Below are 57,671 nucleotides of genomic sequence, written 5' to 3' on the forward strand. Positions count from 1 at the left end.
ACTAATTACGGATATTCAAATTATATTTATATTTGATTTATATAAAATCTACTATGATAAAATATTTTGCTGCCTTCTTCTTTTGTTTAAGTATACTATCTTTCGGACAAGTGATTAGTCCACCAATCCCGGCAGCAGATTCAAATGAAGAAGAATTACCTGCAGATGTAAATAAGATTTATAATTCTTCTGATCGTTTAAAAGCAAAATTTCCCGGTGGTGAAGGTATCTTCCGCAGGAAAGTTGCTGATGCAATCAATACAGAACTTGTAAAAGTTCAGCCTGGTGAAAGATCAGTAAAAACAAATATTATTTTTGTTGTTGAAAGAGATGGTTCTTTAAGCAGCATAAAAGCTTTAGGATCTAACAGTTCTTTTAACAATGCTGCAATTAATGCAGTAAAAAGCGTTAAAATAAAATGGCTTCCTGCAGTTTATAAGGAAGCTCTAGTCAGAAGCAGATTTAATCTGCCACTTACACTAGCAATAGCCGAATAATTTACTATTTCCCAATCATCTTCTTAATTGCATTCAGTTTCATCAAAGCTTCAATCGGCGTTAACGTATTGATGTCGATTTTCGTTAATTCTTCCCTGATATTTTCCAAAACAGGATCATCCAGCTGAAAGAAAGAAAGCTGCATATTTTCTTCAGTTACTCTTTTGATGTTTTCAGACGACCCGTTTTGAGAACGGCTTGCTTCCAAAGTTTTTAGAATTTCGTTAGCTCTGTTGACAACTTTTGAAGGCATTCCCGCCAGTTTTGCCACATGAATACCAAAGCTATGCTCACTTCCGCCCGGAATTAATTTTCTTAAAAAGATAATATTCCCCTTATTTTCCTGAATAGAAACGTGAAAGTTTTTTATCCGGTCAAAATTCACGTTCATTTCATTCAACTCGTGATAATGTGTTGCAAATAAGGTTTTTGCCTGTGTTGGATGCTGATGAAGATATTCTGCAATTGCCCAGGCTATGGAAACCCCGTCGTAAGTGGAAGTTCCGCGACCAATTTCGTCTAATAAAATCAAACTTCTGTCTGAAATATTATTTAAAATGTAAGCAGCCTCATTCATTTCAACCATAAAAGTTGATTCGCCTGCAGAAATATTATCGCTCGCTCCTACTCTTGTGAAAATTTTATCTAAAACTCCTATTTCCGCATATTTTGCTGGTACAAAACTCCCGATCTGTGCCATTAAACAAACAATAGCTGTCTGCCGAAGAATTGCCGATTTACCCGCCATGTTGGGACCGGTTACCATGATAATCTGTTGAGAATCTTTATCTAAAAAAATATCATTCGGGATGTATTTTTCACCTAAAGGAAGTGCATTTTCAATAATAGGATGTCTCGCTTCTTTCAGATCGATGGCGAAACCTTCATTTAAAACAGGTTTTGTATAGCTTTCAGAAACAGCCAGTTCAGACAAACCAACCGCAACATCAAGCTGTGCGATGATATTAGAATTTTCCTGAATTTTATCAATATAAATCATCGTATCGGAGCAAACTTTACGATAGAGTTCGTTTTCCAGAACACTTATTTTTTCTTCTGCTCCTAAGATCTGATTTTCGTATTCTTTCAGCTCTTCGGTGATGTACCGCTCTGCATTTACCAAAGTCTGCTTTCTCAGCCATTCTGCAGGAACTTTATCTTTATGGGTATTTCTTACTTCAATAAAATATCCGAATACATTATTAAAGTCTATTTTAAGGCTGGAAATTCCGGTTCTTTCAATTTCTCTCTGGCACATTTCATCCAGAAAGCCTCTTCCTTTGTTTTGAAGCCCGCGTAAACGATCAAGTTCTTCAGAAATATTTTCTTTGATAACATTTCCTTTGGCAAGATTCACCGGAAGTTCTTCATTCAAATGATTTTCGAGTAAAACAGTAAGTTCTTCTAAATTATTTAAAGGTTCAAGCCAAGCTAAAACATCCGCATGAGGATGTATCAATCCTTTTATTTTCTGAATGTTAATAAGGCTTTGCCGAAGATAACCTAATTCTTTAGGTGAAATTTTTTCTGCCGCCAGCTTTCCCATCAATCGGTCTAAATCTGAAATAGAGCGGAGCAAAATTGAAATCTCGTATTTAAGCTGATCATTTTCGTTAAGAAAATCAATCAGGGAAAGTCTTCTGGAAATTTCATCTACCGACTTCAAAGGCAGGATGATTCTTCTTCTCAAAAGTCTTCCTCCCATCGGCGTGGAAGTTTTATCAATAATATCTAAAAGAGATTTTCCTTTCGGATTGCTGGGATAAACAATTTCCAGATTTCTCAGCGTAAAATGATCCATCATCAGATAATCTTCCTGCGGAATCACCTGAATTTTGGTAATATGCGAGAGCAGATTATGATGGGTATCTTCTACAAGATAAGCAAAAATAGCACCTGCAGCTGTAATTGCCAATGATAAACCTTCAATACCAAAACCCTTGAGAGAATTGGTTTTGAAATGATTAGTCAGTTTTTCGTAAGCAAAATTATGCTGATAAGCCCAGTCTTCCAGCTTGAAAACATTTTTATTTTTCAGCTGTTCCGGGATTTGTACGCTTCGCTGATAAATAATCTCGCTAGGATCAAAAGTACTGATAATGTGAAGCAGTTTTTCGAGATTTCCTTCGCTTACCAGAAATTCTCCGGTAGAAACATCTACCAGTGCGATTCCGTATTTTTCTTTTTCTTTGTGGAGGGAAAGAAGAAAATTATTCTTTTTAGACGTTAAAACCTGATCATTGAATGTTACTCCGGGAGTTACCAGTTCTGTAACGCCGCGTTTTACAATTCCTTTTACCGATTTCGGATCTTCCAGCTGGTCGCATATAGCCACTCGCATCCCGGCTCTCACCAGTTTTGGCAGATAAGAATCTACGGAATGATGCGGAAATCCCGCCAATTCTATATGCCCTTCCCCATTGGCTCTTTTTGTTAAAACAATTCCCAGAATCTGAGACGTTTTCACGGCATCCTGCCCGAAAGTTTCGTAAAAATCACCCACTCTGAAAAGCAAAAGTGCATCAGGATATTTCGCCTTGATGGTATTGTACTGAGTCATTAAAGGAGTTTCTTTTTTCGCCGCTTTTGCCATGGAATCTGTCTTAAAATTGGGATGGTAAAAGTAAGAAATAAAACAGAAGCATTCAAGAAGGCCAAACCCAAGATGAGAGTCAGGATAAAAACTCTAAAAATAGTATCTTTGTAAAAAGAAATCAACCAAATATGACCATCAAAGAAAAACAGCAGGAAATCATTGACGAATTTGCCTTTCTGGAAGACTGGGAACAGAAATATGAATATATTATTGATCTCGGAAAAGAACTTAATGGACTTTCTGACAACAAAAAAACAGACGAAAATCTGATCAAAGGCTGCCAAAGCAAAGTCTGGATTGATGCTGATTTCAAAGACGGAAAATTGTTTTTTGATGCAGATTCTGACGGTATTCTGCCTAAAGGTATCGTTTCGCTTCTTATCAGCATTTACAGCGGTCATTCTACACAGGAAATTCTGGACTCTGATTTTGATTTTATTTCACAAATCGGTCTGCAGGAATTTTTATCCCCTTCCAGAGCCAACGGATTGATGGCAATGACCAAGCAGATTAAGTTTTATGCGGTTGCTTATCAATTGAAATCATAAAGAGTGGCAAGAATATTAGCATATCGTTTTTCAGCATTTGGAGATGTCGCGATGACCGTTCCGGTCTTCAGAGAGTTTCTGGAACAGAACCCGGAAGTTGAAATCGTAATGGTTTCCAGAAAAAATTTTGAACGGCTATTTACTGATGTTCCGAATGTTACATTTCATGGAATTGATGTTGATGACTATAAAGGATTTTTTGGAGTAAGAAGGCTTGCCAAAGAATTGATCAGCTTATACAAACCAGATTATGTAGCCGACCTGCATGATGTGATCCGCACCAAAATTTTAAATAAGATATACATCAGAAAAGGGTTTAAAGTTTTTAAAATCAATAAAGGAAAGCTGGAAAAAGAGGATCTTACAGACATTTGGAACCTGAATAAATTTCAGCTGAAAAAAACAACAGAACGCTATGCAGATGTTTTTCGGGAAATGGGTTTCAAAGTAGAACTCTCCCATCAGCTTCGACCCAATTCAGAAAAAAAATCCGGAATCGGATTTGCACCGTTTGCACAGCATAAAGGCAAAATGCTGCCTTTGGAAAAGTCATTTGAACTGGTAAAAATTCTTTCCGAAAAAAATACGGTTTATTTTTTTGGCGGCGGCAAAAAAGAAATTGAAACGCTTGAAAATTGGGAGCAGCAGATTCCCAATACAAAAAGTTTAGCAGGAAAGCTCAGCCTTTCGGAAGAACTTGATAGAATTTCCGGACTGGAAGTGATGATCTCTATGGATTCTGCCAATATGCACTTAGCGAGTGTTGTTGGGACAAGATGCGTTTCCATTTGGGGTTCCACACATCCTTTTGCAGGATTTTTAGGATTCGGGCAGAGCGAAAATGATGTAGTTGAAATCAAAGATCTCACCTGCAGACCGTGTTCTGTTTTCGGGGACAAAGAATGTTTCCGCGGAGACTGGGCTTGCCTCGGAGAAATAAGCATTCAGCAGATTTTAGACAAAATATAACTGATGAAGATCTCTGTATGCATTCCCGTCTATAATTTTGATGTGCGAGAACTGATTACGGATCTTAAGGATCAAATCGAAAAAGATGTTCTTAACGCAGAAATTATTCTTATAGATGATGCATCCGACTCAAAATTCAAACAAATCAATCAGGAAATCTCTAAAATCTGTGATCAGGTTATTTTTCTCGAAAAAAACATTGGAAGATCTAAAATAAGAAATCTCTTTTTGCAATATGCAAAGGGTGATTACCTGCTTTTTCTGGATTGTGACGGAAAACTGATTTCTGAAAATTTCATGAACAATTATTTTGGTTTTTTAGACTTAAAACCCAATTTATCAATTGTTTACGGGGGAAGAACGGCAATATCGAACCCGATCTCACCTGAATATATTTTAAGATGGAAATTCGCCTCTGAAAGAGAAAACTTATCTTTGATTGAGAGAGAGAAAAAGCCTTATTTAAGTTTTCAGACTAATAATTTTTTGATCAGCAGAAAAATTTTTAAACAGGTTCAATTTAACACTTCACTTAATAAATACGGTTACGAAGATCTGATTTTTGCCATGGATTTAAAAACCCTTCAAATTTCGGTTGATCATATTGAAAATCCTGTTTTAAATGATGATATTGAATCCAATGAAATTTACCTGAAAAAAGTAGAAGAATCTATAGAAAATCTGGCTATTTTACTCAAAGATAAAACGCTGAACATAAAATTATCAGAAATAAAAATTGTAAAAGCTTATCAAATAATTTCTATCATAAGTATCTTGAAATTTACTATATCTAAAATTTTAAACACTTTTGAAAATAGTTTTAAGAGGAACCTTTTATCAGCCCATCCTAATTTACGGATTTTAGATTTTTATAAACTAGGATTGCTTTTGAGAAAATAAAAAAATCTCCCTTAAAAAGAGAGATTTCTGTGGGTCCTGAGGGATTCGAACCCCCGACCCTCTGGGTGTAAACCAGATGCTCTGAACCAACTGAGCTAAGAACCCGAATTTTTTTTAAAGGTTTCGTTTCCTTTCTGTGGGTCCTGAGGGATTCGAACCCCCGACCCTCTGGGTGTAAACCAGATGCTCTGAACCAACTGAGCTAAGAACCCTCTATACTTGTTTTCTCGTTTAGAGTGGTGCAAATATACAACTTATTTCACATTCTCCAAATTTTTTTCTAAAAATTCTCCCACTACAAAATTGCTTCCACCAACAAAAATCATTTCTTCTTCTGTACATTCTTGTTTTGCAGAAAGATAGGCTCCCTGCACAGAATCAAAAATTTTATAATTAATTTTTGCACCTAATAATAAATTTTCATAATCTTTAGGATCACGACCCCGATGAATAGCTGGTTTAGCAAAATAAAATAAGGAATTTTCAGGAAGCAAAGCCATCACTTCATCTATTTTTTTATCATTCACAAAACCTAATATAATATGTTTGCGTTTATCAATACTTTCCAACTGCTGAAAAACATACTCCAGTCCTGCCTGATTGTGTCCGGTATCACATATCGTAAGCGGATTTTTTGAAAACTGAAACCACCTTCCGATAAAACCTGTATTTTGATGAACATTCAGCAATCCTTTTTCAATGTTTTCTTCAGAAATGGTTACGCCTGACCTCTTTAATTCATCAATCAGCGCTAAAACAACTTTGATATTTTTCGCCTGATAGTTTCCTTCTAAATCTGATTTTAAATCTGACTGTATGAGCGTTGCATCAATTAACGGAGCTTTCTCATTTTCAGATTTAGCTCTGATGATATTTTTAACCGTTTTATTATCATCTCCTAAAACTACAGGAATATTATTTTTAATGATTCCCGCCTTTTCAAAAGCGATCTCTTCAATCGTATTTCCTAAAATATTCTGATGATCAAGCTGAACATTGGTAATTGCAGAAACTAAAGGCGTAATAATATTGGTAGAATCTAACCTTCCCCCCAAACCGACTTCAATAATGGCAAAATCAATTTTTTGCTGATAGAAATATTCAAATGCCATGATGGTGGTAAATTCAAAAAAAGACGGGCGAATATTTTCTGGAAGATGTTTTAGTTTTTGAATAAAATCAAATACAAACTTTTTATCACAGTTTTTACCGTTTACTTTGATTCTTTCGGTAAAGTCAATAAGATGAGGTGAATTATATAATCCGATTTTATAACCAGCCTCCTGAAGAACAGAAGCCAGCATATTGCTTGTAGAACCCTTCCCATTGGTTCCGCCAATATGAATACATTTTATTTTATCCTGAGGATTTCCGAAAAAAGCACACAGATCTCTGATATTATCCAATCCTGGCTTATAGGCTTTTTCACCATCAATCTGATAATTCGGAGCCTGCACAAAAAGCCACTCCACCGCTTGTTGATACTGTTCGTTTGTCATAACGCAAAATTCTCAAATCTTTTACTATTCTGAAACAATATTTTTTGTTTTTTGTAACTTTTTTCTGTTCTCTTCGTCTAATGGAGAAAAGCCGACACAAACCCATTATCGAATGAGTTTGTAAAATTTGAAAAAAATAATATTTCATTATGAAATCGCCTTGGCAATTATGAAACATAATATCCGTGAATGGTGATTGCATATAGCTTAAAAATAGACATCTACATATGAAAAAAGTTTTGACGATTGTTTTAGGATTAGTCTTTGCAGGAATAAATGCTCAGGAAAAATGGTCTCTGAAAGAGTGTGTAGATTATGCAGTGAAACATAATCTTCAGGTAATTCAAAATGAATATTCAAAACAAATACAGGATACTAACCTGAAAATTGCCCAGAAAAACTATCTGCCGTCCGTAAGTGCGAATATGGGAAACAATGTAAGTTTCGGACAGGCATCTTTAGGGACAGGAAGTATCAGAAACGACCGATATAGCAACAATGTAAATATTGGAGCAGACGTTTTGCTTTTTAATAACGGAAGGCTTGAAAAAACGATCAGAAAAACCGAATTTGACGTAGAAGCCAGCCAATACGACATTGAAACAGTTAAGAATGATATTTCGCTTCAGATTGCAAGACAGTATTTAACTACTTTGCTCAACAAAGAAATTGTAAAAATTGCTCAAAGTGCAGCAGAAAATGCTAAAAAACAATATGACAGAGCAAAAATCACGACAGAAGTAGGAACTACGGCACAAACTATTGTGGCGGAAGCCGAAGCTGCATGGGCGAGAGAAAAACAGAACCTGAAAACAGCAGAAATTAATGTAGACAGAAGTTTATTTGCTTTGGCACAGCTTCTCCAGCTTAAAGAATACAAAGATTTTGATGTAGAAGATGTGGAAATTTCCGAAACACTGAGTCCACAGCTTATTTCGGTAAATGATGTTCTGGAGACTGCTTACGAAACACAGCCACAGGTAAAAGCAGCGCAGAGCAGAATAAAAGCCGCTGAAGCTCAGACAGAAGTGACCAAAACAGCTTTTTGGCCCACTTTAACAGCAAGTATCGGATTAGGAACATTTTACAACAACCTATTGAATACTAACAACGTTGGAAGTAGTTTTTTTTATGTAAAAGAAGGCAGTCTTTTTCAACAGTATAAGGACAATTTCGGACAGCAGGGCGGGGTAAATCTCAATATTCCTATCTTTAATAAAGGAATCACCAAACTTCAGGTAGAACAGTCTAAGATTAATGAATTTATCGCCAAAAATGCATTAGAACAACAAAAGCAGGCCGTAAGACAAAATGTACAGCAGGCTCAGTTTGATGTCGATGCCAATTATGAAGTATATCTTGCTGCAGTAGAAGCTGAGAAAAGCACAAAACTGGCAATGGATTTTGCAGATAAAAGCTATGCTGCGGGGCGTACAACCATTTACGACCTCAATATCGCAAGAAACAATTACGCCAATGCACAAGGTTCTGTAGAACAGGCAAAATATAATTACATTTTCAGTTTAAAATTATTAAATTTCTATGCAGGAATTCCGCTAAGTTTGTAGAATGTCTATTCAGTCTTTGCAAAATTATTTACCTGAAAATACGCTGCCGCATTTGAAAAAATGGTTTGCGGATCATTATATCCATATCAAAATAACGAAAAACAGAGAATCTAAGCTTGGAGATTACAGAAAACTGAAAGATCAGTCTCACGAAATCACCATCAACTCTACCCTTTCTCCGCAGCTTTTCTTTTTTGTGCTTACTCATGAGCTGGCGCATCTCGTCGCATTTGAAAAATACGGAAGAAAAATAGCTCCTCACGGTTCTGAATGGAAGCACACGTTTCATCTTATGCTTTTAGAAAGCATTGATGTTTATACAGAAGATTTAAGACCTATTATTGCTGATTTTTCCCGTGCGCCCAAAGCCAACTTTATGGCAAGTCCGGAATTGGTACAATATTTTGACATGAGCAATGATGAAGACGGTTCGGTATGTATCCATGAGCTGATAAACGGTGACCATTTTATATACAGAAACGGAAAATACGTTTTGCAGGGTCTGATTAAAAAGAACTATCTTTGTACTCATCTGGCTACCGGAAGAAAGTATTCTTTCAGACCTTTGGCGAGAGTGATAAAATGCAGTTAAATATGTCGAAATCAGATCAATACTGCGTGATAATGGCAGGAGGAATCGGAAGCAGATTCTGGCCCTTAAGCACACAGAAATTTCCAAAACAGTTTCAGGATATTTTAGGAACGGGTCGTACGATGATTCAGCAGACCTATGACAGGATCAGTAAAATTATTCCTAACGAAAATATTTTTGTAATTACCAATAAAGAGTACATCGCCCTTTCTCATCAGCAGCTTCCTGAAATTCCGGAACGGAATATTGTAGGAGAGCCACTGATGAAAAACACCGCCGCCTGCAATCTTTATATGGCAAATAAAATCGCAGAAATCAATCCTGAAGCAACCATGATTGTTTTGCCGGCGGATCATTTAATTTTAAAAGAAGAAACCTTCCTTGAAAAAGTAAAGCTGGCTTTTGAAATTGCCTCCGGGAACGATTACCTGGTAACACTAGGAATCACTCCGACAAGACCCGATACAGGATACGGATATATTCAGTTTGTAGAAACGAAAGATTCAGATTATTATAAAGTAAAAACATTTACCGAAAAACCGATTCTGGAAATTGCTAAAAGTTTCCTGGAAAGCGGTGATTTTCTTTGGAATGCCGGAATTTTTATCTGGAATGTACAATCTATTCAAAAAGCTTTTGAAAATTTTCTTCCGGAAATGACACAGCAGTTTACGGTGTGCGAATACAATGCGGATAATGAAACCAGCTGTATTGAACTTATTTATCCTAAAATCCAGAAAATATCCATTGATAACGGAATTTTAGAAAAAGCAAAAAACGTTTACGTAATTCCCGCAGATTTAGGCTGGAGCGATCTAGGAACATGGACTTCTGTTTTCGAAAACAGCGAGAGAGACCAGCATGATAATTCTATCAATATCAAAACTGCCCTTACTTACGATTCTAAAGGAAATATTATTCATATTAAAAATAATAAAGCAGTCGTGATAGACGGATTAAAGGATTTTATCGTTGTAGATACAGACAAAGTTCTTTTAATCTGCCCGAGACAGCATGATCAACAGATTAAGGACTATGTTTTAGATCTTAAAAGCCTTAAAAAAGGCGAAAAATATATGTAAAACATGGCATGATTTGTGTCGCTTTTTCTAACTATGACATTATATAAAAGTACTTTTTTTTCGGTTTTCTTCTTTCTTGGGATATTTTCTTTTTCTCAGGAGAAGAAAAAATTCGCCAATGTAGAAGGTGTTTTATCTAATATTTCACCAGATCACCAAACAGCAGATTTCTGGGTTTTGGTACATAACAGCTACGGAAGAAATAAAGAAATCAAAGTTTCCGGAACGAAAAAAGATTATACTCCGCAGTTTTCAGGATTCAGTCTGAGACCGGGAGAAGAAAGTTTTTTCTACATTGTTTCCGGCAAAGGCGATCAGACCACTTACATTACTGATATTAAAGACCTTAAAGGCTTTATCGGAAAGGTTAACAATGTAGATGAGGCTGCCTTATCTGCTGTTCTTGAAGGATATATGATAGATGAGCAGTTTGTAGATGTTGCAGCCAATCATTACGAAGACAAAAACAATTACTATCTGGATCTGGGGAAAGTTACCTCAACCGAATGTCCTTATCAGAAGACCCATTATACATTAACGGTCAGCAAAGCAACCGGAAAGATTTCAAAAGTAGAAGATCACGGATCTTACATGGAAGTTTATACTAAAAACTGCAAGAACAACCCAAGACTTTTAAAATTGGAAAAGAAAGAAGAGCCAAAAGATGAATCATCAAAACAGCCCACTAAAAAAAGAAAATAATTTTTACGAGACCGAAAGGCTTTTCATTCGTCCTATGTCTTTGGAAGATGCCGGTTTCATTTTTGAGCTGTATAATATGCCTTCTTTCATCAAATACATCGGAAACAGAAATATACAGACTGTTGATGATGCAGAACAATATATTCAATCCAAATTCTTACCTCAATTTGATAAGTTGGGTTTTGGGAATTATCTTGTTATTTTAAAAGAAGGAAATCATAAAATCGGCGGCGTAGGAATATTTGAAAGAGATGGTCTGGATATCATGGATATTGGTTTTTCCGTACTTGAAAAATATGAAGGCAAAGGTCTGATGTTTGAAGCTGCACAAAAGATATTGTCTGTCGGAATGAATGATTTTGGTCTTAAAAAAGTTTCAGCCATTACCACCAAAGACAATTTTTCTTCCCGTAAACTGATTGAAAAACTGGGTTTAAAATTCAAACAAATGGTTACACTGCCGAATGACTCAGAAGAACTGATGTATTTTGAGACAGAATAAGATACAAGTAAATAATAGATTTTATGTAAGTTAGTCTGTTCTTTAGTTTTACCGCCCTGAAAAACAAATACCTATAATTGAGCGAAAATACAAATCTTTAACTTGTATAATCTTTATTCTTCACGTATTCCGTTACAAAACCTTAAATTCGCAGAAATATATATCTCAACAATGAAAAAAACCTTATTTACCTTAGCATTGCTTACCGGAGCCAATCTTGTGTTTGCTCAAAAAACATATACTGATGAGCAAAAAGCGTCATATTATATTGGTCTTGATATCGCAGAAAATATGAAAAGACAAGGCTTTCCTGCAGATGCAGAGCTTTTGGCGCAAGGCATTAAAGACGCACTTACAGAGAAATCTGCACTTTTCCCGAAAGAAGAAATGGGAACTTTCCTGCAGGGTTTTATGCAAAAGCAAAACGAAAAGAAACAAGCCGAAACTAAAGTAAAAGCTGAAGAAAACAAAAAAGCTGGAGCAGATTTTCTTGCTAAAAATAAGCTGAAAAAGAATATAAAAACTACGGCAAGCGGTCTGCAATACGAGGTTTTGAAAGAAGGTGACGGCAAAACAAAACCAACAGCTTCAAATACAGCAAATGTAATGTATACAGGAAAACTGATGGACGGAACTGTTTTTGACTCTACCGACAAGAATGGCGGAAAACCTATTGAACTTAACTTATCCAGCGTAATTCCCGGATGGACAGAAGGAATACAGTTGATGAGCAAAGGAGCTAAATACAGATTTTATCTTCCTTCAGATCTTGCTTATGGAGACAATGGAGCAGGAAACGTAATTCCTCCCGGAGCAACACTTATTTTTGATGTTGAGCTGGTAGATTTTAAATAAATTCAGCTATTCAATAATTAAAAGAAGCAGTCTTAAAGTGCAATTACTTGCTTTTTGAAACTGCTTCTTTATTCTTTAAAAAACAGTTATCCTTCCAAAATCTGCTGAGCCGCAGTTTTTGAAGTCACCTTATCAATAACTCTGGTACAGCTTCCTTTTTCATCGAACATAAAAGTTGTTCTTACAATTCCCATATAAGTTTTTCCGAATGTTTTCTTCTCCTGCCACACTCCGAATTTCTCAATAATTTCCCTGTTTTCGTCAGCAATCAGGTCATACGGAAAAGCAAATTTGCTGTGAAAATTTTTCTGCTTTTTTACAGAATCTCCGCTGATTCCCAACAATTGAAATCCGGCTTCCTCCAGTTTTGAATAATTATCACTCAGATTACAGGCTTCTACCGTACAAGTGGGTGTACTGGCTTGAGGATAAAAGAAAACAACTAATTTTTTTCCAAGGAAGTTTTGGGAGTTTACAGCTTCTCCGTCCTGATTTGTTCCTTCAAATTTTGGCAATTGGTCTCCTACTTTCAGCATAATGATTTATTTTTGTTCAAATTTAATGTTTTAAATGACAAAAAAGCAAAGAGCAGAGCTGGTACAGACCGAACTGGAAAAATTATATCCGGAAGTTCCTATTCCGCTGGATCATACTGATCCGTTTACCCTCATGGTTGCCGTTGCGCTTTCTGCACAGACAACAGATAAAAAAGTGAATCAGGTAACACCTCAGCTTTTCAGCGTAGCCGGAACACCGGAAAAAATGGCTAAGCTGGAAGTTTCAGAGATTAAAGAACTGATTAAAGAAATCGGTCTTGCCAATACGAAAGCCAAAAATCTGAAGCGAATGGCAGAACTTCTTATGGAAAAACACAATGGTATTGTTCCGCAAACGTACGAAGAGCTGGAAGCACTTCCCGGAGTAGGACACAAAACGGCTTCTGTTGTGATGAGTCAAGGTTTCGGATTTCCGGCGTTCCCTGTTGACACGCATATTCACAGATTAATGACCCAATGGAAACTCACTTCTGGCAAAAACGTTATTGAAACAGAAAAAGACGCCAAAAACATCTGGAAAAAAGACGTTTGGAATAAACTCCATCTTCAGATTATTTTCTATGGAAGAGAATATTCGCCAGCAAGAGGAAAAGGAGAAAGAGATTTCATTACGAAAATGATGTTTGGGAAGTAAAGTTTTGAGAGTAATTTCAATAAAGCTTATTTCCTATATTTTTAAACCAAAGTTCGGTACTTTCTTCTGCGGGAATATTGAGCTTTGTCCTCAGATTGTGTTTGCGGTTCCGTACCGTACTTATGGTACGGAAAGTATAATTGGCAATATCTTTTGTATTGAAACCCAAATAAATATACGCACATAAAGTAAGCTCTGAAACCCGCAGTCTCGGGTTTACTTTCAAAAGATTACTGATAACATGAGGATAAATTTCCTGAAATCTGGTGAAAAATTCGGGACTGTTATTTTTAGCCAGCTGTATAATGTCGTCAAACTTTTCGTTTACTTTTTGCTGTAACTGAAGGTTTTCCTCTTCTTTAAGACTAATTTCCATTTCTTTCTCAAGAGATTTTGCCGAAAACTTTTTTCTGGAAATAAAATAGATCACAGCAAACAACAGAACTATTGCAAATATGATAAGATACAGCTTAGAAAAAGATTTTTTTGAGCTTTCCTCTTTTTCTTTGATCACTTTTTCTATTGGTAAATGCTGTATTTTTTGTCTTTCTGCTAAAAGACTGTCTGTAATAGCAGTATATTTTTCTAAGTTTTGAACAGACTTCTTATCATCTTTAAGCGATTTGTAAGCTTTTGCCAGCATCTTGTGTGTCTCTTTAACATCCTGTGGCTTGTTGAGCTGTTTTGAGATTGCCAAGGATTTTTCCAGATAGAAAACAGCTTTCGCGTAATCATTTTTTTCCATAAAATACCGTCCTTGGTTTCTTTGTAAAATAGACTCCTGAAATAATGGGAACTTTTTCGTTGCTGCCATTTTTTCTCCTAAATCCAAATAGAATTTTGCAGAATCTAAGTTTTTCCTGAAAGACAGAAAGTACTTTGCCAGTCTTGCTGAATTGTAAACAGTAGGCCTTGATTTATGAGCTTTTGTGAGACTCCGGTATAATTTATTTATTTCTTTCTGCTCTTCGTAAATTACAGATTGCAGCCCATAGAAGTATTCAAGATTAATTTTGTCATTATTCTTTTCAGCAATACTGATTGCCTTATCGTAATATTTCAATGCAAGATCATTAAACCCGAGATTTTGATAATTTCTTCCATATCCTCCATTAATCCTGGATTCCAGATATTTATCCTTTATAGCTGCATTTTTTTCTGCTGCAATATCCAGATACTGCAGACTTTCTTTTGTTCTGAATAGATTACTGCAGATGTTGGCTGCACGTACATATGCCTTTAATGCGCTTTTATCCTCATTCAACTGTTCATAACCCGATATGACTTCTTTACAAACAACAAGAGATTCATCAAGTTTACCTTCTTCAAAAAGCATTTTTACTTTTTGGGAGAATAGAGAATCAAGCTCATTTTTGGTCTTCTGCCCCGAGTAAGAAGCAGAAAAAAAAACAAGCAGAATAATGGTTATTATTTTAGTTAAATGCATGAGTAGATATATGAACTTTTTCAACAATAAATTGTCCACATTTTAGTTGTAAATTTAAAACAAAAAGACAGAATAAATCTGTTTTTTTACTGAATAGCAAAAGCACTAATCACATTTTCGCCCCATGCTCCTCCCACATTTCTCAGTCTTCCGGGAAGAGAAGCTGAAGATTTCGTTATTCCTCCGATGATCAAATAGTATCTTTTGGTGGATGTGCCGTTGTTATTAAGCGTAAGAGACCCGTTAATCATCGCATATTTAGGAAAAGACGACAAAGGAGCCGGACCATTAAAAATATTACTCAAAAAAACAGTTCCTTCTAAATCTGATGTAGGAGAATAAGGACCTCCTCCTGCAGTAATTCCCGCTGCATCACTCAATGTGGCTCTTGTCCAAAACCAATCATCCCTTGTAAGACTTGTTGCAGCAGAATTATTATCATATGCCAAAAGCAAAGAAATATTGACCTGCCAATTGCCCGGCGCCAAATCTATGTATGAAGTAGTGCCGTAAAACCCGGTAGAGAAATTAGCCGAATTAAAATCATAAGCTGAATTATTGAGCAAAAGATTAAACCCGTTACCAATTTGTCCTTTATAAGACTTCAAAGCAATATATTCCCAATGAGCCGAACCGTTTTCATCAGAAACCAATGCTTTGTTTTTTGCCTGAGTTCCATCTACCAGTTTAAATCCGTCAATTGGAGCTGTTGTTGTTCCTCCTGAATTGATCTCTAGTTTTCTTGTTGGTGATGTTGTTCCTATCCCCACATTCCCCGAAGATAAAACAATAAAATCATCTTGCTGCTGAGAAATTGACGGATCTCCTGTTAACGGATTATTTTTATTCCCGTCAATGTGGAAAACTCCACGAGGATTTTGAGTATTGACACCGACTTGTGAAAACACATCTGTAAATATGAGTATTGCGGTAAGATATACTATTTTTTTCATTTTATTTTTATAATTAACTAATCCTGTTCTATTGCGTATGCCGTAATTTTATTTTCCTGCCACTGAGCGCCACCCATTTTTTCTAAAACTCCGGGTATATTGAGATTGGAACGGGTAAACCCACCTGCAAGCAGATAATATCTTTTGATAGCAGAAGTGGCATTATTTATTATCAAATTTCCGTTGATCATAGCAAACTTATTTCCGGCTGACAATAACGGTCCTGGTCCCTGAAAAACTTCGCTTGCCCATCTGCTGTTGTCTACTAAATCTGCTGAAGGAGCTCCAGGGTTGCTTGTCCCGTTATCCGATAAAGTTGTTCTTATCCAAAACCAGTCATCCCGATTCATCGCAGCATCAATGTCTGCTAAATACGGAATTACCAGATCAATTTTAACCCGCCATTTACCCGGTGGCAAATCTATATAAGATCCTGTCTGATAAAAACCCACATTGTGATTTGCAGAATTGAAAGAATAAGAACTGCTGCTTATATCTATATTTAGCCCGTTGCCCATGATTCCTTTGTAAATTTTTTGTGCAGGATGAAGCAGCCAATGTGCAGACCCGGAATCATCGGAAATTAAAACTTTACCTTTTCCTTCTGTTCCGTCATTCAATTTAAATCCGTCAGATGGAGATGCAACGGTTCCACTTTCAACTTCAAACTTACGTGTTGGGGAAAGAATACCTATCCCCACATTTCCTGAGGAAAGAATAGATACATCATTCTGTTTTTGAGCATCACTTACTACATTTCCATTCAAAGGATTATCTTTTCCTGCATCAACATGAAAATTAGATAAAGGATTATTTGTTCCAATTCCCACCTGAGAATACATAAAAACATTATGCATTATAATCGCGGAAAATATTATTTTCTTCATTTGTATTTATGAGGTTTAATAAAATTTTACAATACCGACTTTTCATCCGTAATTAAAATATCAGCTATCAAAATTTTTTAGATAAAAATTTATAAAAGGCGGAGGACGTACAATTAAACATAATGGCTGACAAAAAGAAAAGAAATGAAAATCAGTTTTTGAATTCCGGGAAAATATAATTTTAAATAGCCCTGCAATAAAAGGCGCAATCTGATTGACCCAATATTTACCTGAAGTATTTGTCGGGAAAATTGCTGACTGAAACTTCAGATCCGAAAATATACCTAAAGATTTTGATTTCTTTTTTTGTGAATGAATGTTGTTTGCACATGCTTTCGTAAAAGCATTATCAATTCGTGGTTTTTCAGATCTTAAAAATAAAATTTCGTTGCTGCTGCAAATATTCCCCAGTAATTGCTGTAGAAAACAAAATAAAAAAACAGTAAAAGCCTTCTTCAAAAATGAAAAAGGCTTTACCATTATTAATATGTTTACTTGTGTTTTCAACTAAGTTGCGGGTTTATATAACTGGCAGACAAAGTAATATTATTATCCTGAAAACACCGAAAAAAGCATGATCTATTTTATATCTATCATATCATAAAACACTCATTATCAGGTTTATAAAATCATTTTTCATCATTAAGCTTAGACAACTGTTAAGTTATCACTTCTATTAGTGGAGATTGCTATACAGTTTTTTCCATTTCGCAATAGTGTTACGGCTTGTTTTAAACTTAAGCGATGTCTGAAGGTTGTTTAATTTATTGTTTTTCTGATAATTTAAAATTTCCAGAATATCTGCTTTATTATAAGATTTGTGTTTTTGATTAAAGTTTTCTGCTATTTTACCCGAAGCCCCAAAAATCATTTGATTAAGTTTCATAATATCAATAGCAGATAAATACTCTTTTCGCAATATTTTTTCGCAGTATTCTCTTTTATGTGGGAATTTTTTATCTATAATGTCTGAAAATATAAGCCTGTAGTCAGGACTTTGCTGTTTATGTTTGTCTAATTTTTCTTTCATAGCATTGATACCACTTTATATTCAGGATCCTGCCCCTCCATATAGTATATATTTCTCACCTCCTGCCAAAGGAAATACTGGGTAAGGCAAATATCTACAACTTTATCTTCTTCAAAAATAAAAGCTATTTCATCATTAAAAAAGCTGAATCGAAACTGTCTGAAAAACCAAATTTCACTGTCAGAATTTTTTTTTGGCCTGCCAAAAATCATCAGTATCTGATTTTTAGATTGATGCAGGTGTTGATCTACTAATTTTTTGAGTTTTCGTACTTGTGTATCCATTTATATAATGTGGTTTTTGGTATTCTGTATTTTTCTACAACCCCCATTTTGGTTAATTCTCCAGACCTAATCTGTTCAAGAATAAAATCAATAATCTCCTGCGTATAAATATTTTTGCGGAAAACAGGCAAATCAGATGGTGATCTTTTTTGCTCATGTGCAACAGAGGCCGATGGCGGTGCATACAATATTAAATGCTGACTGTAAATTCTAAAAAAATCGTATTCCAATAACTTTGACCACCTAAGCAGGATTTGGGAATCCAGACTTTCTGACGCCAGCATTTGATCTATATCCTCACTATTAGCATCCATGAAATTGCAAATTCTGTGATAATCAATTTTTTTTTCTTCAATTTTCTTTTTGATAAGAGATCCGATGTGAATAAATTTAAAATCCAAGCTTTTGTTATTTTGGCTTCAAAGAAAAAAAAATAGTGTGGAAAAATAAATTAAACACGGTTCTATTGATGTTCTATTTTCCATAACCTTTTGATTTTATGGATTATATATTATACAAAGAGTACAAAACGGGATATTACCCAGGTTTTTTTAACTCTAAAACAACTATAGAATTTTATAAATTAATAAAATAGGTATAAAGCGGGAAGCCATCAAAACACTTTTTTTGACATATAGCTGATATAAAAACAGACAGTCTGCCAAATATAGCAGACCGTCCGTAAAAATATATAAATTAGTTAGTTAGTTTATAATCTCAAAAGTCAGTTATGCGCTTTGAACTTATGTTGGTTTAATTTATCGTTTTGAAATTTAAAGGAACGATTATTAAAATACTAAGGACAGCTTTGAGTACTGAAACATTTCCAGCCTTCGCCTGCACCAGATCCCGTATAGATTTTCAGACAACCTGCACCTGCGTTTTCATCTGTATCAAAAACCATCATCCCTACAACCGGAATTGCAATCGTTCCTTCAGGATTGCTGTTTCTTGTTATCACAAGACCTTTCGTTTTACTTTCTAATGCTGTGTAGGCAGAATTTCTATTCATTGGCCAACCTCCATTGTCAGTTCCTGCTCTTCCAAGCACAGTAATTCCGTGTTTTACTGGGTAAGTAGCACCAGATACCAATGTAGGGTCTTCATAACAAAAAGCAGGACCAGAAATGGTAAACTTACCATCTTCTACCTCACCCCCGAATGCAACTCCCGTGGGATTAGCTATCTCAGTGGCTGATTTCGCTATTCTTAATCTGTAATAAGTGATACCTTCTGTTAATCCTGAAAGCCCTGACCAAGTGAGCGTTACACTGGTGGCTCCATCGGAAACAGTTGCGGATGCGCCTTCTGAAGCATCAAATGTTCCGTTTTTATTGAAATCTATCCAGCCTTTCAGATTTACTGTCACTCCGGTAGTATTGATTACTGGTACAGTAGCCGTATAAGTGGTAGAAGTGGTATTAATAATCGGGAAAGTTACACTGCCCTCATCAAAAATATTATTAATATCATCTCCATTTGACATTACACCAGCAAAGCCGTCATTTTCTAAATCTATTTTAGAACCAATCATTAAAGATGATGTATTGTTGGTTGCATCATATTGTGAAACCGAATGGCGGGGTCCGTCAGAAGCCAATAATGTTTTATAAGTATCTGGCGCATCTCCAAAATCTGAAACAGCAAATGGATTTAACGGCGCAGCACAGCTTGCCAAATCTCCTCCTCCGTTGGCAGGATTAGATATAGCTCCTACAGATGATATACTGAAATCATTATTCATTTTAAATAAAGTAGTAGCATTGGTAATAAACAATTCTCCCGCAGGATTGAACGAAATACCGTTTGGACTTGTCCCTATGTTTTGTTTTACAATTTGCTCCAAAACCAAAGGCGCACCTGCCATATTCGTCTTTGGAACAGCACTTTTTACCCTGAAAACATAAGCGGTTCCGCTACTTGCTGTTCCTGCTAAAATCCATAAATCTCCGTTTCCGTCCATTGCGATATCTCCTCCACTGTAGGTATTGAGAAGGGTATTTAGGCTTTGTCCGTTCTGATCTACATAATTATTGGTAATATTTGTCCAGGTGTTGTTTGCTATATCATAATACTTTAAAACATTGGTGGAAGTAATACCATAATATCCTAATCCGTCATTGGTTACTGTACCTCTATAGATATATCCGTTGGTGCTTGCTAAAGTCTCATAAGTATTGGTAGTTGGGTCATAGCTCACAAAAGTATTTCCTGTGCCTCCGTTTTGATTGAGGACATAATAAAATTTATTGGTAGAAATACTGAACCCTAAAGCATTGGGACCATTCGGTGCTGCCGAAATAGCTGTAGGATGTGGTGTGGTATTAATCACAGATCCTAATGCACCAGAAGTTGTAGGATTGTTGAACATTCTGATCTCTCCTGTAACTGAACTTAAACTATAAATTTTACCTGTACAGTCAAATGGCGTTACTACCGTAATGGTAACTAATGCTTCATCACAAGGTGTACCTGCGATTTGATTACAAATTCTGTAGTTCATATCGTAAGTTCCTGCGGTAACTGTAGAAGCTACAGAAATAGTTCCGTTAGGATTTAATGTAAATCCTGCAGGCCAAGTTCCTAATGCAACTATTGAAACCTGTCCTTCTGATGTTCCTATAACGGCTTGTCCGCCTGCAATATTTTTATCGTTTGCAATAACACTCGTTGTAGTACTTCCTGCTATAACCGGATTAAATATATCATTTACAGCTTCTAATAATGGCGTTACTACTGTAACCTGTACATCATCTGAACTGGTACACGTACCTGTAGAAATAGTCCATCTGAAAACATAATTCCCGTTTACCGTAAGACCATTTACCTGTGTATTATTTGAAGAAGCATTGACAAACGTTGGAGTAGCACCGGAAGGGCTTGAAACTACAGTCCACACCCCATTGCTTGGCGTAGGATTATTTCCATTTAATATAGTGCTTGCAGCTCCACCTGTTGTAAAATCACTTCCTGCATTGGCATTAATCTGTGTAGAAACAAAAACCGAGAAAGTATCTTCTAAAGAAGTTCCTGCACACGCATACTCTTTACCTAAAAAGTCGGCAATACTCACGTTAGAAGGGATGGCTTTAATTTTAAATACATATTCTCCCTGAGCATTAAGATTACTGATAACGGTACTAAGACTTTCTAAAGATCTTAAATTTGTTGCTTCGAACAAAGGATTTGCAGACCCAGATGGTTTTGAGATAGTAGTTAATTCATAATACCCACCAAAATCCTGAAAATAACTAGAGTTCACTACACCTTTATATACCGCAGGAAGAGGAACGGTTGCAGACACGCTTCCTGAACCGGGATAACAGACCGTAAAATTATTCACATTAACTGCGGGTCTATTTCCGTCAGAAATATGAATATAGTAAACTTGTGAGCTACCGTTACAAGAACCGTTTGAATTTGAAACAGCAAAACGGTAAGTGCCTACTCTCCATCCACCTGATGGCGGAGTAATTGTAGCTGTTCTATTATAGGTTCCGGCTCCCGCCTGTACAATGGTAGGAGCTCCTCCCGGAGGTGTGATTGCTGAATTTTGAAAATTAGTAATATTGGTTGCAGGATCAGCAGGATCAATCTTAAAACCAACTACTATAGGGGCTGTGCTTCCAACTCTATTGCAATATACCGCTCCCGCACTTCCTCCAGAGGCATATAAACCTATCTGGTCTGGAAAAGCAGAATCTATAAAGCTAACAGGTCTTGGCTGTGCCCCATTATAATTGTATGTAATTGTAGGGGTGGTATAAGTTCCTGTAGAATTGGCTACGGTAAGTGTAAATGTATACGTTCCTGTAACATTAAGTCCGGATAAGCTTATTGCGTTACTATCTAAATAATCAAAAGCAATATTTCCGCCAGAAGGCTGGCTTATAACATTCAAAGTAATGGTAGTTGTAGTAGTACCCGAAGCACCTGGTGTAATAGAATAAACTGCAAATTTGGGAGATACATTATTTAAAAACAATGAAAAAGCTCCAGTACTTGGTACACAATAATTTACCGTCGTATTAAGTGTAATCTGCGGATTGGGAATGAATCTTACAATCGCCTCATCTTCATAAAAACAACTCGGGTTAGTAATAGAAGTAATTCTAAGTACCGCCACATAACTCGGGTCTATGGTATGATCGCTTTTATTGGTGAGGGTAAGAGTTGGCGAAGCGGTAGTGGTACCGGTTAATGTCGCATTAGTAGTCACTTTTGTACCAAATCTTTGGAAACTGTAAAGATTATAATAGGTCCAGGATGCAGTATATCCCGCAGGAATGATTGCATTAAGAGTTGCCACACCTGCTGTTGCTGCAATGTTTGTAATATCTGGTCCTGCTGTAAACGTTGCCACCGAACCAGACGCAGTAATGGTAACATCAGAAGTAACGGTACCTCCTGTAGTACATGTTTGTGAAATTCTGAACACATAGTTCCCCGGAGTATTAAGACCAGATATACTTGGTGTCAATGTATTTCCACTTGTAATGATAGGATCTGTAGCACCTGATGGTTTAGAAACTAAAGACCAAGAGGGGCTTCCCGAGGCTGTTCCTGATGAACTGCCAGATAAAGTAGTGGTAGTACCACAAATTATTTTGCTTCCTCCTGCATTTACCGTACACGATTGTGAGTAAGTAAAAACATTAGCTAAACAAATCAGAAAAGTTAATATTTTATTTTTCATTATACATTAATTAATGATAGTGATAACATAAAATCTTGTAATGGTTACGGCAACCTAGCATTTTAAAGATATGGCTACAAAAGGATATTGTAATTCTTAACTACAGCTCCCGCTTCACGCGCTATTCTTTTTTAATATTATAGGCTTAATTGCACAAGAATTTATGGTTGTTTATCTATTGTTTGATTTTTAAATAAATTTAAATCAGAGAACCTGTATAAAATTCAGTAAGAGACTATTTTAAGAAAATTTAGAAAAAAGAAAAGAACAAGCATCCTGAGATACAGGATGTTGTTACTTTTCTATCGAAACTTTATTAATTTCATTTGTGTTTTATCAAAAATGTTAAGATGCCTGAAAACTTTTGACACGCAAATTTCGCTTTTTTTCTTATCATAACCTGTGAACTGGTTCACAGATTTATCTGTCTTACTTACTGTATAATAAACTTTTGTTTTTGACCAGATATTCTCTGGAAATCCCTAAAAAAGAAGCTAATAACTGATCATTCAGTAATTGTATAAGATTAGGAAACTCTTTTTTGAGATGCATTATTTTGTGATGGGCATCAGATGTATTAAGGGCTTCAAATCGTTTGATGTGCATTGCATTATACTCTTCCAATATATCAGCATACATTCCTTTCAGATTCAAAGAAGATAGAAGCGTATCAAAATCTTCTCTGCTTATACTGAGGATTTCGCCTTCTTGTATACATTCAATGGTTTCGTTATTATCTCCATGATTCTTAAAACTGGTAATATTAGTCAGAAAACGGTTTTCCCAAGCTACCATTCTTGTTATTTCTTTACCATTTTCATTGGTATAGTACGCTCTCAGCAATCCGCTGTTTACAAAGAAAAGCTGATTACAAGACATATTACGTTCTATTAAAACCTGTTTTTTATGAACTTCCCTTACTTTAAAATATTTCCTGATATTATGATGATCCTCTTCTGTAGGTTTTCCATAGGCACTTAAAAAGTTCATTAATTTCTCGTGATTCATATTTTTTCATTTGTGTTACATTTTCTATGTAGAAAATCAGGTATAATTTTGTGTTTTTATAGTTGAAACTAATTGGGTCTCCAAAACGTCCATTTTTGTCCGTTGAAAACAATCAGCCTATGCTTAGCAGAATCTGTAGGATGTTTCAGAAACGCCATCATTCCCGGGGAAGGATTCGGAATATTGGTATAATTGGAAACAATCGGCAATACCATTGCTTTATCTGCAGCATCTAAAACCAAAACTCCATCTGTTGCAGTTGCAGAGTTTCCGATTACTGCTTTTGCTCCAGCTTTGTCGGAAAGTGGTGATGCCTGCGGTGTTTTTACCACACTTTCTACTGAAGCAGAGTATCCTGAAAGTCGACTCAAATCACTCCAGCCTGCATTTTCGTTTTTCACTTTTACTTTGTATTCCGAATTGGCAGAGACATCAAAAATGATTGTTCCTCCTTTTGCGTCATTAGTACCGGAAGGAACTGTCTCTACATAAGGAAGAATAATTCCTTTGTCATCATCTGTTCCAAACTCCAGCAATACCGAAGTACTGCTCGTATTAGATACAGAGTTTACTGCACCGATTCTCACCTGAGCAAAAGCAAGCGCAGAAAGGGAAATACTCAATATAACCGCTGTTTTTTTACCAATATTCATTTTTTTATCGTTTTTATGTTCGTACTTCTTTTCCATTATTGTAAAGTTTTTAAAACTTACCCATCCCTCTTCCTGTGAATATCATCTGTGTTTTTTAGTTTAATCAAGAATAAAATTATCTTAATGTCGGAAGAGGGAGTGGATAAGAATTTGTTTTATATTATATACTATTTCTATCTCTAAGGACAACCCTGTGTATTGAAACATTTCCAGCCTTCGCCAGCTCCGAAGCCTGTGTAAATTTTCAGACAGCCTGCTCCCGCATTTTCATCCGTATCAAAGACCATCATTCCAACAACAGGTATTGCTACTGTTGTTTCCGGGCTGCTGGTTCTTGTTATTACAAACCCTTTGGTTTTACCTTCCAATGCTGTATAAGCAGAGTTTCTGGTCATTGGCCAGCCACCATTGTCTGCGCCTGCTCTTCCCAATACTGTAATTCCGTGTTTTACAGGGTAAGTAGCACCAGAAACCAATGTAGGGTCTTCATAGCAAACACATCCGTTTACTAAAGCATTTTGAGAATCTCCAATAGTTTGTCCTGTTGTATTACTGTATCCTGTTGGCAAAGTTGAGTACTGCGGAAGCCCAATATTAGTTCCTGTAGTACTTACACAAGTTGTAAGTGCACATAGATTTTGATTAACCCCTGTACTTCCTCCGCTAAGAGTTCCTGCTGCGGTCACCAATTGGGAGTTGGTAACATCTGCTCCGCCTTCTATGGCATCAGAACAACCATCGGCATCAGAATCCAAATCCAAACGATTAGGAATACCATCATTATCAGTATCACATTCTAATAACATTTGTACACCGTAGTTAGGATTTCCATTAGATACAGTGGTTGAAAAACCAAACGATTTTGGTCCAAAATTCATATTAACAAATCTCCAGTTTGCATTTTCTACAGAAGTACTATTTGAATCAAGATTATTTAATGTTTTTTGACTTTCGGTATCAATAACAGTCCATTGTCCAGCTACAGGTGCTTGATTTACTAATCCCGGAACTGTAACAGGTATTACACTAGCTTTATCATAGATATGTACGGTTTTGCTATCATTTGCATAGTATTCATTGTCATTACCCAATCCTACAAATGCACTCATTGTACCTGTAACCTTCCAAATGGTAGGTAACTCACCGTTTTTAGTCCACCAGACATTATCTGTGGGATGTACAGAAGCATTGGTAATGCTTACAATTACAGCTCCTGAATTGGATGGGTAACCAAATTTAGCACTTAAATCTCTTGTCACATTTTGATTTTTAACATTTAATGCTAATCCAAAATCGGAAGGCAAAATATTTATCGTTGATCCACTACCAAATGCCGTTACAAAATCATTATAAGTAGTGGTACATTCTGTAGAATCTAAAATCCCATCATTATCATCATCTACGTCTTCCCAATCTGCAATACCATCCGCATCCGCATCTTGACAATCATTTTTAAAGCCATTCTGAGATTGACCTATCGCTTGTCCCGTTCCGGCAACGGTTGGTACGCCATAACTTGCAGAAGTTGAATTATTATCAATGGTATTCCCTAAGTTTTGAGTAACAGGAGAAGAAGATAATCCGTTGTAATTTGCTCCTGAATTTCCTCCAGGCATTGAAGAATTTGTGAAAACGGTAAGATTAGCTGCGCCTTCTCTGGCATCAGAACAGCCGTCTCCATCAGAATCCAAATCTAATCTATTTGGAATTCCATCATTATCCGTGTCGCACTCTAGTAAGCCTTCCTCAACAGAAGTGGCACCCAGCAAACCTTCAGGATAATTGGAAACGACATACCAAGAAAACGGATTGAGATTGATTTTTATAATAGTTCCTGGTGGATTTCCTACGCCATCAGTTCCAATAGAAGTAACCGCATACAATTCATTCCCGTTTGCTTTTGCTAAACCAAAAGCAAATCTTTGCACCGGTCCTAAAATCGTTTCAGATACATAATCATAATTGGCATTTACCGTTACTTCTCTGATAATAGGGTTGGTGGCATTGATTGCCGAGTCAAACCAAAGGACATACACCTTGCCGTTAATAAAGATAAAGTCTCCGTTTGCGTTACCACTTGTATAATTTCTCCAAACACTTACAGAATTAGTCGTTAAATTAATTCTGCGTATGATCGAATCACCTCCACTTACCAACAAACTTCCGTCCGGAAGGAAAGATAATGAGTTAGCTCTAAATGATAAATTCAGAACATTGGTTACATTGCAGTTTCCTGGATTGATAATCGCCAAAGTACTGGTAGATGTTCCTGTTGCATATACGCCATACATTACACCTGCAGGACTCATAGCAATATCTGTTGTAACGTTGAGATTTCCTGTACAAAAACCAGCTTGTGTAAGCGTTTCTACGTTAAATGAATTAATTCCTGTGGCAGACTGTACCAAAATATTAGGCGATGTAACATAAGTTGGACATTCTACGGTGTCTAAAATTCCGTCATTATCATCATCTTTGTCACAATAATCACTTACACCGTCTCCATCAGAATCCGGGTTGGTTGCTGATATTACACAAGGATCTACCACAGTAAGCGTTCCCGAATTAGATGTAATGGTACAAATCCTTCCACTATGGACTAAAATTAAGCGGAATCTGTTTCCGTTTTGAGCTAAAGTTACATTATTCACAAGCAATGTTGCAGTAGTAGCTCCTGAATACTGCCCTCCGTTGATAACATTAGACCAGGTAGAGCCGTTGTCTGTACTGATTTGCCATTGATACGAAATACCTGAAGTAGTGTTGGTCGCAGACGGAGCACTATAGTTCGGCGTCCCAGAATTGAAAACGGTGGTTGTTGCAGCTGATGCTACGACCGAAAAAGCGGCATTGCTTCCAATTTTTGTATTAATATTGTATGGTTGCGTGCCTATGGTAACTTGCGTAGCCGAAATCACATTGGCTGCGGTAGTGCTTGTGTAGCTTGCCGCGATTACTTTTCCTGATCCGTCTACAGCAGGATTTCCGGTGCCGTAAACGCCACCGTCACTACCATCTGCATTCGCATTGTTGTAATATTCATTGGCATCAGAGCAACCGTCATTGTCACTGTCTAAATCTAAATGGTTAGGTATTCCGTCTCCATCGGTATCTCTGTGATTACAAAAGGTTATAGTATTTTGTCTAAGAGTTATTAATCCTCTGTTTCCTCCATTGTTTGCATTACCTGCTCCCGGACCATCAAACGCTGTGTAGTCCCAAAGATTAGTACTTCCAAATGGGACAGGGTAAGGATCTTCGGTTGAGCCTGAAATCTGCGCTTTTAGCTTAGCATAATAACCAGATGTAGCATTGCTGCCTGCTGTAGAATAATTAAATGAAGCAAGTTTTGACAAAACAGGATTGGTGAAATTCTGTAACGAGGATAACTGTCCTGTTATTGCTGGTAAATTACCTACTGTAGTTGTGAAAGTTCCCAACTGATCTAATGTTCCGGTAGCGAGCCAGTATCTAAATCTTGAATCTCCGGTTGTTCCGGACGCTGCGGTAATCGTTTGGTTTGTTGTATTGTTCGCTGGCAAACTTGTATATAGTGAATTTGTATTTGGCAGAATACCTACTGCTAAATTACTGTTATTAACAATTGTTTCCCAAGTGTGGTTTACTGACGTTGCGGTATTATTAAAATCTGAATAAGTGAAAGGTACGTTGAAAGTACTTCCCAATCCTGCAACCTGAGCACCGGAAGTAAGTGTGTATACCAAATTAAATGTAGCGCCGTTTGCATTGAAAGTACTTGTACCCGAAGAAACCGTACTGGCTACATTCATAGTGTAAACACTATTAGTTGCACAAAATCCTTCATCTGTGTCTAAAATACCATCATTATCATCGTCAAGATCGTCAGAATTTGCTATACCATCCCCATCAGAATCAATATCTACCAAAACACTAAGATTACAGGCTCCTGTAGCACGTGGGGAGCTTATTGAAATCACACGGTTTCCAGCTGAACCTCCACCATTAAAAGTGAAAGGAATATCGACAAAAGTAGCACCTTGATCAATCGTAGCAATGTAAGGAGATGGCGATGTACTGATGCCTGTTCCTGTAAGGGTAAATTCTGCTAACCCATTTACTGCATTGGAAATCGGAATTCTTAAAACAGAAGACTGTGATGTTCCATTAGCAAGAAGTTTAGCTCCTTGTACACCACCTCCTGCAGCAGTACAATCAAAAGTAAACGCTGCCGGTACGTTGGTTACCGTAGCACAAGAACCTAAATCTCCAAAATCTCTTCGATTTCCTGCTGTTGCTGCTCCAGCTATATTTCCAACAAAAGTAGATGCCCCTGTCATAGCATTTAAACGCCAAATATCTGTTCCATTACCATTTATTCTGCTGTAGTAGAAAAAGTCTCCTAAGTAAGCAAGACCGTTACCGATAGTTGTTGCTAAATTGGGAACTGTACCATTAAGTTGAGTAACTACCGTAGCGGTTAAGGCGGTAGGGTTTATACGGTACAGCCATATACTTGAATTAGTAACTGCGACAATAACATACAAATTTCCACCACTGTCAACTGCAATATCGTTCAAAGTTGTTCCGTTTGTCCAATTGGTATCACCTGTTACATCTCCTAAAGTAACAGCTGCGGCTGTAGTACCTGTCCATCTTGTTAAGGTTTTACCGTTAATACCATAAACAAAGCCTGTTTTTGGGTCTGTACCAATTCCTATTGGAGAACCCCAAGTTGTTGAAGTAGTACCTTGCAAGGTTAAAGTTGTATTGGCAGAGGTGGCGATTCCAGCCCAAATCCTACCAGAGTTACCATTTCTGGAAACGACGAACTGATTTTGGTTTAAATTTGAAGGAACGGGACCATATGCCATATTTCCAAATCCGCCAGATCCATCAGTTGCAACTTGGGTAGTACCTGTTATTGATCCTGAAGAGTTAAAATCAATTCTGTAAGTTCTTCCATCCGTACCGTTAATCCCAAACAACTCATTACAAGTAGGCGCTGTAGAAGGAGTAAAAACTTGACAGGAAGCCAAATCCAAATCATCTGCTCCGGAAAATGGACCTAAAAGTGTATTTAAAGTATAAGAAGTTCTTAAAATACTTGCTCCTGTATTAGGATTGATTTCATATACACGTGCACCAAATGAGCTTACAAAAAAAATAGTTGCAGAAAATCCTTCAACAGCATAAATATTTCCATTATAGAAAGCCAGACCCTGAAAACTTGTTGGCAATGTTCCGCTAAGCTGTATTACCTGTGTTGCAGCCAATGTGGCAATATCAATTCTGTATAAGTATCTTGCTGATCCGGAAGTAACAATTACATATAATCTTCCGGTAGAATCAAAAAATGCATCGCTGGAAACTGTTCCAGCACTCCAAATGCCATCTCCTGTAATTGCTCCCAAGTCTGCAGGGGTAGGATTTGCTCTAATGAGTCTTCTCGTTGAACTTACTCCGTACACATGTCCCTGTGTAGCTCCTGCTACTGGATTAGCTGTAAGACCTCCAAGAGAAACAGGTATACTGTTACCTGTTGTAGCATTAGATACATAAGCCGGTGAGTTTGCCGGAGTATTGGAAGATGTAAATACGGTCTGCGAAGTATTTGCAGGGTTAGGACCTACTGCTAAATTACTTCTTGCTGCTGCATTTAAATTGGTTACTGCAGCAGGCAATGTTCCATTCAGGGCAGAAATATTATAGACATTGCCGTTTTGTGCATTGACAATGTACAGGGAGTTACAATCCTGCGCTTTTGTATTTAAAAAAAACAGAAAAGCGATAAGATAAAAAAGTTTAGTATTTATCATGGTTTATTTTTATATTATTAAAAGTGAGCGTTTTAAGAATATAAAACTGGCGGAGGACGAGAAAATAAGGTCTTTAAAAAAAGTACATCTCCTTTATTCTTGTTATTTACATAATACTTTTTAATAAAATGAAAATGCGTTTTTAATGTATCATCTTCAAATAATCTTTTGTTTACAGTATTAAACTTTGTTTCATTGTTGGAATTTACTGATCTGTAATAAACAGATGATTTATGTTTAGCATAATTATAATCACTTATTTTAATAAAAAAATATGCTGACCCGACATTGTACTTTTTTTCAGTCTTTTTGTTTGTCTTACTGTTGTTTTTAAGTCTATTTTTTGTACTTATTTTGCTAGACTTTGGTGTAGGTTTTTGCAGATGGTCTGTCACATGGCTCTTTTCGGAATCATCAAAAATTACTGCACCGGATGAGACATATACTGTATTTTCTGCTTTGATTAATTCAGAGGTTTCAACATACACAATGTTGTCCGGATTATATAAAGTATTACCATGAAAATAAATCTGACAATGTAAGCATGAAAAAAAATGAATGAATATAAATCCAAAAAAGCATCCGAACTTTAGTTCGAATTTTCTTTTTCTCTTATTTAAACCCATAGTCATCTTTTATGTTTTTATCGAATCAAAAATTACCGCTTTTAATAGAAAGTGGAGCAATTTAAATATGCCTATTTAGTACCTATCCAATTACAAAACATTTATATTCAGGCTATTAAAAACCTGAATCTATTGTTTTCCGGTTCAAAATCAACGGGTATTATGGGTCTAATCCCTAGTTTTTCAGCTTAATTATTGTTTAAGAATAAAGATTTATTCAATCTTTTTTGCAAAAAATAACCATTTACGCTTGTAAGTAATGAAAAAGGCACCCAAATTAAAATTCAGATGCCTTAATTGGCTGTTATTTATTTGACTAAAATTTTATAAGATTTGCTCAACCCATTAGATTTTAAACTTAAAATATACAACTCGGGAACAAGTCTTATGGTTTCAATTTTTGTGGAGTTTGTGAAACTACCTTTTGATAATTGTTTGCCGGTAGCATCTACCAATACATATTCTGCACTTTCGTTGTTTGGCATTACAATATTAATAATATCACCTGCCTTTACAGGGTTAGGATATACTTTCGTTAACAACTCAACGGTAGTTTTCTGTTTACCTGGAGCCGCACTTCTCATTGCTGAAGCATAAGGCGATAACGGAGAATTTGGTGCGCCTCTGTTTATAAGATCTGTCTCTACAGAATCCATAATACCATCCAAATCAAAATCATCAGCTCTTTCAATAAATCCAAATCCGAAATTATCTAAAAAATCTTTTCCTATAGCGTATAGATCGTAATCAAAACCATTGCTTGTAAGATCCAAGAAATCAGGAAGAATATCTCCGTCAGTATTTTTAATTGCATATTTTGCAATCCCGGAATCGGGAGCAGTTTCCAAAATATCAGCAAAACCATTTTTACCGAATGCAACATTGCTGTCAATTACTCCGTTTCTGTCTGTATCAATCTGATTAATAACTGATGTTGGGATACCAGACTCGTGAAGATCAAGAATTCCGTCATTATCAGAATCTAAGTCTAAATAATTGCTTATAGTATCACCTAGATCGTCTAATGAAATATCTCCTTCATAATCATCGTCGTCATATAATCCATTTCCGTTAAAATCTTCTACAGAATCCAAAATTCCATCGTTATCAGAATCTAAATCGCAGGCATCAGAAATCCCGTCTCCGTCAGCATCTAAAACTGCACTTTTATCACCTTCCGCACAATTAGAATCATCACAAGCATCAGGAATTCCGTCACCGTCAGTATCAATAGAATCATCACCATTCGGGCAAATATCAAAACAGTCTGGTGTACCATCTCCGTCTAAATCTCCTTCTACAAAAACGTTGTAGATATTATAATTCATTCCAAGATTTAAAGAAATTCCCTGTCTGATAGAAATTCTGATTCTGTTGAAGGTTGCAGGCGATTTCATCCCCACAATTGTTTTACCGGAAGGCAATGTTAAAATTTTGATATTGATCAAACCATTATTGGCATTATCCTGCTGTGCAACCAGATTATTCCCGTTATACAACTGGATTCTGATGTTGCTGAGAATACTCCAGTCAGTCAGAGAGCCTCCTTTGTCAATAATGAATCCTGCAAATGTACCTGCCGGGTAAGAACCGCCCACAGATTCTACCGCAAGGCTACCGGTAGTTCCTAATGTAACCGGAGCAGAAAAATAGTAAGCTGAATTATTAGGATCTGCATCAATTACCTTTTCAGGATTGAAAATCTTAGACACATTGGTATTGCCTGTAAGAGCGTTCCAAACACCTGTCCATTGTTCTCTTCCTCCTAAAAGTGTCCAGGCTCCGTTTGGCAAATTTCCTGTTAGAAGTTTGGCTTTCAAAGGAGCGGTTTTATCAGTTTGTAAATATTGCTTACAATCACAATTCTGAGGCTCTTCGAATGCATAATATACCCTTACTGTTCCCACATTTACTCCCACAGCCTGATTAACTCTCAGTCTCACCTCGTTGAAAGGCTTCGTTGCGGTAACTGATAATTTCTGCTTGTTGCTCCCGAAACTTAATACCGAAATATTCACAAGACCGTTTCCGTTGTTGTAGGCCTGAGAATCCTGTAACTGACCAAACAAATAAGTTTCTATCACCAAATTGTTTAAAGTCTGCGTAGTAAACAAAGTATTTTGATCTGCCGGAGAAATTACAAAACCTGCTTTGTTTCCTGCCGGATAAATTTGATTTTTATCTAAAACTCCAATCGTGTAGCTGCCCAGCAAACCTGCAGGCATTACAATCTGTCCGTAAGAGTTTTTATCTCCGTCCGTAATATTTCTTCTGTCAATTAAAGAAGATAGAGGGGCAATAAAGTTACTGCTGCTGGATACGTTATCATCAACATCTGCCAAAGAACCGCCAATCAAATCATCGCAGATTCCATTGTTTTCCTGTATCATCTTTGCAGGGTCGAAAGCAAATGCATAATACACGTTCAGCGCATCAAATGCCGCAACGCCGTTTGCTCTTAATAATCTTACTTCATTAAAAGCTTTGGTGGTCTTTAAATGTAAAAAAACTCTGGATTTTTGTCCTCCAAAAGCAGGTACGGAAGCTAAGGTAGCTGAAGTTGACGATTCCTGCAATACTCCGTTTTTATAGGTAGCAATGGTAATCCCGCTTAATAAAGAAACGGTAATGGGGCTATTGCCAAGATCTACATTAAATCCTGTGATATATCCTGCGGGATAGGTAGTGACTGTATTGATCACAGAAACACCATTACCTCCGATTGCAGAAATTAAATTACCCATATTGGTGTAATTGTTCAAATCTGCATCAATAATATTTTTGGTTCCGTTTGATCCACAGACCAAACACAACAGACCGTTTTGAGTTGGGTAAGAGTTGATGCCTCCTCCTCGAATTGGAGTATAGCCCTGTGCTAAGACATTGATAGCTAACAAAAGTGTTGCTATGAAAGAAAAAAGTTTCATCATCAGTTTAATAATTTTAAAATATTTTATTGATATTTAGTATAAAGCGTTCCAGCCTATCGTTGTAGAAGATCCCGGTCCTGCTCCGCAACCTTCGTGTTTATTGGTAGAAGAGTTGAAACGTATTGCTCCTAATGTTTCTGCTGTACAACTTGATGTAGGAGTTTGAGGCTCAATTCTTATTTGTTTTTTTACTGTCAGATCATTTTGCTTTTGTAAAGCAGTAAGGTTTCCAGGGTTGATATTTATGCCTACTATTGCATCACCACTAGGAACAGATGTTGTAATAAAATGGTTTATATTGGAATAAGTAGTGGTCTTTTCTGGAAAACCTGTTGTATCTGCATAAAACCCTATAGACATCATATCGGTTTTACCTTCATCTGTATTTTTATTTCCCAAACCGAAAACATATCCCGTAGCAGAATTATTAGAGCTCCCTACAATTACTCCTCCTAATTTTGATGTATTTCCATTTGAGTTTCCTAAAAGCGTTACTGCGTTGGGCGTACCAGAAGCACCAGGAGTACTGAATGTATTGTTATTATTCCCCACCACATTAGAATTTAGAGAAGCCACCTTATTATCAGCCCCCAAAACACTGGTTCCTCCTAGAAAATTGATAGCTGTGTTAGCGGAGGAGACTACATTTCTGATTCCAATAACCTGATTTTTATTTCCAGAAACAGTATTTCCAAAACCTACAGCAGAAGAGTACGTTCCGCTATTCGTGTTAGGAACAATTGTTCCTGTACCTCCTCCCGTAATAGCCTGACCTCCAATAGCAATGGATGCTGTTGAAGTTGCAGAATTGTTTCTTCCTATTACCATAGAAAAATCTCCCGAAGCGGTATTATCTCTACCTAAAGCAATAGTATTAGTATCGGTATCTACGGTATTATTTTTACCCCAAGATAAACTTGAAGCATCATTGCCGCCACCAATTAAAGTTCCTTTTGTATCTAAAACAGCGTGGGTTTTACCTTCTGTAGCAATGACCAAATTGTCAGCACCCTGTGTTCCTAAGTAATTTGTAGATGCTACTGCTGCATCTAATGTTTCTGCTGCTGTGGAGATTTCAGTATCCGTATTTCCTGTCACATGCCAGTCTACACTTGGTGTTGCTACCGTAGCAGGAGCCCAGGTTGATGTTGTACTGTTGTAAGTTAAAACCTGCCCGTTCGTAGGCGTTGTAGCTGCTACTCCTGTTCCATTCAGTTGATTAGCGTTCCAAAGAGGTGCAGTGTTGTTTACGGCTACAGTAGCTCCGGCAGCATTTACTAATGCATTACTTCCTCCAGAAATCGTCACTGGTGCTGTTGCTGTATTTGAACCTGCTACTGAAGTTAAATTTGAAGCAGTATTATAGGATGGCGCAGATGCAGCACCAGTTGTATTTCCAAAAAAAGAATTTGCCGGTGCATTTGTTAATGCAAAAGACAAAGCCGGTGTCGTGGTCGTGTTAGCTTCTGTTGTGGTAAATAATGGAGAAAGGTCTCCGGCAGAAAAGTTGGTTACAGTACCATTATTCCCTCCTGTTGTAGGAAGTATTCCTGACAATTGTTTTACCCAAACTCCACCGTCAAAATAGTAATAGCCAGATGACGTAACATTGATTGTCTGCCCTGAAGGAGTACCGGTAACACCACTCGTAGCGTAAATTAGTGTACCTTCCTGAGGAAGCCCGTATCCAGTTTTTGCTTTTAATTGGTCTCCGGTGATTCTTGGAGCAATAATACCATCAACCTTGTCGGTTTCTGATGGTTTTCCTACAACATCTAATGTAGCTTTTGGTGTTTCTGTGTTTATTCCAACTTGAGCGAACGCTGTAAAAGATGCAAGCGCAGATACTAGTAGAAAAGTTTTTTTCATAATTTATGGTTTGAAGTTTAAAAAAGAAATTCTCTTTCATCAATGACAAAAGAGAATATGTGTTTTAAAAATTTATATTCATCATTTTGTTTGTTAGAATCTTTTACAAAACAATGAAATAATAAGATTTGATTATTTTTTTTGACTGCCCATTTTACACCCACAAGCAAAAACAAAGGGATTGTAGCTAAAAATAGGCACTCAATAGGAGTAAATATCTACGCCATTGTACAAAAAGAACTAAAAACATCTTAAAATATTCAAAAAACATAGCCCCTTTTAAATTTCAAATAAAAACTAAAGCCACAAAATTAATTTGTGGCTTTAGTTTTAATGCGGTATTTCTTCTACCAAAATTTCGTTCCCGGCTTTGTCGTAGTAGATACAGGTATATTGATCCAGATTGACAATCCACTTTTCAATTCCTGTTTCGGCACAGTCTTCACAAAACTTCATATAGTCTGTCTCTCCTCTTTGATGACTTTTCAGTTGTTGGGTGAACCGCTCCTTGTCAACTTCATCTTCAATTTTTAAATCTGTATATTTTGGTTGAGATTTCGTCGAATAATCATTTTCACCAAAATATTCTGTATGGCTGTCTCTCACCCATGTTTCAAAAGATTTTACGCCTAATTCCTTGATCTCTTTAATATAATCCGGAAAATCTGCTCCTGATTTTACCTTGCTGTGTGCTTTTTCAATTTGTTCTACTGTAAACATTTGTATTCTATTTTTATTTCTGATTATTGTTAACTTATGTGGAAATGACTTAGCAAAAATGAGATAATCTGAAAAACCTCCATTGTAAAAAATCGTTTTTATAAAAATCGTTTAAAATTTTCAGGAGTTTCGCCCGTATATTGTTTAAAATCTTTTATAAAATGTGCCTGATCGAAAAATCTATTCTCAAAACATATTTTTCTCATTCATACCATTTAAAACCGTATTAAAACGTACAATTGATGCAAATTTTTTAGGCGAAGTTCCCACAAATTTTCTGAAACGCTTCTCAAGAGGACTCTGGCTGATAAAAAGCCTTTCTGAAAGCTCCTTAATTCTTATATTCCCTTTCGCATGATAAATCAGATTGACTGCTTTAATGACTAAATGATCTTCATGAATTTCTTTTAAACGCGACAATAGAAAACTTTCTATAACAGCAATCTTATCATGATCCGTTTTTGAAAAAAATAATTTCTCCTCAACTTCTTCAATGGTATCTTTTTTAAAAATATAATCCAGAGAAATGCTTTTGTTAAATAATTCATTCGCAGGATTTGTTGAAAAGCTTGAGAAACCTACCTCTGTAAAATATACAAGTACAGTTCCTGTATTATGAGAATTTTTAAAAATCTTATATGTGTCGGAAATTCCTGTAATTCCGGCTGCGGAAAGCAGGTTTTCATTGTTTTTTTCAAGCGAAGACAATTTGCCTTTATATTGAAAGCCAATCACAAGTCCTGTAGAAGGCAATACTTTGTACTCAGATTCAAGATCATTTTACGAGATGGCAAAATACTTAATATAAGGTTTTAAAATTTCATTCGGGAAAAACTTGTCGAAACGCATTTTCTTGCTTTATTTTTGCTTTTTAGCCCAAAGTTCCATTTTTCGGTTCAGTACATCCAAAGGAAGACAGCCCTGATTAAGAATTTCATCATGGAATTTAGCCAGACTGAATTTTTTGCCCAGTTCTTTCTGGTATTTTTCTCTCAGTTCACGGATTCTCAAAGAGCCAATCTTGTAGCCTAAAGCCTGTCCCGGCATTGCCATATATCTTTCAACTTCGGCAGTAGCTCCTGCCTGATCATAAGCAATATTGTTTAAAAAATAGGTGATCGCTTCCTCTCTGGACATTTGTCCGGTGTGAATTCCTGTATCAACCACCAACCGAACAGCACGAAGCATCTGGTCACTCAAATATCCCATTTTTTGATAAGGATCTGTATACAGCCCAAACTCCGGACCTAAAGTCTCACAATAATGTGCCCATCCTTCTCCATAAGCACCGAACCAGCCAAATCTCATAAATTTTGGAAGCTTGGTGTTTTCCTGCTGTAAAGAAACCTGATAATGATGTCCCGGAATAGCTTCATGTAGAAAAAGCGATTCCATACCGGAGGTGACATTGAATTTTGCGGGATCAGGAAGCGGCATATAAAAGATTCCGGGGCGTTGTCCGTCCGGTGTTCCCTGGATGTATTCCGCGCTTGCACTCGCCTCTCTGAATTTTTCGGTCTGCCTGATCTCAAATTTAGTTTTAGGTGTCACACTGAACATGGTTTTCAGCTTCGGTGTAATTTTAGCCAAAATTCCGTTGAAGCCATCCAAAACTTCTTTAGATGTTTTATAAGGCATTGCTTTAGGGTCTGTTTTTACAGAAGTAATAAACTGCTCTAAGGTTCCGTTGAAGCCGACCTGCTGTTTTACCTTTTCCATTTCAGCACGAAGCATTGCCACCTGTCCGAGTCCTATTTTATTGATTTCTTCGGGAGATTTATTGGTTGTTGTCCAGCTTTTAGCATAAAATGCATAAATATTTCCTCCGTTAGGAAGACTGTTGTAACCATCAGTTTCTCTGGCTTTTGGCAGGTATTCTTTTTCAAGAAAATCTCCCATTTTCTGGTAAGCGGGGATAATATTTTTTAAGATTGATTCTTTATAAAGCTTCGTCATTTTATCTTTTTTCTCTTTGGTAAAATTTTTTGGGAAATTATTGATCGGACCATAAAAAATATTCTTCTCCATATCTGATGTCACAATCTCTTCTGATCTCATCTGAGGAATCATCTTTACGACAAGTTTTTTAGGCAAAACCATTTTATTATTGATCCCTTCCCGGAAATTCTCTGTTGCCGCATTCATCCAGTCAGGAAACTTTTCCATTCTCTTAAGCCAGTCTTCATAATCTTTTTCAGTATTGAAAGGTTGGCTTCCCTGTCCGCTTCCATACAGAGGAAAACTCAGAGGCAGACCTCCAAACTGTGTAAAAGGAATGTATTCCGGATGGTAAGCAAAAGCTTCAATTTTATCATTTAATGTAAAATCCAAGACATCGTACACTACTTTATCTTCATCTGAAAGACTATTATAATCAACATTTCTCAGCTGATTCAGCACAGAATTATAAAAGGCAATTTCGCCTGTAATAAAATCTTTATCTATGTTAACAGGCAACTGATCATTATATCTTAAATCACCTTGAGAAGTAGCTTCTAACGGATAAAGTTTCAAATATTGCTCATAATATTTGGATGCAATAGAATCTATATTGGTAGGGGTAACTTTTGTAAGCGGCGAATCAGATTTTTTGCAGGAGTACATTCCCACAGCAATACTTATTCCCAGTGCAGCTTTCAATATAATCTTTTTCATAGACAGATTTTTAATTATAATTAATCATCGCTCTGCGAGATCTTGCCCGCAATGAACGAAATAATGCCAACAAATATTTGTATCAAAATCAGCTACAGTGATTTCGTATACCAATTTGCTTTATTAAAGAAACAAAAATAACCAATCTCGGGATGTAAATTGATTTTATATGCAGAATTTCGTAAAAATAATTTCAAAATATTTTTCACATTCACACATTTTTCTATCTTTGTCTGAACCATTTAACACTCATCGTATTACTGTTCTTTTTTTAAGAAATAATGAAAGGGATTTTAAAAATTTACCATCCGGACGAAACACTTAAATACAACATAAAAAGCTCTTACTGCAAGGCTGTTTATAGTAATCAGAAACACTTACTGGAAGTAGAAATCATCACAGATGACAGTCTGGATCATGTAGAGGACGACTCGCTACAGTACAATTTTCCTCAAATTTCTATGGAAATTTTTGATTTCCCGATAGATTCTGATGAGATTGAAGGGAAAACTTTCCTCATTAATGATTCTGAGGAAGAAAGCTACACAGAGGTAGATTTATTTGATGATGAAGATGCATTTATCTATGATAATGAGCTGTGTTTTGAAAAAAATGAAGAAAACGAACTTCAGGTAATCTGGAAAGGTACAATTGATGACTTTTACACAGGGTCAGATACCCCCATTCCTTTTCGTATGAAATGCGAATTTAAGCAGGATGAGATCGTCGTAGACGAAGACTAAGCAAATAATTTTATTAAACTTATACAGATTTCTTTTCAATTTTTTGGAAAGAAATTTGCTTTTTAGGGAAAATCGTCTCAAATTATTTTTTTTAAGCTTATTTTAAGATGAAATCTGATAATATTCGTTTATTTTTGTCGTTTAAACTATTGTAAATTATCATATAATGCTGCTAACGGAACTTACACAACTTTTGTTTGCACAGGCAACAACGCCTGCTGTTACAATCAACAAAACCGAATTTTCATTCTGGGAAATCCTTTTTCACGGTGGTGCTTTTGCAAAAATCGTAATGGTAACGGTTCTTACATTGGGTGTTTTCTCTGTATATCTTTTTTTTGAAAGATTTTTCTTTATCAGAAGAATGGCATCCAAAACAGATTCCAATTTTATGAATAATATTGAAGACTTCATAAGAGACGGAAAAATAGAAGCTGCAGCAGATTATTGCAAAACCCAAAACTCCCCGGAATCCAGAATTCTGGAAAAGGGAATCTCAAGACTGGGAAGACCTGTTTCTGATATCGTCAGCGCCATGGAATCTCAGGCACAGATAGAAGTTGCCAATATGGAAAAAAATCTCAACCTTTTGGCTGCCGTACCAAGTATTGCTCCGATGCTAGGACTTTTAGGAACAGTAATCGGGATGATTATTGCATTTTTCGATTTGTCTCATTCTGAAGGCGCTTTTTCACCCAAAACACTTTCAGAAGGTATTTATACCGCATTAGGACAAACCGCAGTTGGTTTGGCGGTGGCAATTCCTGCTAACTTTTTTTATAACCTTCTGTTAACAAAGATTGATAAATTTGTTTTGAGAGCTCAAAATATATCAGGAGAATTTTTAGATATTATTAATAAACCTTTATAATCAAAAAGGGATGAAAATTCAGAGAAGAAATAAGGCACACCCGGAATTCAGTTTAGCAGCAATGACAGACGTTATCTTGCTAATGCTGATTTTCTTTATGATTACCTCTTCGGCTGCCAACCAAAGTGCAATTGACGTAAAACTGCCACAAACCGCAAGTGTGGAAAACAATATTCCCAACCCGATGACGGTAAGTATAAAACCTGATGGCTCTTATTACGTGGACGACAGACCTGTAAGCCGGGAATTGGTAGAACAGACCATTGTAAGTGATTTGCAAAACAAATCTGCAAAATCTTTCACTATAAGAGCAGATGAAAGTACGATGCATAAAGATGTTGTTTTTCTTATGGAAATTGCCGAAAAACATAAACTGAGCATTGCTATTGCAACGGTAAAGGAATAAGAAATGAGAGGTTACACTATAGACAGAAACGAGGAAAATAAAGACAAAATTAAAAGTGCAGTACTTTCTGTACTGATCTGGTCTGCGATTTTGTTATTCGTTTTCATCTACAAGATGAAACCTAAACCTTCTGAAAAAGAACCTGAAATTGTGACCACCATGCTCATCAATTTCGGAGACAACAGAAACGGAGCGGGTATTGATGAGCCAGCCAATCAGGAAGGAAGTCTGGCTGCGCAGGCTGTGGAAAACAGTAATGAGCCGGTAGAAAATGCTGTTTCTGAACCGAAAACGATTATTACACCGGATCCTAAACCTGAATCTAAAAAGACAGAAGCAAAAGACAGAATTATCACCGGAAATAATACCAAAGCTACCGCTCCCAAAAAGGAAGTTTCTGAAACCAATAAAAAATCTACCGCAAGTTCTACGGTAAAAAGCACCAAAAGTTCCGCCAACACAGCCAATTCCAAAACAGGAAGCGGTGACGGAAAAGGAACTGCAGCTATTGGAAACCTGATTAAAGGACGAGGTACAAAATCCGGAAGCCAGGGAACCGGAACAGGAATCGGTAATGACGGAGATCCTTTAGGTGGTGACGGAAATGGGGACAGCAAAGTAGGAATCGACAGAAGATTGGTGGGATATATTCCCGGAACGATGGGAAGAGGCGGTACACAGCCCAGTCATAACTGCTCAGCAAGCGGATCAATCACCATTGCATATACCGTTGATAAGGCAGGAAATGTAGTCTCTGCAAGAAGATCAGGCGGAACCTCAGATCCTTGTGTGGTTTCCACTTCCGTTGGTTGGGTAAAGAAATATGTAAAGGCGGAAAAAGCACCGGTATCTTCTACTGGAACCTATAATATTACTTTCTAAAAATACAGAAGCCACATAAATAAAGGGGATTATTATTTTAATTCTTAATTGCTTTACCTATTTTTGTAAGTTCATTATTCATGTATGTCAGATATTATTCAGCTTTTACCCGATCATGTAGCCAACCAGATTGCAGCAGGTGAAGTCGTTCAGCGGCCCGCATCTATTGTAAAAGAGCTTCTGGAAAACTCTATTGATGCAGGAGCCACAAAAATTGAGCTGATTGTACGTGATGCCGGGAAAAACCTTATTCAGGTAGTGGATGACGGAAAAGGAATGTCTGAAACTGATGCAAGAATGGCTTTTGAGCGCCACGCTACATCTAAAATAAGAGGAACTGAAGATATTTTCAAAATCGCCACCAAAGGATTCCGCGGCGAAGCTCTGGCTTCCATTGCTGCTGTTGCGCAGGTGGAGCTGAAAACAAAACGTCATGAAGCCCCTTTAGGAACCAATATTTACATTGAAGGCGGTGTCTTTCAGTTTCAGGAGCCGATACAGACCGCAGAAGGATCCAATTTTTTGGTTAAAAATTTATTTTACAATGTTCCCGCAAGGAGAAAGTTTCTCAAGAATAACAATATTGAATTTCGTCACGTTATTGATGAGTTCCAAAGGGTGGCACTGGCTCACGAAAATTTAGAGTTTTGCCTGTTTCATGATGATGAACCTGTCTTCAGACTCAGAAAAGGAACCCAGATGCAGAGAATTGTTGATATTTTCGGAAGAAAACTTCAGCCTCAGCTCATTCCTATTAAAGAAGATATTGTATGGTGTCAGCTTCACGGTTTCGTTGCTAAACCTGAAGGAGCCAAAAAAACACGCGGCGAACAGTTTCTTTTTGTTAACGGAAGATTTTTTAAAAGTCCTTATTTTAATAAAGCGGTTCAGGAAGCTTTTGAAGGCTTGCTTCTGCCGGGATATATCCCGACTTTCTTTCTTTTTCTTGAGTTGGATCCTGAGAAAATAGATGTCAACATTCATCCGCAGAAAACAGAAGTAAAGTTCGAAGATGAGCACCTTATTTTTGCATTGCTTCGATCTACTATCAAACGCTCTCTGGGAATTTACAATGTTGCTCCAAGCCTTGATTTTGAGCGAGATCCGCAGCTTGATGAGATAATGCAGAAAAGCTTTCCAAGCAAAAGCAATTCGGCAAGTTTTAAAATGCCCGAGATTATTGTTGACAGAGATTACAATCCTTTTTTGGAAGAAAAAACAGTTTCTAAAACCGAAATTCACAATCTCACGGAAATGTACCAGCAAAACATCACTCCGGAACCATCAAAAATTAATCTTTTTGAAGACGAAGATTTTGATGAGGATTTGATGAGGCTTCCAAATGGATACTGGCTTTTCAATAAAGGTGACCGTACTTTGATGCTGGATTTGGGAAGAATGCACAGGCTTGTAGTTTCAGATCATAATAAAACAGTAAAAAAAGGAGCCGTCAACAGCCAGTCTCTTTTGTTTTCTCTGGAATATCACATGAATGAAATTGAAAAAAATAAATACAGATCCATCAAAAAATATCTTCCGGAGCTGGGTTTTGAAATGACAATTGCTCACGAAAGTGTTTTGAGGATAGATGCCGTTCCTGAAGGTCTGAAAGAATCTCAGGTAATGAAGTTTCTGGAAAATCTGTTTGAAATTCTGGAATACAGAACAGAGGACGAGTTTTTGCAGTATTATCAAAACCAATGGAACAAAATGCAGAGCAAATCACGTTTCGATTTTATCTATAAAATTGATGCTGAACAAGTCATTAAAGATTTTACAGCTCTAGGATTTCCTGAGTTTTTACCCAACGGAAAAAGATGCTATTTTGAAGTTCCGTTTAATGATTTTAAAAATAAATTTTAAGTAAATGTTTAATAATATACCGCCAATCACCAAGAATATTATCATTTTAAATATTGTTGTATTTATAGCTGTAAATTTGCTCAACAGCAATGAAGTTTATGGTTATTTATCTGGCTTTTATCCTTCCTCACCTTATTTCTATTCATGGCAGATAATTACTCACATGTTTATGCACGGAAGTTTCATGCATATACTATTCAATATGTTTACACTTTTCAGCTTTGGTCCTATCTTGGAACAAAGATTAGGAGATAAAAAGTTTATAATTCTTTATTTTCTAAGCGGTTTAGGAGCATTTTTTTTGTTTAACCTATGGAATTTCATTGAGGTAGAACAAATTAAATCCACGCTTGACAGTTTTGGATTTAACGTTAACGGTTATTTAGCAGGAGAGTCGGTTCAGTTTAAAGGAAATTCAGAAGCTATACTAGAGCAACAGGGACTTTTAGAAAATTTAAAAAGTATTATTTACACACCGATGGTTGGTGCATCCGGAGCAATATTTGGTATTATAGCCGCATTTGCTACACTCTATCCTGATGCAAAAATTGGTATTATGTTTATCCCGGTTCCGATAAAGGTAAAAATTCTGCTTCCTATCATTATTGTAGGTTCGGTTATTTTAGGAGTTACAGGAAATGTTGGTGGTATTGCTCATTTAGCTCACGTGGGAGGAGCTATCGTCGGATATATATTAGCCAAAATCTGGAAAAAACATTTATACAGATTCAATTAATCGCTGTGAAAGTATTCCGCTCGTTTCTTTTCATTGCACATTTAGCATTGCTTTTTCTCTTATTCGGAGTTTTGCTGAATGCTTATATCCCGCCAAAAGTTTTCTGGGGTTTCAATTTTTTGTCTCTGGGCTTTCCGGTAATGTTGGCTCTTTACATTCTTATTACTTTTTTCTGGATTTTCAGCTGGAAAAAAAGAGCGTTTGCTTTTATGTTTTTAGGATTGTTTTTTTTTAATCCTGCAAAAAGATGGCTTAATTATTCATCAGAGAAAAAAGAAATTCCGAATCTGAAAGTTCTGACTTTTAATATAAGAGCAGGAACATTGGGAGTTGAGGAGATAGAAAAATACATTGATGATCAAAATGTAGACATAGCCTTTCTTCAGGAAGCTGGTCCAAATCTTAAACTTAAAAATTTTCACGGCGAATTTAGCCACCCTTTTATCTGTTTCTATTCAAAATATAAAGTTGTTAACAGGAAGAACGTATTCGAAGATCTCAAGAATGGTGACGTTACTGCACAGTGCGAACAAATCGACGTTGAGATAAGAGGTAAGATTTATCGCGTTTTTAATGTTCATTTAGAATCTTTCGGGCTAGTAAAAAATATGGTAAAACTTGAAGGAAACGGTAGTGAAGACGAAGAAAAAGTAAAAAATGTAGTAAAAAGACTTATTCCAAAATTTAAAAGCCATCAGGAGCAGGTGCAGCTTATCAGAAAAAGTATCGAGCAGTCTCCTTATCCTGTGATTGTTGCCGGAGATTTCAACGCAGTTCCCAATTCCTATGAGTACTATCATATATCTGATGTGTTGAAAGATCCTTTTTATGAGGTTGGAAAAGGAGGCGGCACCAGCTTTCATGATTTTAAGTATCCCTTAAGAATAGACTATATTTTTACTTCCAAACAGATTAAATCAGTAAGTTATAAAGTAGATCATTCTGCAAAATTATCTGATCACTATCCGGTAATTGCCGAATTTATTATAAATTAGTTCTCTGAAAAGTTGATAAAACTAATGGAAAGATCATTATTCGCTGCCATACTTTTAGGATTTCTTTTTACATCATGTTCTAAAGACAGACCTATAGCAGAAAACAATACCGAAGTATTGCCTTCTCGTTACGACACTACTGCGATAGATTCTTTTTCAGATGGTGCTGTTTCTGTTGATGTCGCAAGACAAATCAGAATGTCCTCGCAAAAATACCAGGATTCTTTGAAGGAAGTTTTAAAAATGCAGCAGGAAGAAAAGCGGATAAAAGAAGAGATGGATAAAGAAAAAAAGAAAGCCGAGGAAGAAAATAAACTGAAGGAAAAACCGTTGAAAGATCCTAATCAATAATTTTATATACATTAAAAAAATTCACACAATGAAAAAACACATTTTAGCCGCTTTTGCAGCAACATCAATGATTATTTCTTGCAAAGAATCAACTACTAAAACCGAAACAGTTGAAAATCCTGACGGATCTGTAACCACAACAACGACAACTGAAACTACAACCGGACTTGTAGACTCGTCAAAAATCAATCAGGCTAAAAATGACATTAAAAATACCGTAGATAATGCCGGACAAAAGATTGATAACAGTGCAGAGAAAGCCAAACAGGATATTAATGCTGTAGGTCAAGATCTCAAAAAAGGAGTACAGGAGGTGAGCCGTGATGCAAAAGATGCCGCCGCAAAAGGAGCACAAAAAGTAGAAGATGGTGCTAAAAAACTTAAAGAAGATCTGAAAAGATAACCAACCAAACCGCAGTAACGCTGCGGTTTTTCTTATACTGCAAATAAAAAGCAAACAAAATCAAATTTTAAACTCTGAAAATCAGTTATTTATATTGTTATGTAATAATTTTTCAAAATTTTCTGTAACCATTTTAAACTTTCTCTGTCTTTTATATAGAAACAGCATACAACCATGAAGCTTTTGTTTGGAAATAAAAAAGAAGATTTGCTGAGCCGGCTTAAAAAACATGATCCCGCTGCCCAGAAAATATTTTATGATCAGAATGTGAAAAAATATCTCGGTACGGCGAGAGGCTACATCAGTGATTTGTATCAGGCAGAAGACTGCGTTATCAAAGCTTTCTGCAAAATTTTCAAACACATAGAAAGCTATCGTGGTGAAGGAAACTTTGATGGCTGGGCGAGAAAAATAGTGGTGAACGAATGTCTTAATTTTATTAAAAGTCACAAAACGGTTTTTTATCTGGATGATGTTCACGCTTCTGTTCTGGAGGAAATTCATGAGGAGGAAATTGTGTTCGATTTTAATGCACAGGAACTTCTGGATCAGCTTCCGGATTCCTACAGAATGGTTTTTAATCTCTATGTACTGGAAGAATATTCCCATCAGGAAATTGCAGATACATTGAATATTTCTACTGCAGTAAGCAAGACGCAACTCTTCAGAGCTAAAGAAAAACTGAGAAAGATCTACTTTCAACAACAAAAAAAACTGAAAAATGAACTCGTATAAAAACAATTTGGATCATCAGATAAAAGAGCAGATTTCCGGCAGAGAAATCAGCCCGTCAAGAGATTTATGGTCAGAAATTCAGGCTCAGACCGAAAATACTTATTCAAAAAAATCTAATCTTAACCCGATTTTACTGGCTGCTTGTTTTGTACTGCTGTTTGGTTTAGGAACCGTTTTGTTTTTAACCAATGAAACTGAACCCAAAATACAAATCGCAGAAACAGAAAAGTCATCTACTCAAAAAGAAGATATTGTTTTACAGCCCGCAACAACTTTTTCTCAGAACGCTATTGTAACACCAAAACAGGAGAAATTTACTCAAATCAAAAATTCTCCCGGATTAAAAAATGAAAAAGAAATTCCTGTCAATACTGATCTTCCATTGATCAAGGAAAACCCTACTGAGGTTGCATCACAAATAATTCAAAATCAACCGTCAAAAATTATCGCAAAAGCCGACTCTATAAAAGCACCCAAGAAAAAAAGATATGTAGATCCTTCTACCCTGCTTTTTTCGGTAGAACACAAAGATGCTATTGAGAAAACCAAAGACGGAAGCAATGTTGCCAAAATAGATCTCAACGCTAAATAATTATTTAATTTAACTTTAAAAAATAATAAAAATGATTAAGAAATTTATCATCTCAGGAATGCTGTGCCTTGTCGCCATCTCTATGAACGCACAAAAAAAAGCATTGAGCTTAAATCTTCAGCCTAAAGAAGACACAACAGTAAGCCCCATTGTAAAAGAGAAAGTTGAAGAATATGCTGCGAAAATAAATGGTATTATTCAGGAAGAAAAAAAGCAGATGGAAACCGAGCTAAAGTTTCTACAGGAAAAAAATCTGGATAAAGCAGAATTTGACAGACAAAAAGCTCAGATTGCAGACCAATATTCTCAAAAAATAGACACCAGAATTGAAGCTTTAGGTTTTGATCTGGATCAGGTAATCCAGAAACAGGTAAGATATTCTCTTCTCAATTCAGATGTAACTTCAAATGAAGAAATGAAACAAAACCTGATGAAAAAATTTCGTCCTACAAAAAGTTTTGACGGATATTTTTCTTACGGAATCATGACTTTAACGAATGACAGACCAGATAATGACTTAGACAGAAATTTAGGTTACGCCAATAATCTGGAATTTGGCTTAAAATTTAATTATCAGTTCAGCAGAACGAGTCCGTGGGGATTAATCTCTGGAATCGGTTTTTCATGGAGAACGGTAAGACCAGATAACAATATGGTTTTTGCAAAGCAGGATTCTGATGTTATTTTAAGCAAATATGATGGAAATCTGGATAAAGCCAAGTTAAGAACCGGCTATATCATGGTTCCTCTGGGATTTCAGTATAATTTTTCAAAACTGAAAAATGCAGGAATGGACATTCAGTACAGACCTTATTCGGAAGGATTCAGAGTTGGTGCAAATGCTTACGGAGGAATAAGAATGTCTACCAATAATATCATCAAAAGTGACAGCCAGAGCATCAGAGACCGTTCCAATTATCAGGTAAACCCTTTCGTTTACGGAGCTCAGTTTACCGTTTCATACGACAACATCAGTCTTTTTTTGAAAAAAGATTTCAGCAATTTCTTTAAAGACGGATATTTTGAAAATGATAAAGCTTTGGTTTTCGGACTTGCTTTGGGATGGTAGTTAATTACCTGAATAACCTGAGTTCGGGATAAACTTATCAAAATAATACCATTTTTGTCTTTTTTCAATAAACGAAGTGCCTTTGTTTAGCTTAAAAACTTTCAAAAAGTAAAAAATCTTTTGTTTTTCTTTGCGATAAATTAATATAATACTATAAATCAATTATTTAAATTTATTTCTTATCCCGAACTGAGGTTAAATAATTGATACAAAATATGACAAAATAGCCGAAATTCAATTTGGTATAAGAATTGAATAATAAAAATTAACATTCACATTAACAAACAAAACACTCTGTAGAATATTCTGCGGAGTGTTTTGTTTTATGTTTAGGATTATTTCAAATTTCCTACCATATCTTCAGGTTTTACCCACTTATCGAATTGTTCGGCTGTTAAAAGTCCAAGATTCACAGCTTCTTCTTTTAAAGTTGTTCCGTTTTTGTGGGCTGTTTTTGCAATTTTTGCAGCGTTTTCATAACCGATGTGCGTGTTCAGAGCCGTTACCAACATCAAAGATTTATCTACCAATTCTTTGATTCTTTCATGGTTGGGTTCAATTCCGACTGCGCAATGATCATTAAACGAAATACAGGCATCTGCGATTAATTGTGCAGATTGAAGGAAGTTATAAGCCATCACAGGCTTGAAAACGTTCAGTTCGTAATTTCCCTGTGTTCCGGCAAAAGAAATCGTGGTATCATTCCCTAAAACCTGAGCGCAAACCATTGTCATCGCTTCATTTTGGGTAGGATTTACTTTTCCGGGCATAATCGAAGAACCTGGCTCATTTTCCGGAATGTGAATTTCCCCGATTCCAGAACGTGGACCGGAAGCGAGTAATCTGATGTCCTGAGCAATTTTGTACAAAGCGACCGCCAGTTGTTTTAAAGCGCCATGAGATTCCACAATCGCATCGTGAGCAGCCAAAGCTTCAAATTTATTTTCTGCAGTTACAAAAGGAAGATTGGTGAATTTAGAAATATATTCTGCCACTTTCACATCGTAACCTTGTGGCGTATTAAGCCCTGTTCCAACTGCAGTTCCTCCCAAAGCAAGTTCGGAAAGATGTGGTAATGTGTTTTTTAAAGCTTTAATGCCGTAATTCAATTGGGCAACATATCCCGAGAATTCCTGACCTAAAGTTAAAGGCGTTGCATCCATCAAATGCGTTCTTCCGATTTTAACGATGCTTTTAAAGGCTTCGGATTTCTCTTTTAACGTATCTCTTAGTTTTTCAACAGCAGGAATCGTGGTTTCAACCACTTTTTTATAAGCCGCAATATGCATTGCTGTCGGATAAGTGTCATTGGAAGATTGAGACTTGTTCACATCATCATTAGGATGGACTTCTGTTTTATCACCTAAATTCCCTCCTGAATTGAAATGCGCCCGATTGGCAATCACTTCATTCACATTCATATTCGACTGCGTTCCTGAGCCAGTCTGCCAAATTACCAAAGGAAACTGATCGTTGAGTTTACCTTCTAAAATTTCATCGCAAACCTGGGCAATCATGTCTCTTTTCTCCGGAGCTAAAACTCCCAAATCCGAATTAGTAAATGCGGCGGCTTTTTTTAAATAAGCAAAAGCTTCGATAATTTCGTGTGGCATAGAGCCTTCCGGACCTATTTTAAAATTATTTCTAGATCTTTCTGTTTGTGCTCCCCAAAATTTATCTGCCGGAACCTGCACTTCACCCATCGTGTCTTTTTCTATTCTGTAATTCATTGTGATTGAGATTTTTTAATTTTTTTTTAACCATAAAAGACAAAAAATATTTAGTCGGAAGTTTTAAGCTTAATTATTTTGCTGTATACAGTTCACAAAATGAAATCTCGAAGAGGTTTCCAAACTAATGGTGCTTTTAAAATTATTTATTAAACTTCAGGAACTAATGTGCTAAAACTTTTGTGGTTAAAGTTTCTCTAAAGTTAAGTAATGCATAAAAACCTCGCAATTTATAATCATTATAAATATCAATTTCAATGAATGATTTTTAATTACGCTTTTTTGAGTAAGCTGTATTTTTGCACCGAAAATAAAAAGTAAATGGAATTTAAATATCAGGATCCGTACCCAATTCTAAAAGACGATACGGTTTATAAAAAATTGACTTCAGATTACGTAACAGTTGAAAAGCTAGGCGATAGAGAAATTCTAACCATAGATCCAAAAGGTCTTGAGCTTTTGGCTGAAGAAGCAATGGCAGATGTTTCTTTCATGCTTCGTTCTTCACATTTAGAAAGTTTAAGAAGAATTATTGATGATCCTGAAGCGACTGATAATGACAGATTTGTTGCATATAATCTATTACAGAATGCTGCAGTTGCTGCAGAAGGAGCTTTACCTTCTTGTCAGGATACCGGAACAGCGATTGTGATGGGAAAAAAGGGGGAAAACGTTTACACAGGCGTTGATGATGGTGAATATTTAAGCAAAGGAATTTATAATACCTATCAAAAAAGAAATTTAAGATATTCTCAGGTTGTCCCGTTGACGATGTTTGATGAGAAAAATTCGGGTTCAAATCTTCCGGCACAGATTGATATTTATGCTAAAAAAGGAGATTACTACGAATTTTTATTTTTAACGAAAGGAGGAGGCTCAGCCAATAAAACGTTCTTGTATCAAAAAACAAAATCTTTACTGAACGAAAAATCTTTGGAAGAATTCATTAAAGAAAAAATTTCAGATCTTGGAACAGCTGCTTGTCCGCCTTATCATTTGGCTTTGGTTATTGGTGGAACTTCTGCTGAAGCAAACTTAGCTGCAGTAAAAAAAGCATCGGCAAAATATTATGACAATCTTCCTACAGAAGGAAATGAAGCGGGACAGGCTTTCAGAGACTTGGAATGGGAAGCTAAAGTTCAGAAGATCTGTCAGGAAAGTGCTATCGGAGCACAGTTTGGCGGAAAATATTTAACTCACGATGTGAGAGTTATCAGATTGCCGCGTCACGCAGCTTCTTGTCCGGTTGGGATGGGAGTTTCCTGTTCTGCAGATAGAAATATCAAAGGAAAAATTACGAAAGAAGGAATCTTCCTTGAGCAACTGGAACAAAATCCGAAAAGGTTTTTACCTGAAACACCTCCACATTTAGAAGAAGCAGTTGAAATCGACTTAAATAAACCAATGCCGGAAATTTTAGCCGAACTTTCAAAATATCCGATCAAGACAAGATTAAAACTGAACGGAACTTTGATCGTTGCAAGAGATATTGCTCATGCAAAAATTAAAGATTTGTTGGATGCAGGACAGCCAATGCCTGAATATTTTAAAAACCACCCGATTTATTATGCAGGACCTGCAAAAACTCCGGAAGGAATGGCTTCGGGAAGTTTCGGACCGACTACTGCGGGAAGAATGGATGTGTATGTTGACGAATTCCAAAGTCATGGCGGAAGCATGGTGATGTTAGCAAAAGGGAACAGAACGGCAGATGTTACCAATGCCTGTCATAAATATGGAGGTTTCTATATTGGTTCAATCGGAGGTCCAGCTGCAATTTTGGCGAAAGATAATATTTTGTCTGTTGAGGTGGTAGATTTCCCGGAATTAGGAATGGAAGCGGTAAGAAAAATTGAAGTAAAAGATTTCCCTGCATTTATTATTACAGATGATAAAGGAAATGATTTCTTTGCTAATCTTGCGCATTAATTAGTTTAAATTTAAAATAAATAGCAAAAATCAGCTTTGATCTTTTGTCTGAAAAAGAAAAATGTTATATTTTTGCCCTAATCTTTAAGAATAAAAAATGATTTTATCAGCATTTTGGCCGTTTTATCAGTTCCTTTGGACAGTTTATTTCATTACAATGTTCCTTGTAGGTTTCTGGTGTATCTTTATGTTTTTCGGATTTGTTATTCCGTTGTGGTTAACTGAAGGTCTGAAAGAATATTTCGGTAAGGTAAAGCCATTCGACCCGGAACAAATCAGAAGCAAGCTTTTGACAGAGCAGGAAGGAGTTGAAGTTATTTATAATTCTCCAAAAGGTCATGGTCCTTTCATTCATGACAGCCATGGTCACGATCACGGACATCATTAATTGACTGTCAGTTCTTTTTCACCTGAATTCTGAAAAAGGATTATCAAGGCAAAACAACATATATTAAAACCACTTAGTTTTCTAAGTGGCTTTTTTGTTTAACATAATATTCGCCTTACCAAGAAAAAGATATTCTTTGCATAGTTTTTTATTGTTTGTAACAATATAAAAGTAAGTGTAATTTCAAAAAAAATAAATTAAATTCGTAATAATTAACTACTTAAATAAAATTTACTTACATAAATCTGCTATAAAAAATGGTTTCAACATTCAATATGCCAAATTAATACAATAAATCCCTGTATATGAAAAAAAATTATTCTGCATTACTGCTTTTTGTAATGACCGTAATATTCGGACAAATAAGCTACACTATTACACCTAATCCTTTTAATGAAACAGATCAAATTACTTTAACCGTTCCGGGAAACCAAATTGATGAAACCGCATGGGGAGTTGTCAATAATGCTGTCTATATCTGGTCGTGGTCTTTGGATCAAAACTTTGCTAACAGCCAGGACTGCCCAACCAACGGAAGCTGGACTAATTCAAGCGAGGCAAACAGACTGGCTTACAACTCAGCTTCCGACAGTTATTCTTTAACTTTTACTCCAACTACTTTTTTTAACAGAACAGGAATCGGGCGTTTCGGATTCTTGCTGAAGAATAAAACGGGGTCACATCAAACTTCTGACAATCTGGTTAATGTCGGAACATTAAACCTGAATATGACGAATCCGGCAGCAAACAGCCTAACCTCAGTCGTTGCAGGAAATTCTATTAACATCACAGCAACCACCAACATTAATGCTACTTTTCAGCTAAAAGCCAATGGTATTGTAGTAAACTCTACTTCTACTCCATCTACTTCGTATGCTTACAGCTATACTGTTACTCAAGATGCTGATATGGAACTAATTGCTACTTCCGGGTCGACGACAAAAAATGCTGCATTTATGCTCCAGATTCCGAGAAATGTGGTTTCTCAGGCAATTCCGACATGGATCAGACAGGGAATTAATTATCATCCAACCGACCAGACAAAAGTAGGTCTGGCTCTTTACGCACCGCATAAAAATTTCGTCCATGTCATCGGAAGCTTTAATAATTGGACGGTAAATGATACTTATCTCATGAAAAGAGATACTGCAAACCCTGATTTATACTGGATTGAATTAAACGGACTCACACCCCAGCAATTATACACATTTCAGTACAGAACAAATGATCTGAAAAAAGTAGCAGATCCTTTTTCTCCACAAATATTGTCTTCTTATGATGACCAGTGGATTTCAGCAGCTACTTATCCTAATCTTCCGGCATTTCCTGCAGGACAAGGTTTTGAAGTTTCTACATTCAAAACGGGACAGACACTTTATAACTGGCAGGTTACCTCTTTTCAGAAACCTAATAAAGAAAATCTTGTTATCTATGAATTGCTGTTGAGAGATTTCACACAGGAAAAAAACTGGCAGTCACTTATTAATAAAATTAATTATCTTAAAAATCTCAACATCAATGCTATTGAACTGATGCCTATAATGGAGTTTGAAGGCAATCTTTCATGGGGTTATAACACATCCTTTCATTATGCTTTAGATAAAGCTTACGGAACCCCGGAAAAATTCAAAGAATTTGTAGATCTGTGTCACCAAAACGGAATTGCCGTAATTTTAGACATTGCATTCAATCATGCAACAGGGAGATCGCCCTTGGTAAGACTTTGGAATATAGATCCTGATGGAGACGGTTTTGGAGATGTGGCGGCAAATAATCCTTATTTCAATCAGGTTCCTAAACATTCATATAATGTTTTCAATGATTTCAATCATTCCAGCAATGCTACAAAATATTACGTAGAACGTACAATACAGCACTGGATTTCAGAATATAAGATTGACGGATTCCGATGGGATCTTACTAAAGGATTTACACAAAACTGTTCTGCGAATGATGAAACCTGTACCAATGCGTATCAGCAGGACAGAGTAGATGTTCTGAAATATTATGCAGACAAACAATGGGCAGCAGATCCTACTTCTTATATCATCTTCGAACATTTAGGAACAGATGCAGAAGAGCAGCAGTGGGCAAATTACAGAGTAAATGAAGGAAAAGGCATCATGCTTTGGAACAAGCAGACAGATCCTTACAACCAAAATACTATGGGATATAAGGACAACAGCAACTATGACAGAATGGATCATGAGCTTCACGGATTTACCAATATGCACGCAGTAGGATTTGGTGAAAGTCATGATGAGGAACGATTAATGTTTAAAAATCTGGCTTATGGAGCGTCCAACGGAACTTATAATGTGCAAACGCTAAATACCGCCTTAGAGAGAATGAAAACTTTCGGAGCTGCATTTTTTACCATTCCTGGTCCTAAAATGATCTGGCAGTTCGGAGAGCTTGGATATGAATTCAGCATCAACAGATGTCCGGACGGATCTATCAACAACGCTTGCAGAACTGATGAAAAACCTATTGCTTTTACGCTAGGATACGACACAAACGTCAACAGAAAGGCAATTTATAATACCTGGGCACAAATTATTAATATCAGAAATTTGCATCCGGTTTTTAAATCTAAAACGTATACGGTAGAATCTAACAACCTTGCTAATGATCCTGATGGTCTTATTACCCGCATCTATGTGTATGATAATTCTCTTCCTGCAGGAAACCTGAAAAACATTGTCGTTCTTGCCAATTATGGCATTACCGTCAGAAATGTTGTTCCATACTTCCCTTATACCGGACAATGGCAAAATCTGATGGATAATACAACAATGAATATTACTTCAACAACAGCTCCCATTACACTACAGCCCGGTGAATTTAGAATTTTGGGAAGTACAAACGGAACATTAGGAACATCTGAAGTAAATTCCGAGAACAGGCTTTCTCTGCAAATTGCAGATAATCCCGTGAAAAACGGTGTTGCAAAGCTTATGTATACCAAAGCTAAAAATGGGGAAATCACCATTTACGATATAAGTGGAAAAAAGCTGGATTCCTTCAGGCTGAAAAATGAGACGGGAATGCATGAACTGAAAGCGGATTATCAGGCAGGAACTTATCTTGTCCATTTAAAATCTGATACAGGAACAGCCATTCAAAAAATGATTATCAAATAAAATACTAAACGAAAGCTCATGAAAATGAGCTTTTGTTCTTCACTATCAATTCCGTATCTTTGCACACTAAATTTTCACTATGTCTAAATCTTTAATTCCGAAATTAGAAGCGATTAAACAAAGATATAATGAGGTGGCAGACCTTATTATTCAGCCTGATGTAATTTCAGACCAGAAAAGATATTCTTCTCTCAATAAAGAATACAGTGATTTGGGCAAAATTGTATCAGTATATGATCAGTACAAAGGCGCTTTAAACACCATTGAAGAATCTGATGAAATTATCGCCGACGGATCTGATAAAGACTTCGTAGATCTGGCAAAAATTGAAAAAAATGAAGCACTCGAAAAAATTCCGGTGCTTGAAGAACAGCTCAAAGTTCTTTTGATTCCCAAAGATCCTGCTGATGATAAGAATATTATCGTAGAACTTCGTGCAGGAACCGGCGGAGACGAAGCGGCTATTTTTGTGGAAGATATTTACAGAATGTACTCTATGTATTTTAAAGCAAAAGGATGGAGACATGAGGTAACTGATTCCAACGAAGCTGCAAAAGGATATAAGGAGCTCATCATGAAAGTGGAGGGAGAAGGAGTCTACGGAATCATGAAATTTGAGTCCGGTGTTCACCGTGTGCAGCGTGTTCCTGAAACCGAATCTCAGGGAAGAGTTCACACTTCTGCTATTACCGTTGCTGTTTTACCGGAAGCTGAAGAAGTGGATGTAGAAATCAACCCTGCTGATATCGAAATGCAGACTTCACGTTCCGGAGGGGCAGGAGGACAGAACGTAAACAAGGTTGAAACAAAAGTTCAGCTTACGCATAAACCTTCCGGATTGGTAGTTGTATGTCAACAAGCCCGTTCGCAGCTTGCAAACCGTGAATTGGCAATGGAGATGCTTCGTGCAAAGCTATATGATATTAAATTACATGAAGTTCAGGGAGATATTGCGGCACAGAGAAAAACAATGGTTTCTACCGGAGACCGTTCTGCAAAGATTAAAACCTACAATTATCCGCAGGGAAGAGTTACTGATCACAGAATCAACAAATCTATGTATAATCTTGATGCCTACATGAATGGTGATATTTCTGAAATGATTGATGCCGTAATTATGGCAGAAAACGCCGAAAAAATGAAAGGTGAAGAAGATAATTATTAAGATTATTTAAAATAAAATCTTAAAACTTTTGAGAAATCAGAAGTTTTTTTTTATTTTAAAATTTTTCTTAAATCTTTGTAAATTTGGTCTTTAGAATATTCTCCAAAATAACTACGATATTTGTTATTATAAATTATGACATAACTTCCGCAAGGATAATGATATTTAAAGAATGTACTTTCTATAATGCCTTTAGGATCTTTATACCATTCTAGTTTTTTAATTGTCTTGATGTTTTCCTGATTTTTATAAATGTATAAAACATTTGATTTCTTGATTTTCCTTAAGCCTTCTTCACTTTCTTTATGCCAGCGAAATGATGTTTCAGGTGTCGCAATACCGCCAGAATTACAAAGATCTTTTCCAGGGTGGAACTTAATTATTGTTGGTTTATCCTTATCTAAATGTATTCTAAGAAATTTTTCTAAATTATCTAATAAATTAGCATTTTCTAAAACGCCTTCTTCCGATCTGTTAACAACAATTTTACACATTTGTAGAGAGTCATTGCATACTTTAAATCCTCGTGAGGTTTTTGTTTTATTATATACATCCTCTGTAATTATCTGGTCATTTTCATCTTTAAAAATTCTTTGTCCAAAAACGTTTGACA

At 36.3% G+C, this 57,671-nt stretch carries 48 protein-coding genes and 2 tRNA genes (1 of these 50 running past the window's edge); 27 read left to right on the forward strand and 23 right to left on the reverse strand.

Going from position 1 to position 57,671, the window contains the following annotated elements; all coding sequences use genetic code 11:
* Positions 1 to 53 precede the first annotated feature (53 nt).
* Positions 54 to 497: a hypothetical protein gene (locus AC0NBN_RS16425; protein ID WP_160814053.1), complete on the forward strand. Its 444-nt coding sequence runs from the start codon at positions 54 to 56 to the stop codon at positions 495 to 497.
* A gap of 4 nt (positions 498 to 501) precedes the next feature.
* On the opposite strand, the gene mutS is transcribed toward AC0NBN_RS16425, so the two are convergent.
* A complete protein-coding gene (gene mutS / locus AC0NBN_RS16430; RefSeq protein ID WP_160814054.1) occupies positions 502 to 3,090 on the reverse strand; it encodes a DNA mismatch repair protein MutS in 2,589 nt (862 codons plus the stop codon).
* A 131-nt stretch (positions 3,091 to 3,221) separates the two neighbouring features.
* Here mutS and AC0NBN_RS16435 point away from each other — a divergent pair, with 131 nt between their 5' ends.
* Genes AC0NBN_RS16435 through AC0NBN_RS16445 form a run of 3 tightly spaced genes read left to right on the forward strand, consistent with a single transcriptional unit; the run spans position 3,222 to position 5,510 of the window.
* On the forward strand, positions 3,222 to 3,641 hold the full coding sequence (locus tag AC0NBN_RS16435) for a SufE family protein (protein ID WP_160814055.1): 420 nt from the start codon (positions 3,222 to 3,224) through the stop codon (positions 3,639 to 3,641).
* 3 nt (positions 3,642 to 3,644) lie between these two features.
* On the forward strand, positions 3,645 to 4,610 hold the full coding sequence (locus tag AC0NBN_RS16440; protein ID WP_474468847.1) for a glycosyltransferase family 9 protein: 966 nt from the start codon (positions 3,645 to 3,647) through the stop codon (positions 4,608 to 4,610).
* A gap of 3 nt (positions 4,611 to 4,613) precedes the next feature.
* The gene (locus tag AC0NBN_RS16445) at positions 4,614 to 5,510 is read left to right on the forward strand and encodes a glycosyltransferase family 2 protein (protein WP_160814056.1); all 897 of its coding nucleotides are present in this window, start codon (positions 4,614 to 4,616) and stop codon (positions 5,508 to 5,510) included.
* Between the two features lie 30 nt (positions 5,511 to 5,540).
* Here the strand turns inward: AC0NBN_RS16445 and AC0NBN_RS16450 are convergent.
* From AC0NBN_RS16450 to AC0NBN_RS16460, 3 genes are all read right to left on the reverse strand, one after another.
* Positions 5,541 to 5,615, reverse strand: a tRNA-Val gene (locus tag AC0NBN_RS16450).
* Between the two features lie 32 nt (positions 5,616 to 5,647).
* Positions 5,648 to 5,722, reverse strand: a tRNA-Val gene (locus AC0NBN_RS16455).
* Between the two features lie 42 nt (positions 5,723 to 5,764).
* Positions 5,765 to 7,009 (reverse strand): bifunctional folylpolyglutamate synthase/dihydrofolate synthase, encoded by a 1,245-nt coding sequence (locus AC0NBN_RS16460; protein WP_160814057.1) that lies wholly within the window; start codon positions 7,007 to 7,009, stop codon positions 5,765 to 5,767.
* A 227-nt stretch (positions 7,010 to 7,236) separates the two neighbouring features.
* On the opposite strand from AC0NBN_RS16460, the gene AC0NBN_RS16465 reads away from it, so the two are divergent.
* From AC0NBN_RS16465 to AC0NBN_RS16490, 6 genes are all read left to right on the forward strand, one after another.
* Positions 7,237 to 8,577 carry a TolC family protein gene (locus AC0NBN_RS16465; RefSeq protein WP_160814058.1) on the forward strand — a complete coding sequence of 447 codons (1,341 nt, stop codon included), beginning with the start codon at positions 7,237 to 7,239 and terminating at the stop codon, positions 8,575 to 8,577.
* A gap of 1 nt (position 8,578) precedes the next feature.
* Positions 8,579 to 9,169: a SprT-like domain-containing protein gene (locus AC0NBN_RS16470; RefSeq protein WP_160814059.1), complete on the forward strand. Its 591-nt coding sequence runs from the start codon at positions 8,579 to 8,581 to the stop codon at positions 9,167 to 9,169.
* A gap of 2 nt (positions 9,170 to 9,171) precedes the next feature.
* A complete protein-coding gene (locus AC0NBN_RS16475) occupies positions 9,172 to 10,251 on the forward strand; it encodes a mannose-1-phosphate guanylyltransferase (RefSeq protein WP_474468850.1) in 1,080 nt (359 codons plus the stop codon).
* A gap of 33 nt (positions 10,252 to 10,284) precedes the next feature.
* On the forward strand, positions 10,285 to 10,953 hold the full coding sequence (locus AC0NBN_RS16480; RefSeq protein ID WP_160814060.1) for a hypothetical protein: 669 nt from the start codon (positions 10,285 to 10,287) through the stop codon (positions 10,951 to 10,953).
* Positions 10,916 to 11,455: a GNAT family N-acetyltransferase gene (locus AC0NBN_RS16485; protein ID WP_160814061.1), complete on the forward strand. Its 540-nt coding sequence runs from the start codon at positions 10,916 to 10,918 to the stop codon at positions 11,453 to 11,455. Before AC0NBN_RS16480 ends, AC0NBN_RS16485 begins: the two co-directional genes overlap by 38 nt.
* A gap of 171 nt (positions 11,456 to 11,626) precedes the next feature.
* A complete protein-coding gene (locus AC0NBN_RS16490) occupies positions 11,627 to 12,310 on the forward strand; it encodes an FKBP-type peptidyl-prolyl cis-trans isomerase (protein ID WP_160814062.1) in 684 nt (227 codons plus the stop codon).
* A gap of 86 nt (positions 12,311 to 12,396) precedes the next feature.
* On the opposite strand, the gene bcp is transcribed toward AC0NBN_RS16490, so the two are convergent.
* Positions 12,397 to 12,846, reverse strand: a complete 450-nt coding sequence (gene bcp / locus AC0NBN_RS16495) for a thioredoxin-dependent thiol peroxidase (protein ID WP_160814063.1) — start codon at positions 12,844 to 12,846, stop codon at positions 12,397 to 12,399.
* A gap of 34 nt (positions 12,847 to 12,880) precedes the next feature.
* Between bcp and AC0NBN_RS16500 the strand changes: the two genes are divergently transcribed.
* Entirely contained in the window at positions 12,881 to 13,501 is a 621-nt protein-coding gene (locus AC0NBN_RS16500) for an endonuclease III domain-containing protein (RefSeq protein WP_160814064.1), read from the forward strand.
* 16 nt (positions 13,502 to 13,517) lie between these two features.
* Here AC0NBN_RS16500 and AC0NBN_RS16505 read toward each other — a convergent pair whose 3' ends face one another.
* The 16 genes from AC0NBN_RS16505 to AC0NBN_RS16580 form a co-directional block, all read right to left on the reverse strand.
* Positions 13,518 to 14,948: a helix-turn-helix domain-containing protein gene (locus AC0NBN_RS16505; RefSeq protein WP_160814065.1), complete on the reverse strand. Its 1,431-nt coding sequence runs from the start codon at positions 14,946 to 14,948 to the stop codon at positions 13,518 to 13,520.
* An 86-nt stretch (positions 14,949 to 15,034) separates the two neighbouring features.
* On the reverse strand, positions 15,035 to 15,901 hold the full coding sequence (locus AC0NBN_RS16510; RefSeq protein WP_143882956.1) for a hypothetical protein: 867 nt from the start codon (positions 15,899 to 15,901) through the stop codon (positions 15,035 to 15,037).
* Between the two features lie 17 nt (positions 15,902 to 15,918).
* On the reverse strand, positions 15,919 to 16,788 hold the full coding sequence (locus tag AC0NBN_RS16515) for a hypothetical protein (protein WP_160814066.1): 870 nt from the start codon (positions 16,786 to 16,788) through the stop codon (positions 15,919 to 15,921).
* 676 nt (positions 16,789 to 17,464) lie between these two features.
* The gene (locus AC0NBN_RS16520; protein WP_143882958.1) at positions 17,465 to 17,818 is read right to left on the reverse strand and encodes a helix-turn-helix domain-containing protein; all 354 of its coding nucleotides are present in this window, start codon (positions 17,816 to 17,818) and stop codon (positions 17,465 to 17,467) included.
* The gene (locus AC0NBN_RS16525) at positions 17,815 to 18,102 is read right to left on the reverse strand and encodes a hypothetical protein (RefSeq protein ID WP_160814067.1); all 288 of its coding nucleotides are present in this window, start codon (positions 18,100 to 18,102) and stop codon (positions 17,815 to 17,817) included. Before AC0NBN_RS16525 ends, AC0NBN_RS16520 begins: the two co-directional genes overlap by 4 nt.
* A complete protein-coding gene (locus tag AC0NBN_RS16530; RefSeq protein ID WP_160814068.1) occupies positions 18,069 to 18,503 on the reverse strand; it encodes a transposase in 435 nt (144 codons plus the stop codon). Before AC0NBN_RS16530 ends, AC0NBN_RS16525 begins: the two co-directional genes overlap by 34 nt.
* 395 nt (positions 18,504 to 18,898) lie before the next feature.
* Positions 18,899 to 22,798, reverse strand: a complete 3,900-nt coding sequence (locus tag AC0NBN_RS16535) for a GEVED domain-containing protein (RefSeq protein ID WP_160814069.1) — start codon at positions 22,796 to 22,798, stop codon at positions 18,899 to 18,901.
* A gap of 429 nt (positions 22,799 to 23,227) precedes the next feature.
* Positions 23,228 to 23,806, reverse strand: a complete 579-nt coding sequence (locus tag AC0NBN_RS16540; RefSeq protein WP_160814070.1) for a Crp/Fnr family transcriptional regulator — start codon at positions 23,804 to 23,806, stop codon at positions 23,228 to 23,230.
* A 68-nt stretch (positions 23,807 to 23,874) separates the two neighbouring features.
* Positions 23,875 to 24,495, reverse strand: a complete 621-nt coding sequence (locus AC0NBN_RS16545) for a hypothetical protein (RefSeq protein WP_474468856.1) — start codon at positions 24,493 to 24,495, stop codon at positions 23,875 to 23,877.
* Between the two features lie 143 nt (positions 24,496 to 24,638).
* The gene (locus tag AC0NBN_RS16550) at positions 24,639 to 30,257 is read right to left on the reverse strand and encodes a hypothetical protein (protein ID WP_160814071.1); all 5,619 of its coding nucleotides are present in this window, start codon (positions 30,255 to 30,257) and stop codon (positions 24,639 to 24,641) included.
* Positions 30,258 to 31,191: 934 nt separating this feature from the next.
* Positions 31,192 to 33,813: a T9SS type A sorting domain-containing protein gene (locus AC0NBN_RS16555; protein ID WP_160814072.1), complete on the reverse strand. Its 2,622-nt coding sequence runs from the start codon at positions 33,811 to 33,813 to the stop codon at positions 31,192 to 31,194.
* A 33-nt stretch (positions 33,814 to 33,846) separates the two neighbouring features.
* Positions 33,847 to 35,682, reverse strand: a complete 1,836-nt coding sequence (locus tag AC0NBN_RS16560; RefSeq protein ID WP_160814073.1) for a hypothetical protein — start codon at positions 35,680 to 35,682, stop codon at positions 33,847 to 33,849.
* A 330-nt stretch (positions 35,683 to 36,012) separates the two neighbouring features.
* Positions 36,013 to 36,402 (reverse strand): DUF1398 family protein, encoded by a 390-nt coding sequence (locus AC0NBN_RS16565; protein ID WP_160814074.1) that lies wholly within the window; start codon positions 36,400 to 36,402, stop codon positions 36,013 to 36,015.
* A gap of 98 nt (positions 36,403 to 36,500) precedes the next feature.
* On the reverse strand, positions 36,501 to 36,608 hold the full coding sequence (locus AC0NBN_RS16570) for an AraC family transcriptional regulator (protein WP_474468860.1): 108 nt from the start codon (positions 36,606 to 36,608) through the stop codon (positions 36,501 to 36,503).
* A complete protein-coding gene (locus AC0NBN_RS16575; protein WP_474468862.1) occupies positions 36,589 to 37,155 on the reverse strand; it encodes a helix-turn-helix domain-containing protein in 567 nt (188 codons plus the stop codon). Before AC0NBN_RS16575 ends, AC0NBN_RS16570 begins: the two co-directional genes overlap by 20 nt.
* A gap of 105 nt (positions 37,156 to 37,260) precedes the next feature.
* On the reverse strand, positions 37,261 to 39,057 hold the full coding sequence (locus tag AC0NBN_RS16580) for a DUF885 domain-containing protein (protein ID WP_160814075.1): 1,797 nt from the start codon (positions 39,055 to 39,057) through the stop codon (positions 37,261 to 37,263).
* Between the two features lie 281 nt (positions 39,058 to 39,338).
* On the opposite strand from AC0NBN_RS16580, the gene AC0NBN_RS16585 reads away from it, so the two are divergent.
* The 12 genes from AC0NBN_RS16585 to AC0NBN_RS16640 all read left to right on the forward strand — a co-directional run bounded on the left by AC0NBN_RS16585 (position 39,339) and on the right by AC0NBN_RS16640 (position 48,703).
* Complete coding sequence (locus AC0NBN_RS16585) at positions 39,339 to 39,800, forward strand: hypothetical protein (RefSeq protein ID WP_160814076.1); 462 nt, start codon at positions 39,339 to 39,341, stop codon at positions 39,798 to 39,800.
* Positions 39,801 to 39,966: 166 nt separating this feature from the next.
* Complete coding sequence (locus AC0NBN_RS16590) at positions 39,967 to 40,671, forward strand: MotA/TolQ/ExbB proton channel family protein (protein WP_143882984.1); 705 nt, start codon at positions 39,967 to 39,969, stop codon at positions 40,669 to 40,671.
* Positions 40,672 to 40,681: 10 nt separating this feature from the next.
* Positions 40,682 to 41,077: an ExbD/TolR family protein gene (locus AC0NBN_RS16595; protein WP_143882985.1), complete on the forward strand. Its 396-nt coding sequence runs from the start codon at positions 40,682 to 40,684 to the stop codon at positions 41,075 to 41,077.
* Positions 41,078 to 41,080: 3 nt separating this feature from the next.
* Positions 41,081 to 41,959: a ferric siderophore ABC transporter substrate-binding protein gene (locus AC0NBN_RS16600; RefSeq protein ID WP_160814077.1), complete on the forward strand. Its 879-nt coding sequence runs from the start codon at positions 41,081 to 41,083 to the stop codon at positions 41,957 to 41,959.
* An 84-nt stretch (positions 41,960 to 42,043) separates the two neighbouring features.
* The gene (gene mutL / locus AC0NBN_RS16605; RefSeq protein WP_160814078.1) at positions 42,044 to 43,822 is read left to right on the forward strand and encodes a DNA mismatch repair endonuclease MutL; all 1,779 of its coding nucleotides are present in this window, start codon (positions 42,044 to 42,046) and stop codon (positions 43,820 to 43,822) included.
* A gap of 4 nt (positions 43,823 to 43,826) precedes the next feature.
* On the forward strand, positions 43,827 to 44,558 hold the full coding sequence (locus AC0NBN_RS16610; protein ID WP_160814079.1) for a rhomboid family intramembrane serine protease: 732 nt from the start codon (positions 43,827 to 43,829) through the stop codon (positions 44,556 to 44,558).
* A gap of 5 nt (positions 44,559 to 44,563) precedes the next feature.
* The gene (locus AC0NBN_RS16615) at positions 44,564 to 45,553 is read left to right on the forward strand and encodes an endonuclease/exonuclease/phosphatase family protein (RefSeq protein ID WP_160814080.1); all 990 of its coding nucleotides are present in this window, start codon (positions 44,564 to 44,566) and stop codon (positions 45,551 to 45,553) included.
* Positions 45,554 to 45,577: 24 nt separating this feature from the next.
* On the forward strand, positions 45,578 to 45,904 hold the full coding sequence (locus AC0NBN_RS16620) for a hypothetical protein (RefSeq protein WP_160814081.1): 327 nt from the start codon (positions 45,578 to 45,580) through the stop codon (positions 45,902 to 45,904).
* 28 nt (positions 45,905 to 45,932) lie between these two features.
* Positions 45,933 to 46,307: a hypothetical protein gene (locus AC0NBN_RS16625; protein ID WP_143883073.1), complete on the forward strand. Its 375-nt coding sequence runs from the start codon at positions 45,933 to 45,935 to the stop codon at positions 46,305 to 46,307.
* 174 nt (positions 46,308 to 46,481) lie between these two features.
* On the forward strand, positions 46,482 to 47,042 hold the full coding sequence (locus AC0NBN_RS16630) for an RNA polymerase sigma factor (protein ID WP_143883072.1): 561 nt from the start codon (positions 46,482 to 46,484) through the stop codon (positions 47,040 to 47,042).
* Positions 47,029 to 47,634 (forward strand): hypothetical protein, encoded by a 606-nt coding sequence (locus AC0NBN_RS16635; RefSeq protein WP_160814082.1) that lies wholly within the window; start codon positions 47,029 to 47,031, stop codon positions 47,632 to 47,634. Before AC0NBN_RS16630 ends, AC0NBN_RS16635 begins: the two co-directional genes overlap by 14 nt.
* 31 nt (positions 47,635 to 47,665) lie before the next feature.
* A complete protein-coding gene (locus tag AC0NBN_RS16640; RefSeq protein ID WP_160814083.1) occupies positions 47,666 to 48,703 on the forward strand; it encodes an outer membrane beta-barrel protein in 1,038 nt (345 codons plus the stop codon).
* Between the two features lie 335 nt (positions 48,704 to 49,038).
* On the opposite strand, the gene fumC is transcribed toward AC0NBN_RS16640, so the two are convergent.
* A complete protein-coding gene (gene fumC / locus AC0NBN_RS16645; protein ID WP_160814084.1) occupies positions 49,039 to 50,433 on the reverse strand; it encodes a class II fumarate hydratase in 1,395 nt (464 codons plus the stop codon).
* Between the two features lie 321 nt (positions 50,434 to 50,754).
* Between fumC and AC0NBN_RS16650 the strand changes: the two genes are divergently transcribed.
* The 4 genes from AC0NBN_RS16650 (at position 50,755) to prfA (ending at position 57,058) form a co-directional block, all read left to right on the forward strand.
* Positions 50,755 to 52,362, forward strand: a complete 1,608-nt coding sequence (locus tag AC0NBN_RS16650; protein WP_160814085.1) for a fumarate hydratase — start codon at positions 50,755 to 50,757, stop codon at positions 52,360 to 52,362.
* A gap of 97 nt (positions 52,363 to 52,459) precedes the next feature.
* Entirely contained in the window at positions 52,460 to 52,750 is a 291-nt protein-coding gene (locus tag AC0NBN_RS16655; RefSeq protein WP_130914491.1) for a hypothetical protein, read from the forward strand.
* A gap of 305 nt (positions 52,751 to 53,055) precedes the next feature.
* Entirely contained in the window at positions 53,056 to 55,893 is a 2,838-nt protein-coding gene (locus tag AC0NBN_RS16660; protein ID WP_160814086.1) for an alpha-amylase family glycosyl hydrolase, read from the forward strand.
* Between the two features lie 79 nt (positions 55,894 to 55,972).
* Positions 55,973 to 57,058: a peptide chain release factor 1 gene (prfA, locus tag AC0NBN_RS16665; protein ID WP_160814087.1), complete on the forward strand. Its 1,086-nt coding sequence runs from the start codon at positions 55,973 to 55,975 to the stop codon at positions 57,056 to 57,058.
* A 50-nt stretch (positions 57,059 to 57,108) separates the two neighbouring features.
* Here prfA and AC0NBN_RS16670 read toward each other — a convergent pair whose 3' ends face one another.
* Positions 57,109 to 57,671: the 3' portion of a hypothetical protein gene (locus tag AC0NBN_RS16670; protein ID WP_160814088.1), read on the reverse strand. It continues 37 nt past the right edge of the window; only the last 563 of its 600 coding nucleotides appear in the window; the start codon falls outside the window, past its right edge; the stop codon is at positions 57,109 to 57,111.

Source organism: Chryseobacterium sp. L12 (genome assembly GCF_056133985.1).

Excerpts from the sequence above, each read along its gene's own strand:
- mutL (WP_160814078.1), top strand. The coding sequence starts at position 42,044 with ATGTCAGATATTATTCAGCTTTTACCCGATCATGTAGCCAACCAGATT.
- AC0NBN_RS16435 (WP_160814055.1), top strand. The coding sequence starts at position 3,222 with ATGACCATCAAAGAAAAACAGCAGGAAATCATTGACGAATTTGCCTTT.
- AC0NBN_RS16655 (WP_130914491.1), top strand. The coding sequence starts at position 52,460 with ATGATTTTATCAGCATTTTGGCCGTTTTATCAGTTCCTTTGGACAGTT.
- AC0NBN_RS16480 (WP_160814060.1), top strand. The coding sequence starts at position 10,285 with ATGACATTATATAAAAGTACTTTTTTTTCGGTTTTCTTCTTTCTTGGG.
- AC0NBN_RS16565 (WP_160814074.1), bottom strand. The coding sequence starts at position 36,402 with ATGTTTACAGTAGAACAAATTGAAAAAGCACACAGCAAGGTAAAATCA.
- AC0NBN_RS16535 (WP_160814069.1), bottom strand. The coding sequence starts at position 22,798 with ATGAAAAATAAAATATTAACTTTTCTGATTTGTTTAGCTAATGTTTTT.
- AC0NBN_RS16465 (WP_160814058.1), top strand. The coding sequence starts at position 7,237 with ATGAAAAAAGTTTTGACGATTGTTTTAGGATTAGTCTTTGCAGGAATA.
- AC0NBN_RS16490 (WP_160814062.1), top strand. The coding sequence starts at position 11,627 with ATGAAAAAAACCTTATTTACCTTAGCATTGCTTACCGGAGCCAATCTT.
- AC0NBN_RS16595 (WP_143882985.1), top strand. The coding sequence starts at position 40,682 with ATGAAAATTCAGAGAAGAAATAAGGCACACCCGGAATTCAGTTTAGCA.
- AC0NBN_RS16635 (WP_160814082.1), top strand. The coding sequence starts at position 47,029 with ATGAACTCGTATAAAAACAATTTGGATCATCAGATAAAAGAGCAGATT.
- AC0NBN_RS16470 (WP_160814059.1), top strand. The coding sequence starts at position 8,579 with ATGTCTATTCAGTCTTTGCAAAATTATTTACCTGAAAATACGCTGCCG.
- AC0NBN_RS16590 (WP_143882984.1), top strand. The coding sequence starts at position 39,967 with ATGCTGCTAACGGAACTTACACAACTTTTGTTTGCACAGGCAACAACG.
- AC0NBN_RS16580 (WP_160814075.1), bottom strand. The coding sequence starts at position 39,057 with ATGAAAAAGATTATATTGAAAGCTGCACTGGGAATAAGTATTGCTGTG.
- AC0NBN_RS16520 (WP_143882958.1), bottom strand. The coding sequence starts at position 17,818 with ATGAAAGAAAAATTAGACAAACATAAACAGCAAAGTCCTGACTACAGG.
- AC0NBN_RS16550 (WP_160814071.1), bottom strand. The coding sequence starts at position 30,257 with ATGATAAATACTAAACTTTTTTATCTTATCGCTTTTCTGTTTTTTTTA.
- AC0NBN_RS16570 (WP_474468860.1), bottom strand. The coding sequence starts at position 36,608 with ATGAGAAAAATATGTTTTGAGAATAGATTTTTCGATCAGGCACATTTT.
- AC0NBN_RS16545 (WP_474468856.1), bottom strand. The coding sequence starts at position 24,495 with ATGGAAAAGAAGTACGAACATAAAAACGATAAAAAAATGAATATTGGT.
- bcp (WP_160814063.1), bottom strand. The coding sequence starts at position 12,846 with ATGCTGAAAGTAGGAGACCAATTGCCAAAATTTGAAGGAACAAATCAG.
- AC0NBN_RS16445 (WP_160814056.1), top strand. The coding sequence starts at position 4,614 with ATGAAGATCTCTGTATGCATTCCCGTCTATAATTTTGATGTGCGAGAA.
- AC0NBN_RS16555 (WP_160814072.1), bottom strand. The coding sequence starts at position 33,813 with ATGATGAAACTTTTTTCTTTCATAGCAACACTTTTGTTAGCTATCAAT.
- AC0NBN_RS16525 (WP_160814067.1), bottom strand. The coding sequence starts at position 18,102 with ATGGATACACAAGTACGAAAACTCAAAAAATTAGTAGATCAACACCTG.
- AC0NBN_RS16515 (WP_160814066.1), bottom strand. The coding sequence starts at position 16,788 with ATGAAGAAAATAATATTTTCCGCGATTATAATGCATAATGTTTTTATG.
- prfA (WP_160814087.1), top strand. The coding sequence starts at position 55,973 with ATGTCTAAATCTTTAATTCCGAAATTAGAAGCGATTAAACAAAGATAT.
- AC0NBN_RS16640 (WP_160814083.1), top strand. The coding sequence starts at position 47,666 with ATGATTAAGAAATTTATCATCTCAGGAATGCTGTGCCTTGTCGCCATC.
- AC0NBN_RS16585 (WP_160814076.1), top strand. The coding sequence starts at position 39,339 with ATGAAAGGGATTTTAAAAATTTACCATCCGGACGAAACACTTAAATAC.
- AC0NBN_RS16630 (WP_143883072.1), top strand. The coding sequence starts at position 46,482 with ATGAAGCTTTTGTTTGGAAATAAAAAAGAAGATTTGCTGAGCCGGCTT.
- fumC (WP_160814084.1), bottom strand. The coding sequence starts at position 50,433 with ATGAATTACAGAATAGAAAAAGACACGATGGGTGAAGTGCAGGTTCCG.
- AC0NBN_RS16540 (WP_160814070.1), bottom strand. The coding sequence starts at position 23,806 with ATGAATCACGAGAAATTAATGAACTTTTTAAGTGCCTATGGAAAACCT.
- AC0NBN_RS16650 (WP_160814085.1), top strand. The coding sequence starts at position 50,755 with ATGGAATTTAAATATCAGGATCCGTACCCAATTCTAAAAGACGATACG.
- AC0NBN_RS16560 (WP_160814073.1), bottom strand. The coding sequence starts at position 35,682 with ATGAAAAAAACTTTTCTACTAGTATCTGCGCTTGCATCTTTTACAGCG.
- AC0NBN_RS16625 (WP_143883073.1), top strand. The coding sequence starts at position 45,933 with ATGAAAAAACACATTTTAGCCGCTTTTGCAGCAACATCAATGATTATT.
- AC0NBN_RS16600 (WP_160814077.1), top strand. The coding sequence starts at position 41,081 with ATGAGAGGTTACACTATAGACAGAAACGAGGAAAATAAAGACAAAATT.
- AC0NBN_RS16505 (WP_160814065.1), bottom strand. The coding sequence starts at position 14,948 with ATGCATTTAACTAAAATAATAACCATTATTCTGCTTGTTTTTTTTTCT.
- AC0NBN_RS16660 (WP_160814086.1), top strand. The coding sequence starts at position 53,056 with ATGAAAAAAAATTATTCTGCATTACTGCTTTTTGTAATGACCGTAATA.
- AC0NBN_RS16475 (WP_474468850.1), top strand. The coding sequence starts at position 9,172 with ATGTCGAAATCAGATCAATACTGCGTGATAATGGCAGGAGGAATCGGA.
- AC0NBN_RS16610 (WP_160814079.1), top strand. The coding sequence starts at position 43,827 with ATGTTTAATAATATACCGCCAATCACCAAGAATATTATCATTTTAAAT.
- AC0NBN_RS16485 (WP_160814061.1), top strand. The coding sequence starts at position 10,916 with ATGAATCATCAAAACAGCCCACTAAAAAAAGAAAATAATTTTTACGAG.
- AC0NBN_RS16425 (WP_160814053.1), top strand. The coding sequence starts at position 54 with ATGATAAAATATTTTGCTGCCTTCTTCTTTTGTTTAAGTATACTATCT.
- AC0NBN_RS16510 (WP_143882956.1), bottom strand. The coding sequence starts at position 15,901 with ATGAAAAAAATAGTATATCTTACCGCAATACTCATATTTACAGATGTG.
- mutS (WP_160814054.1), bottom strand. The coding sequence starts at position 3,090 with ATGGCAAAAGCGGCGAAAAAAGAAACTCCTTTAATGACTCAGTACAAT.
- AC0NBN_RS16620 (WP_160814081.1), top strand. The coding sequence starts at position 45,578 with ATGGAAAGATCATTATTCGCTGCCATACTTTTAGGATTTCTTTTTACA.
- AC0NBN_RS16500 (WP_160814064.1), top strand. The coding sequence starts at position 12,881 with ATGACAAAAAAGCAAAGAGCAGAGCTGGTACAGACCGAACTGGAAAAA.
- AC0NBN_RS16460 (WP_160814057.1), bottom strand. The coding sequence starts at position 7,009 with ATGACAAACGAACAGTATCAACAAGCGGTGGAGTGGCTTTTTGTGCAG.